The organism is Fibrobacter sp. (assembly GCA_012523595.1).
Taxonomy (GTDB): domain Bacteria; phylum Fibrobacterota; class Chitinivibrionia; order Chitinivibrionales; family Chitinispirillaceae; genus JAAYIG01.
Genome location: JAAYIG010000199.1, coordinates 1 through 57,671, shown reverse-complemented (window position 1 = coordinate 57,671; position 57,671 = coordinate 1). Strand labels below are relative to the sequence as shown.

At 45.1% G+C, this 57,671-nt stretch carries 48 protein-coding genes and 3 tRNA genes (1 of these 51 running past the window's edge); 18 read left to right on the top strand and 33 right to left on the bottom strand.

Annotation, left to right across the window (positions count from 1 at the left end; genetic code table 11):
- The 3 genes in view from GX089_13980 to GX089_13970 are tightly spaced (at most 21 nt apart) and all read right to left on the bottom strand, a layout consistent with a single transcriptional unit that may run on beyond the window.
- A protein-coding gene (locus GX089_13980; GenBank protein NLP03598.1) for an FHA domain-containing protein crosses the window boundary here: on the bottom strand, positions 1 to 616 show its 5' portion. It extends 1,526 nt beyond the left edge of the window; the window shows 616 of its 2,142 coding nt (coding positions 1–616); its start codon is at positions 614 to 616; its stop codon lies off the left edge, out of view.
- Positions 617 to 637: 21 nt separating this feature from the next.
- Entirely contained in the window at positions 638 to 1,219 is a 582-nt protein-coding gene (gene gmk, locus GX089_13975; GenBank protein ID NLP03597.1) for a guanylate kinase, read from the bottom strand.
- Positions 1,216 to 1,473: a hypothetical protein gene (locus GX089_13970; GenBank protein NLP03596.1), complete on the bottom strand. Its 258-nt coding sequence runs from the start codon at positions 1,471 to 1,473 to the stop codon at positions 1,216 to 1,218. Before GX089_13970 ends, gmk begins: the two co-directional genes overlap by 4 nt.
- A 329-nt stretch (positions 1,474 to 1,802) precedes the next feature.
- On the opposite strand from GX089_13970, the gene GX089_13965 reads away from it, so the two are divergent.
- Complete coding sequence (locus GX089_13965; protein ID NLP03595.1) at positions 1,803 to 2,291, top strand: hypothetical protein; 489 nt, start codon at positions 1,803 to 1,805, stop codon at positions 2,289 to 2,291.
- A 12-nt stretch (positions 2,292 to 2,303) separates the two neighbouring features.
- Here the strand turns inward: GX089_13965 and GX089_13960 are convergent, their stop codons facing one another.
- The gene (locus GX089_13960) at positions 2,304 to 4,463 is read right to left on the bottom strand and encodes a TonB-dependent receptor (GenBank protein ID NLP03594.1); all 2,160 of its coding nucleotides are present in this window, start codon (positions 4,461 to 4,463) and stop codon (positions 2,304 to 2,306) included.
- A 389-nt stretch (positions 4,464 to 4,852) separates the two neighbouring features.
- Here GX089_13960 and rpmE point away from each other — a divergent pair, with 389 nt between their 5' ends.
- The 11 genes from rpmE (at position 4,853) to rsmI (ending at position 17,708) form a co-directional block, all read left to right on the top strand.
- On the top strand, positions 4,853 to 5,065 hold the full coding sequence (gene rpmE / locus GX089_13955; protein NLP03593.1) for a 50S ribosomal protein L31: 213 nt from the start codon (positions 4,853 to 4,855) through the stop codon (positions 5,063 to 5,065).
- A 79-nt stretch (positions 5,066 to 5,144) separates the two neighbouring features.
- The gene (locus GX089_13950; GenBank protein ID NLP03592.1) at positions 5,145 to 6,107 is read left to right on the top strand and encodes a DUF1385 domain-containing protein; all 963 of its coding nucleotides are present in this window, start codon (positions 5,145 to 5,147) and stop codon (positions 6,105 to 6,107) included.
- Positions 6,107 to 7,177 carry a peptide chain release factor 1 gene (prfA, locus tag GX089_13945; protein NLP03591.1) on the top strand — a complete coding sequence of 357 codons (1,071 nt, stop codon included), beginning with the start codon at positions 6,107 to 6,109 and terminating at the stop codon, positions 7,175 to 7,177. The genes GX089_13950 and prfA overlap by 1 nt, the downstream gene beginning before the upstream one ends.
- 57 nt (positions 7,178 to 7,234) lie before the next feature.
- On the top strand, positions 7,235 to 8,074 hold the full coding sequence (gene prmC / locus GX089_13940; protein NLP03590.1) for a peptide chain release factor N(5)-glutamine methyltransferase: 840 nt from the start codon (positions 7,235 to 7,237) through the stop codon (positions 8,072 to 8,074).
- Positions 8,071 to 9,135, top strand: coding sequence for a tetraacyldisaccharide 4'-kinase (gene lpxK, locus GX089_13935; protein NLP03589.1), 1,065 nt, complete (start codon positions 8,071 to 8,073; stop codon positions 9,133 to 9,135). The genes prmC and lpxK overlap by 4 nt, the downstream gene beginning before the upstream one ends.
- A 15-nt stretch (positions 9,136 to 9,150) precedes the next feature.
- Positions 9,151 to 9,525, top strand: a complete 375-nt coding sequence (locus tag GX089_13930; protein NLP03588.1) for a hypothetical protein — start codon at positions 9,151 to 9,153, stop codon at positions 9,523 to 9,525.
- A 20-nt stretch (positions 9,526 to 9,545) separates the two neighbouring features.
- The gene (locus GX089_13925; protein ID NLP03587.1) at positions 9,546 to 11,240 is read left to right on the top strand and encodes a DUF4388 domain-containing protein; all 1,695 of its coding nucleotides are present in this window, start codon (positions 9,546 to 9,548) and stop codon (positions 11,238 to 11,240) included.
- Entirely contained in the window at positions 11,221 to 11,631 is a 411-nt protein-coding gene (gene ruvX, locus GX089_13920; GenBank protein NLP03586.1) for a Holliday junction resolvase RuvX, read from the top strand. Before GX089_13925 ends, ruvX begins: the two co-directional genes overlap by 20 nt.
- Before the next feature lie 116 nt (positions 11,632 to 11,747).
- Positions 11,748 to 12,347: a hypothetical protein gene (locus GX089_13915; protein NLP03585.1), complete on the top strand. Its 600-nt coding sequence runs from the start codon at positions 11,748 to 11,750 to the stop codon at positions 12,345 to 12,347.
- Complete coding sequence (locus tag GX089_13910; GenBank protein ID NLP03584.1) at positions 12,337 to 17,016, top strand: hypothetical protein; 4,680 nt, start codon at positions 12,337 to 12,339, stop codon at positions 17,014 to 17,016. The genes GX089_13915 and GX089_13910 overlap by 11 nt, the downstream gene beginning before the upstream one ends.
- Positions 17,013 to 17,708: a 16S rRNA (cytidine(1402)-2'-O)-methyltransferase gene (gene rsmI, locus GX089_13905; GenBank protein ID NLP03583.1), complete on the top strand. Its 696-nt coding sequence runs from the start codon at positions 17,013 to 17,015 to the stop codon at positions 17,706 to 17,708. Before GX089_13910 ends, rsmI begins: the two co-directional genes overlap by 4 nt.
- A 2-nt stretch (positions 17,709 to 17,710) precedes the next feature.
- On the opposite strand, the gene GX089_13900 is transcribed toward rsmI, so the two are convergent.
- From GX089_13900 to GX089_13875, 6 genes are all read right to left on the bottom strand, one after another.
- The gene (locus GX089_13900) at positions 17,711 to 18,892 is read right to left on the bottom strand and encodes a hypothetical protein (GenBank protein NLP03582.1); all 1,182 of its coding nucleotides are present in this window, start codon (positions 18,890 to 18,892) and stop codon (positions 17,711 to 17,713) included.
- Between the two features lie 202 nt (positions 18,893 to 19,094).
- Entirely contained in the window at positions 19,095 to 20,186 is a 1,092-nt protein-coding gene (locus tag GX089_13895) for a hypothetical protein (protein NLP03581.1), read from the bottom strand.
- A 228-nt stretch (positions 20,187 to 20,414) separates the two neighbouring features.
- The gene (locus GX089_13890; protein NLP03580.1) at positions 20,415 to 21,266 is read right to left on the bottom strand and encodes an RNA polymerase sigma factor RpoD/SigA; all 852 of its coding nucleotides are present in this window, start codon (positions 21,264 to 21,266) and stop codon (positions 20,415 to 20,417) included.
- A 70-nt stretch (positions 21,267 to 21,336) separates the two neighbouring features.
- Positions 21,337 to 22,026 carry a TrkA family potassium uptake protein gene (locus tag GX089_13885; protein ID NLP03579.1) on the bottom strand — a complete coding sequence of 230 codons (690 nt, stop codon included), beginning with the start codon at positions 22,024 to 22,026 and terminating at the stop codon, positions 21,337 to 21,339.
- A 19-nt stretch (positions 22,027 to 22,045) separates the two neighbouring features.
- Positions 22,046 to 23,857: a Trk family potassium uptake protein gene (locus GX089_13880; GenBank protein ID NLP03578.1), complete on the bottom strand. Its 1,812-nt coding sequence runs from the start codon at positions 23,855 to 23,857 to the stop codon at positions 22,046 to 22,048.
- A gap of 41 nt (positions 23,858 to 23,898) precedes the next feature.
- A complete protein-coding gene (locus tag GX089_13875; GenBank protein ID NLP03577.1) occupies positions 23,899 to 24,222 on the bottom strand; it encodes a DMT family protein in 324 nt (107 codons plus the stop codon).
- 301 nt (positions 24,223 to 24,523) lie between these two features.
- On the opposite strand from GX089_13875, the gene GX089_13870 reads away from it, so the two are divergent.
- The 3 genes from GX089_13870 (at position 24,524) to GX089_13860 (ending at position 29,840) form a co-directional block, all read left to right on the top strand.
- Positions 24,524 to 27,919: a dihydropteroate synthase gene (locus GX089_13870; GenBank protein NLP03576.1), complete on the top strand. Its 3,396-nt coding sequence runs from the start codon at positions 24,524 to 24,526 to the stop codon at positions 27,917 to 27,919.
- A gap of 66 nt (positions 27,920 to 27,985) precedes the next feature.
- Complete coding sequence (gene queA, locus GX089_13865) at positions 27,986 to 29,020, top strand: tRNA preQ1(34) S-adenosylmethionine ribosyltransferase-isomerase QueA (GenBank protein ID NLP03575.1); 1,035 nt, start codon at positions 27,986 to 27,988, stop codon at positions 29,018 to 29,020.
- Between the two features lie 169 nt (positions 29,021 to 29,189).
- Complete coding sequence (locus tag GX089_13860) at positions 29,190 to 29,840, top strand: hypothetical protein (GenBank protein ID NLP03574.1); 651 nt, start codon at positions 29,190 to 29,192, stop codon at positions 29,838 to 29,840.
- An 85-nt stretch (positions 29,841 to 29,925) separates the two neighbouring features.
- On the opposite strand, the gene GX089_13855 is transcribed toward GX089_13860, so the two are convergent.
- The 17 genes from GX089_13855 to GX089_13775 form a co-directional block, all read right to left on the bottom strand.
- A complete protein-coding gene (locus GX089_13855; protein NLP03573.1) occupies positions 29,926 to 31,284 on the bottom strand; it encodes a TrpB-like pyridoxal phosphate-dependent enzyme in 1,359 nt (452 codons plus the stop codon).
- Between the two features lie 20 nt (positions 31,285 to 31,304).
- A complete protein-coding gene (locus tag GX089_13850) occupies positions 31,305 to 31,589 on the bottom strand; it encodes a transcriptional regulator (GenBank protein NLP03572.1) in 285 nt (94 codons plus the stop codon).
- Between the two features lie 50 nt (positions 31,590 to 31,639).
- Positions 31,640 to 33,292 carry a Na/Pi cotransporter family protein gene (locus GX089_13845; protein NLP03571.1) on the bottom strand — a complete coding sequence of 551 codons (1,653 nt, stop codon included), beginning with the start codon at positions 33,290 to 33,292 and terminating at the stop codon, positions 31,640 to 31,642.
- A gap of 143 nt (positions 33,293 to 33,435) precedes the next feature.
- Positions 33,436 to 34,296: a polyprenyl synthetase family protein gene (locus GX089_13840; protein ID NLP03570.1), complete on the bottom strand. Its 861-nt coding sequence runs from the start codon at positions 34,294 to 34,296 to the stop codon at positions 33,436 to 33,438.
- A gap of 4 nt (positions 34,297 to 34,300) precedes the next feature.
- Positions 34,301 to 34,615, bottom strand: a complete 315-nt coding sequence (xseB, locus tag GX089_13835) for an exodeoxyribonuclease VII small subunit (protein ID NLP03569.1) — start codon at positions 34,613 to 34,615, stop codon at positions 34,301 to 34,303.
- 43 nt (positions 34,616 to 34,658) lie between these two features.
- Positions 34,659 to 35,912: an exodeoxyribonuclease VII large subunit gene (locus tag GX089_13830; protein ID NLP03568.1), complete on the bottom strand. Its 1,254-nt coding sequence runs from the start codon at positions 35,910 to 35,912 to the stop codon at positions 34,659 to 34,661.
- Complete coding sequence (locus GX089_13825) at positions 35,905 to 36,702, bottom strand: TIGR00282 family metallophosphoesterase (GenBank protein ID NLP03567.1); 798 nt, start codon at positions 36,700 to 36,702, stop codon at positions 35,905 to 35,907. The genes GX089_13830 and GX089_13825 overlap by 8 nt, the downstream gene beginning before the upstream one ends.
- A gap of 126 nt (positions 36,703 to 36,828) precedes the next feature.
- On the bottom strand, positions 36,829 to 38,406 hold the full coding sequence (rny, locus tag GX089_13820) for a ribonuclease Y (GenBank protein NLP03566.1): 1,578 nt from the start codon (positions 38,404 to 38,406) through the stop codon (positions 36,829 to 36,831).
- Positions 38,407 to 38,573: 167 nt separating this feature from the next.
- Positions 38,574 to 38,876: a cell division protein ZapA gene (locus GX089_13815; protein NLP03565.1), complete on the bottom strand. Its 303-nt coding sequence runs from the start codon at positions 38,874 to 38,876 to the stop codon at positions 38,574 to 38,576.
- Positions 38,877 to 38,904: 28 nt separating this feature from the next.
- The gene (zapB, locus tag GX089_13810) at positions 38,905 to 39,168 is read right to left on the bottom strand and encodes a cell division protein ZapB (protein ID NLP03564.1); all 264 of its coding nucleotides are present in this window, start codon (positions 39,166 to 39,168) and stop codon (positions 38,905 to 38,907) included.
- 207 nt (positions 39,169 to 39,375) lie between these two features.
- Positions 39,376 to 41,763, bottom strand: coding sequence for a phenylalanine--tRNA ligase subunit beta (locus GX089_13805; GenBank protein NLP03563.1), 2,388 nt, complete (start codon positions 41,761 to 41,763; stop codon positions 39,376 to 39,378).
- Between the two features lie 76 nt (positions 41,764 to 41,839).
- A complete protein-coding gene (gene pheS / locus GX089_13800) occupies positions 41,840 to 42,871 on the bottom strand; it encodes a phenylalanine--tRNA ligase subunit alpha (protein ID NLP03562.1) in 1,032 nt (343 codons plus the stop codon).
- Between the two features lie 197 nt (positions 42,872 to 43,068).
- Positions 43,069 to 43,416: a 50S ribosomal protein L20 gene (gene rplT / locus GX089_13795; protein NLP03561.1), complete on the bottom strand. Its 348-nt coding sequence runs from the start codon at positions 43,414 to 43,416 to the stop codon at positions 43,069 to 43,071.
- 122 nt (positions 43,417 to 43,538) lie between these two features.
- The gene (rpmI, locus tag GX089_13790) at positions 43,539 to 43,733 is read right to left on the bottom strand and encodes a 50S ribosomal protein L35 (protein NLP03560.1); all 195 of its coding nucleotides are present in this window, start codon (positions 43,731 to 43,733) and stop codon (positions 43,539 to 43,541) included.
- Positions 43,734 to 43,769: 36 nt separating this feature from the next.
- Positions 43,770 to 44,381: a translation initiation factor IF-3 gene (locus GX089_13785; protein ID NLP03559.1), complete on the bottom strand. Its 612-nt coding sequence runs from the start codon at positions 44,379 to 44,381 to the stop codon at positions 43,770 to 43,772.
- 19 nt (positions 44,382 to 44,400) lie between these two features.
- Positions 44,401 to 46,305 carry a threonine--tRNA ligase gene (gene thrS / locus GX089_13780; GenBank protein ID NLP03558.1) on the bottom strand — a complete coding sequence of 635 codons (1,905 nt, stop codon included), beginning with the start codon at positions 46,303 to 46,305 and terminating at the stop codon, positions 44,401 to 44,403.
- 81 nt (positions 46,306 to 46,386) lie between these two features.
- A tRNA-Val gene (locus GX089_13775) sits at positions 46,387 to 46,460 on the bottom strand.
- A 336-nt stretch (positions 46,461 to 46,796) separates the two neighbouring features.
- On the opposite strand from GX089_13775, the gene GX089_13770 reads away from it, so the two are divergent.
- A tRNA-Gln gene (locus GX089_13770) sits at positions 46,797 to 46,867 on the top strand.
- A gap of 40 nt (positions 46,868 to 46,907) precedes the next feature.
- Positions 46,908 to 46,983: transfer RNA gene (locus GX089_13765), tRNA-Glu, on the top strand.
- A 136-nt stretch (positions 46,984 to 47,119) separates the two neighbouring features.
- On the opposite strand, the gene GX089_13760 is transcribed toward GX089_13765, so the two are convergent.
- The 3 genes from GX089_13760 to GX089_13750 form a co-directional block, all read right to left on the bottom strand.
- On the bottom strand, positions 47,120 to 47,506 hold the full coding sequence (locus GX089_13760; protein NLP03557.1) for a fluoride efflux transporter CrcB: 387 nt from the start codon (positions 47,504 to 47,506) through the stop codon (positions 47,120 to 47,122).
- A gap of 399 nt (positions 47,507 to 47,905) precedes the next feature.
- Positions 47,906 to 50,074, bottom strand: a complete 2,169-nt coding sequence (locus GX089_13755; protein ID NLP03556.1) for an SUMF1/EgtB/PvdO family nonheme iron enzyme — start codon at positions 50,072 to 50,074, stop codon at positions 47,906 to 47,908.
- A 160-nt stretch (positions 50,075 to 50,234) separates the two neighbouring features.
- Entirely contained in the window at positions 50,235 to 53,093 is a 2,859-nt protein-coding gene (locus GX089_13750; GenBank protein NLP03555.1) for a CHASE2 domain-containing protein, read from the bottom strand.
- 331 nt (positions 53,094 to 53,424) lie between these two features.
- Between GX089_13750 and GX089_13745 the strand changes: the two genes are divergently transcribed.
- Positions 53,425 to 53,748 carry a hypothetical protein gene (locus GX089_13745; GenBank protein ID NLP03554.1) on the top strand — a complete coding sequence of 108 codons (324 nt, stop codon included), beginning with the start codon at positions 53,425 to 53,427 and terminating at the stop codon, positions 53,746 to 53,748.
- 89 nt (positions 53,749 to 53,837) lie between these two features.
- On the opposite strand, the gene GX089_13740 is transcribed toward GX089_13745, so the two are convergent.
- The 3 genes from GX089_13740 to GX089_13730 all read right to left on the bottom strand — a co-directional run.
- On the bottom strand, positions 53,838 to 54,326 hold the full coding sequence (locus GX089_13740) for a hypothetical protein (GenBank protein NLP03553.1): 489 nt from the start codon (positions 54,324 to 54,326) through the stop codon (positions 53,838 to 53,840).
- A gap of 74 nt (positions 54,327 to 54,400) precedes the next feature.
- Entirely contained in the window at positions 54,401 to 56,185 is a 1,785-nt protein-coding gene (locus GX089_13735; GenBank protein NLP03552.1) for a hypothetical protein, read from the bottom strand.
- Between the two features lie 219 nt (positions 56,186 to 56,404).
- A partial coding sequence (locus tag GX089_13730) for a radical SAM protein (GenBank protein ID NLP03551.1) occupies positions 56,405 to 57,671 on the bottom strand: 1,267 nt, incomplete at its 5' end.

Sequence of the window (57,671 nt, the reverse complement as noted above, 5' to 3'; positions counted from 1 at the left end):
ACCCTGTTACCTCTATTCTGATCCTGTTACTGTCATCAGCTCTGATAAGCTTTCCGTCATCGACAAACAACCTGTAAGGGCCGATCTGAAGAACGTCACCCTCACTAAGTCGCCCGGAAGAAACAGAACGCCCATTAATAAAGGTACCGTTAGTACTGCGGTTATCAACAATCAGAAAACTGCCGTCCTGAAGCCTTGTGGCTTTAGCGTGCAATCGGGAGACAAGCGGATGAGAAAGCTGGATCTGACAATTTGGCTCCCTTCCGATATTGAGGCTTTGGGCACTGTCAATTTCCGGAATATCCGGCTTCTCATCCTGTCTGATCTCATCTAAACTCAGGAAATCATCCCCGATTTTAACCTCGAAGGATCTTACACCTATGGTCAGTATATCACCATTTCTGAGGACCTCCGGAGTTCTCAGAGTCGTGCCGTTCAGCCTGACTCCAAATGTACTTTTCAGATCAGAAATGACAGGATTTGACTTTTGAAGAGAAATGGAAGCGTGCCTGCGTGAAATGCCTATTCCGCTCAGGCAGATGCTGCACGTGGGATCACGGCCCAGAAGAATTTCCGAGCCATCGAGTGCATATTTCAGTGTTTCTTCCCCGCTCATCAGTTTGCAATCCCATCCCCCTCAGGCACCGATAAGGGAGCGTACTAGTTCTTCAACCTCTCTCTTTGTCCTTCCCAGATCATCATTGACAATTGTATACTCGTATTTTCCCTGGGAACGGGCAAACGCAATCTCTGTAAAAGCATTCTTAAGGCGGGTCCTGATCGTCTCCTCATCATCACTGCTGCGATTTCTAAGCCTCTTTTCAAGCTCCTCCATGCTGGGAGGAAGAATCAGTATTCCAACAGCTTCAGGGTATATTCTGTCAAACTGCTTCTTTCCGAAGACATCGATATCCATTACGATATGTTTGCCGCTATGGATAACCTGATCGATGAAACTGCGTGGTGTGCCATAGTAATTACCATGCACAAGTGCCCACTCAGCAAATTCTCCGGATTCTATACGGGACTTGAATTCTTGTTCACTGATAAAGAAATAGTGCAATCCATCTACTTCGCCCTCCCGGGGTTTTCTGGTAGTAGCAGAGATCGAGTAAACAAGATCAGGAACAGATACCCTGAGGTAGTCCAGTATTGTGGTTTTACCTGCTCCGGAAGGCGCTGAAAATACAAATATTTTTCCGGTTTTTCCTTCACTCATTTCTTCTCAGGCATCCTCTCGCCGGAATTAACCGGAAAGGTATTACTTTCTACCTTTTCCTCCTGGACCATTGTCTGCTCCTCCATGAGCTTTCGCACCTCAAGAGCTTCTTGTTTAAGATCACACTCCTTCTGTAGAAGGTATTCAAGTTTGATCATCAGGTTTACTATATTGTTCAATGTTCTGCTGATAACCAGAAAAAGCATAAAAAGCACAAAAAGAGTTAACGCTGCAAGTACATAATGAGATAACATAATCCTCCTCAATACCCGAAAACTGGAAAATACATCCCGCACTGCTTTTTCCTGAGTCCATTTATTTTAAACGCCCCCTGCCATTCCTGCAAAACAGCAGTCAGGCCCATCAGGCGGGATAATTGAACCCTGAAGCTCTATTATTTAACTTATAATGTAATTATTCAGAAATAATTGCCATCAATTTTATTACTTAAGCAGTTTATCAAGAGATTTAGTATATTACTCTGTATCTGAATTATCGATGAACTGGTCTAAATCTGGTAATCATCTATAGCCTTGAATAAGGGTTAGAAAGGCCATCGAAAATGAAAAGAATTCCTATATTAATGCTTTCAATTGCTGTGCTGTTGATTAACTGCGGTTCAGATGATAACGAACAGGAGCCAACAAAGGAAACACCAGCATTTATCGGGACATGGGAATACAGCTTACCTGAATACCTGGCTTCAGTCTTGAAGAAGAAGTTCGATATCGGTTTAACGATCAATGACGACAAAGCCTCCTCATACTCTCTTACTGCTATCTATACCGATGAGGGTGACACTGCCCTCATACATAATGGCTACTGGGTCGTATCAAACTCATTCGATACAGTTTTTTTACATGGAACCGATTGTGCGATGTATGATACCCTTAACAACATCATCAATGATGATTGCGGATTGCCGGTGCCGGTTCCAATCAATATCTCTCATAATGTTTGGGATGTTTCCCTTGGATCCCTGGCCCCGATAGCACCTTCTCTGGGTATCAATCTGGAAACACTGGGAATCAGCCTGGATGGGATAACAATTCAGCTCAAAAAAGCCGAATAATCGTATTCGGCTTTAGACTCTGCCATTTCTCTTAAACCGCAGATTACAGGTGTACTTTATCCCCGCAAATCTCCCGGGGGCAAATGTTCCCCCGCTCTCTTCACCCTCGGCATTAAAAAGGTTCTGAATTGTCAGAGAAATGCGGTTATCAGAATTAAAAGAGTATGAAACCGACAGATCTGTTTTGAAAAAAGGATCCAGTTCCTGACGGAAAGGTATTACCTCGATCGGATCAGATAAAATGACCTTTTCTGGTTTCACTCCCCAGTCAAAGTATTCCCGCCTGCCCACAAACCCTTCGGCTATGCTTGCTTCCAGCATTCTCTCCCCGAAGCTTTTCCTGTAGCTGATTTCAATATTGAACTTGTGTGTTGCAATGTTGTCCAGTGAAACCCGGTATTTTTTGTTCTCCGATTGTGTAAATGTATAGTTGCCTCTTAAAGAAAAGCCTTCTAATGGTTCCCATTCAATCTGATTCTCAAATCCCCATGATACGGCATTTTCAACATTGTTATGTGTTACTGAAATACTATCCATGTTTTTTATGTTGATCTGAAATGCTATCAGATCATTCATATAATTGGAGAAGAAATCGCTCTTAAAAGTGAGATTACTTACCGGTTTTATATCCATCCCGCAATCAAAAGCCCAGATATATTCCGGCTTCAGGTCCGGATTGCATGTAACTTTATAGCTTGAAATCGGAAGATCTGGCATGTAAAGTTCAGTTGTGGAAGGAGCACGGAAAGCCCCGCCTCCTGACATACGCAAAAAAACGTGATCACCTGCAGGACTGGAGACTCCCAGTTTGGGAGAAAACTTACCCCCGAAAAGGGAATGTAAATCGTATCTTAAAGCAGGTACTATTTTTATATTGTCAAAAAGCGAAATCTCATCCTGGATATACACTCCAAAATTTCTGATCATTTTCTCTCTGGACAAAAAAGGCGGGATCGTATCTTTGGTATTTCTGTTGCGCATCACCCCGAAATTGATATTGTTCCAAAGATGGTCTACACCAGCAATGATTGTCTGATTTTTTTTCAGTTTTGCCGTAAACTGGGATTCAATCTGCCAATCCCTCGAATTGGCATCCCAAACACTAGGGACACTGCCCCCCTCAGACGGGGCCTCATTGAGATATTGGCCATTTACCATTCTGTAAAACCCACCAAAACGAATCTGAAGCCAGTCAACAGGATCATAATCAAGAAATGGTCCGATAAGAAATTTGTCTCCTCTGGTAATCACATCAGCCGGAGGCTGAGTACCTTTAGTCTTCCCGAATCCAAGCTCGCTGTTAAAATACCGGGCCTGAAGACGTGCACGGAGTTGATCGGAGATTCTGTAACCGCTCTTCAGAAACAACCTGTAATCACGATAATCATGATTATCGATGCTCTTAAGGTACTCGATATTTTTTCCCCTTACCAGAGCACTGTCATGAAAGTAATAGTTTCCCACAGAGCGGTATCCACCACTCAGTAGATAATCGAAACGCTCATTACCCCCGCTTAACAGCCCTGTGCCATTCCAGTACGCATCTGAGAAAGCATCATCCCAGAACTGCCTTCCATAAGCACGGTTTTCCATCATGTAGTTGTGTGCACTTGTAAAAGGAAGGCTTGTCTCTGCCGAAACCTGAAGTGACGGTAAACCATCCCCGGTCTGTGTGATAATATTTATTACCCCGCCAAAAGCATTTGCACCATAAAGCGAAGAAAACGGTCCACGTACTATTTCCACTCTCTGTACTGCCTCAAGGGGAATTTCATTTATAATCAGAAACGGAGTGCCTGAAGCATTAGTCGGGATGCCATCAACAAGAATGAGAGTTCTTGTAGCTGCAAACGCACCTGGAATTCCACGCATGATCATATCCGACGGGAGCCCTTCCCCAAGCCCGACAGACCTCTTCACCTGCACACCTGCTGCGTACTGAATCAGGTCATCGATGCTTCTGGCCGCAGATGCCTTTATCTCATCCAGGGAGATCACGGTTACGCTGACAGGAATTTCAGATGCCTTGCGGGCAGTCCTGGTAGCGGTTATCACCATCTTATCAAGCTGCTCGATTTGTACCGTATCGGTTGATAAATCTGTGTGATTCTCTTCAGAGAATCCTGTATACGCAAGTGTTAATGCTGCTAGAAAAAGAATCCCGTTTTTCACGCTGTCATCCTTCCCCTGTTATTTCTTTTTATATCAGATTTAATATAAATAGGATCATGTAAGTTGAGCTCGTTAAATTTAAACAGGAGCGTACAGTTCGAATCTGTTCCCGGGGTCTTGTTTGCAGTTAGAGCCGGGATCAAGAGATGGATATAACAGTATATAACACCGATGCAGATGCCTCACCACCGGGATAAATCGACTTCTGCACCAGCCCCCTCTCAGATCCCCTCCTGATTTGCTGATAAATATCTCAGAGCCTGTCACGTATTACAAGTGTTACTAAACAAAGAAAAACCCTGTTTTCGAATATATCTTGACCTCTTAACTGGTATTTAGCTATTTTATCGCATTCAAATCCATGCGATACTCATTGAAGGAATTGTGAAATGAAAGAAAAGATTCATCCCAAGTACGAAAAAGCGGTATTTACCTGCTCATGCGGCAATACGATCGAAACCCGTGCTACAATTGGAAGCAGGCATATCGATATCTGCAACAACTGTCATCCTTTTTACAGTGGAAAGCAGAAGCTGATTGACAGTGCCGGAAGAGTCGAACGGTTCCGCAAACGTTATCAGAAAAAAACCCAGGAATCGTAGCTTCCGTCCGAAAATTCACGGGACAGAAGAGGCCGCTAAAAGCCCTTCTGTCCCTTTTTATTTTTCAAGTAGGTGTAAAATGATCAAATCTGCTATTCTCAAAGTTCTCTTCCTCCCACTCAGTCTTATCTTTGCTGCCCGGAAAAATACAGTCGGCGGACAGGCTATCATAGAAGGGGTAATGATGAGAGGGAAAGACAAGGTCTCCTGGGCGGTCAGAAGAGGGCCTTCGGAGGTTATGGTCGAACAGTTTCCTTTTACATCCGTTTGCAAAAAACACAAATTTCTTTCCAGACCTGTTCTAAGGGGAGCAATTAACCTGTTAGAATCACTGTCTCTTGGCTACAAAGCACTCTCCAGGTCTGCTGAAATCGCAGAACAAACACAGGAGAATAAAAACAGCGGAACTGAGAGAAACCCGGTTTTCGAAAAAATCTATTCCTGGATCAGCTTCATTGTAGCCCTGGCGATAAGCATCGGAGTTTTTATGTATGGACCGATGTGGGTTATCTCCCAGTTTATTCCAAAGGAATCCGCATTCCTGTTTAACACTCTGGCCGGGATAGTACGCATAATACTTTTCATAGGCTACCTTGTGCTCATCAGCATGTGGAAAGAGATTCAGCGTGTATTTGAATATCACGGGGCCGAACACAAGGCGATCTTTACTTTTGAAGACGGTAAAGAGTTGAATTTCGAAAACATGAATCCCTACACAACGGTTCACCCAAGGTGCGGAACAAGTTTTATCCTTCTTGTAGGCCTGGTTTGTATTTTTCTTTTTTCCATAATCGACGCCCTCTATATAGCATGGCTGGGACCTTTCCCCAACGTGCTGGTACGTTTACTGGTTCACCTCTCGCTTATCCCCCTTGTAGGTGGAATGTCCTACGAGGTTTTGAAACTCTCTGATAAATACAAAAACGCTCCTGTTGTGGGCCTTCTTATAAAACCGGGATTGTGGCTTCAGAAAATCACAACCAGAAACCCCGATGAACATCAACTAGAGGTGGCATCTCTTGCCTTGAAGGCGGTAATATGATAAAAGAAAGGGTCCTGAGCATCCTGGAGCAAAAAAAAGAGCTCGAAGCTCAGCTCTCTTCTCAGGAGGTCGCCTCAGATCCCTCCCGGATGGAGAAACTGGGTAAGGAATACAACGCGATCAATAAGAATCTTCCTGTTTACAAAAAGTATCTTGAAGTCTTGGCCGCAATCAACGAAGCTGAACAGATCCTTCAGGCCGAGACCGACCCGGATCTACTCGAACTGGCTCGTGAAGATCTGAAAGTGAATCAGGAATTACTGCCGGAACTGGAACAGAAGGTAAAATATCTGCTTGTGCCCCGCGACCCCAACGATCTCAAGAATGCTGTGGTAGAGATACGGGCTGGAACCGGCGGAACCGAGGCGGGTATTTTTGCTGCCGATCTTTACCGCATGTACACCCATTTTATCGAACGCAAAGGATGGGGTCTTGAGATTCTCAGCTCCAGTTTCGGAGACCTTGGAGCCATAAAGGAAATAATTTTCATGGTCAAAGGTGATAATGCCTACGGGACACTGAAATATGAGAGCGGTGTGCATCGGGTCCAGAGGGTTCCTCAGACAGAAACACAGGGCAGAATTCATACATCAGCCGCATCTGTCGCCGTTTTCCCGGAAGCCGACGATTTCGAAATCGATATAGACCCAAACGACCTGAGAATTGACCTTTACTGCTCAAGCGGACCTGGCGGCCAGTCAGTAAACACTACTTACTCCGCAGTACGGATAGTGCATATTCCCTCTGGAATTACCGTCACATGTCAGGATGAAAAATCGCAGCATAAAAACAAAGCCAAAGCACTCAAAGTGCTTCAGACAAGGCTTTACGAACAGAAACTGGCTGAGATTGAGGCCCAGGAGACTGCCGCCCGTAAAAGCATGGTAAGTACCGGTGACAGAAGTGCAAAGATCCGCACATATAATTTTCCGCAAAACCGTATCACAGACCATCGTATCAACCTGACCCTGTATAATCTTGATAATGCGATCGATGGGGATATCGATGAACTCATCGATGCTCTGGCTGTGGCGGATCTGGAAGAAAAGGTACAGCAGGCAGGAATCTGAACAATTCTCCGAAGGGAAGCCTCTGCCTTCCCCCTCAATTAACTATTTTTCCAGACTATGACTATCGGAGAGGCACTTGAACTTCTGAAAAGCAAACTCACCCCTTCCATGGCAGAGCTGGCCTGTCCGCAATCAGAGCAGATTCTTGAATTTGTCCTGAACTGCTCCAGAACCGACCTCTATCTCCACCGCTCATCTGAGCTTGACAATACATCAGAAGAAAAAATGCGCAGAATACTCTCGCGCGCACTCAAAGGGGAACCTCTGGCCTATATTACCGGAAAAGTCTACTTCTATTCCCGTGAATTCACCGTAAATCCCGATGTCCTTATCCCCAGACCCGACACAGAAACCCTGGTCGAGCAGGTTTTAGCAAATGAAAAATCGCCCGATCTCCTTTTTGCAGATATAGGCACCGGATCAGGTATCATCTCCTGCATTTTGACAGAACATAACAAGGGGTGGAAAGCGGTAGCTGTCGATTTATCTTTTAAAGCACTTAAAACAGCCGCCATCAACTGCGGCCCCGGAATCGATCTTGTCTGTGCCGATATGCTCAGTGCTTTTAAAAACCGCCCTTTGTTTGATTTTGTGGTAAGCAATCCCCCGTATATCTCAGCAAAAGAGATGGAAACTCTTGACAATTCGGTGACAGATTTCGAACCCCGTACTGCTCTTTACGGCGGTAAGGATGGTCTGGATTACTACAGACTTCTTGCGGCTGATTCACCCGGACTGCTCAAAAGCAACGGGCATATCTACTGCGAAATAGGATATGATCAGGGTGAGTATGTCAAAGAGATATTCCTTGCTTCAGGGTGGTCCGGAGTAGTAATCTGTAAAGATCTGGGCGGAAATCCCAGAGTAATGAGAGCCACAAGACCGGAAAAACCATGATCGATTCAGATAAACCCACTCCACTGCATCCATGGCTGGGCAGAAGTCTTCCTGTAAAAGCCCTGAGCATGATCTATTCTTATTTTGTAAAACGACGGAACAGGCTCTTCGATACCGACTCATCCCGCAGCTATCATGCAGAGCGCAAAGTCATCAGTATAGGAGGAATCAGGGCCGGGGGAACAGGAAAAACTCCGTTGACACTCATGACAGCAGAGTACCTGCAGAATGAGGGAATCCCTGTGGCACTGCTTTCCAGAGGGTATGGAAGGCAGAGCAGGAAAGATCTGATTGTCAAACCGGGCGAAGAGGTAGAATGGCAGGAAGCTGGTGATGAACCCTCTATGTTTCATTCACGCCTGCCTCAGTCCTGGGTCGCTGTATCGGCAAACCGTTCCAGGAGTGCCAGGAAACTTTCTGGAATAACCCCGACGAATGCGGTATTTCTTCTTGATGACGGATTTCAGCACAGGATGCTCCATCGTGATCTTGATCTGGTCTGCATCGATAAAAGGGTTCTCCATGACAGTTTGATCCCTTGCGGATACCTCCGTGAACCACTTGAATCTCTCAACAGAGCAGATGCGGTATTTCTGATCGATGATTCCAGGTCTGTTCAGGAGTGCTATAAGGTCAAGGATGAGATAACAAAGCGTTTTCCTGGTCTGCCCTGTTTTATTCTGTGCCAGGAAGCTGACTGCTGGGTGAATTTCAACACTGGACAGCAAAGCAGTACACCTCCTCTGACAAACCCGGTCGCCTTCTGCGGCATAGCACGGCCATACCGTTTTTTTGATCTGCTCAGGAGTCTGGGGGTAAACCCATGCAGGGAATTAAAGTTCTCCGATCATCATATATATAATGAACCTGATTTTAATTCTATCCACGAATTATATTCTCAGGGATTGGTGACAACAGAAAAGGATGCCTTCAGGCTGAAGAATTCCGGAGTTGTTATTTCTTCAGAATTTTGGTATCTTAAGATAAAACTGAGGTTTACCGATTCCGATTCGCAATCAGATTTTAACCGATTAATAAGCGGCTTGATATCTAATATATAGAAGGAGGAGTTGTCCATGAGAGTAGTTACATTTGGCATTCTGTCAATTTTTACCGTACTCTGTTTCAGCAGTATCATTTCTGCGGATGAAAAGCAATATGTAGAAGTTAAAGCACCTTTCGCGAACGTCTACAAAGAACTCGATCCTAAATCCGAGATAATTGAACAGGCAAAAAAAGGTGATCATCTGGAACTGGTCTTCGAAGGCACCTCATGGTACCATGTAAAAGTTAAAGAGAGCTTCGGATGGGTAGAGAAAAAGGCCGGTGAAGTTGTGGACAATCCCGGCGGCGTATCTGTAGTCTCAATACTTCTCTTATTATTGCTCATTGGCGGGACTACAGGTGGTGTATACTATTATATCTCTAAAAGCAAGGTGGCGGAAGCCTGAGTCTTTCGCACAGACTCATTATGAATATTAATATTGCGCAAAGAATAGCCTGGATACTGATTTTATTCTCTTTGACTGCTGCCCAGGAAAAGCAGGTAGAAGTAGTTGATCCCTATACCAATGTCTATATAGCTCCTACTCCGAACTCAAAACTTCTGGGAGTGGTTAACAAGGGAGAAAAATGCACAGTTCTCAGTGATATAAATGACTGGTACCGGATAAAGGTTCCAGGCATTACCGGTGGATGGTTGCGCAAATCAGCAGTAAAACTCCTGGAACCATCAACTCCTCCTCCCCCACTTCCACCACCTCCTCCTCCACCGGTTGAACCCGTTTCTGTGCCAACTCCTCCTGTTAGTTCAGATAGTCCAGTGGCGGTGGTAGAGTCCATTTCTGTCCCGGTTGTCAGCGCTGAAGAAGTCTCTGACAAACCTGTTTCAGCAATTGACACGTCATACTACCGAAGGTCACAGGCTTCTACACAGAAAGCCTTCAGCAGCCGAAAGGAACAAAAGAGAAGTGAGCAGAAACCAGAGCCGGTAAAAAAAGAGTCCCGCATTAAAAACTGGTTTACACAACAGAATTTTTTGCAGTCACCACCTGTCGTGCACCAGTTTGATGATGATGATCCAGGTATCAAATATTTCCAGGTCACTTATTCAATGACCAAAGTCCTTCTTTATCTCAGCCCCGATGCCCCGCTTCTGGGTATGGCTAAAAAAGGTGAAAATCTCCCCCTTGTAGGTGAGGGGGAATCCTGGTGTAAAGTAGTGTACAAGGATACTATCGGATGGATCGAGCGGAAGTATGGGAATATCATCGATGCTCCGGGATCGATCCTCTCCCTCAACCTGCGGGGGATAGGATTTCTGGCGGCCGCAGTCGCTCTTTTCTTCATCGTTATATTCATCCCGATTCTGATAATCAGAAAAAGAAAAGCAGCAGCGCGCGACAGTGATAAGGGGCTGGCAATCAAGAAGAACGTCTTTATAATTGCCAAGACTCCTAAAACAATACAGTACAGCCTGACAGATACCACTACCACTCTGGAAAAGTGTTTTCTTGAGGCCGGTTTCCAGATCTCATCAATAAAAGATCTGCCATCCTTACGCAACAGACTCTCTGAACTCATTCCAGAAGTGGTGGTAGTAGACTTCCGGTTTGATCGTACCATCCTGCAAACACTGGAAAGAATTTTCTCACAGATCCCTGGTTCGGATAAAATTCTTTTTATCGTGTACAATGTCGCTGACATCACAGGAATGCAGCCAGGACGCATTCTTCCGGCAATGACCTTTCTGGGAGTGACTTTTTCCGACCGGGAAATCTTCAAAGTAGTCACTCCCCATCTTTTGGCTGTCAATTCACAGAACATCCAGAAAAGCATACAGTCTTCTGCCCTGGAGGGTAACATTGCTGACGGAAACCTCATTGAGGTGCTTCAGTTTATAGAGATAGGCAGCAAAACAGGATGTATTCTCATCGAGACGGAAAAGCCCTTCGCGCTTATCTACTTTCTTAATGGACGTATCATTTATGCAGCAACATCAAATGGAATAATGGGCAGGGATGCAATTTATGCCGTCCTTAACCTCAAAGAGGGAAAGTTCCGCTTCCTTGTCGACAGAAAGCCCAAAAGCAGTAATGTAAACCTGTCTACCCTTGAAGTACTGATGGAATGGACGAAGGCGGTAGATGAAGCTCATGGGCATTGATTATGGCCGGCGCAGAATAGGAATAGCCGTTACCGACAGCTCCGGGCAACATATCCGCGGCCTTACAACTATAGACAGAAAAAAACATCCTGATCCTATAATCCCCCTTATTTCCATCATCGGACAGGAAAACCCCGATCTTCTGGTCCTGGGCCTTCCACTTGACATCAATGATGCCGAAACGGTAATGTCAAAAGAAGTAAGGTGTTTTGCGGAAAGCCTGAAAGAGCGATCCGGTAAACCGGTTGATTTTGCCGATGAAAGCCGCTCTTCCAGAAGAGCTTCCGAATTGATGCTGTTCAGGAAAAAGAAACAGCGTCGTGACAAGGCGGCAATTGACCGTCTGGCAGCGTGTCTGATTCTGGAAACATATCGTGAGGACCATCTGTGAGGGATTTGAGGTATCTTTTCTTACTCTGCCTTTGTCCAGTTATGATGGGACTTACCTGTGAACCACCGGCTCCCCTCCCTCCTGAACCAGGCAAACCGGCATTTACAGAGATAAAATTGAAAGTCGTAAAAGATGCTCTGGGAGATTACATGGAAGGAGTGCATCTCTCCTGGGCTCCACCGGAAACAATCCCTGTTCCAATTTCGTTTTATACCCTGGTCAGGAAAATGCCGGGAGATTCCGTTTTCGATGTCTTCACCAGATCATCAGGTATCCCACCAGAAATATCCACTCTTGAAGATTTTCTTGAACCGCAGGTTTTCCCGAAAAGTGATATTAACCTGTCAGTCATATATTACAGAATTTACGCAGTTGATGAACTGGGAAGAGAGGGACAGCTCTCTGATCCATGTTCTCTCAAGCTTGCTCCACAACCCAGAAACAAAGATATTCTGAGTAAGGACACATGCCTGCATTGGGAGTCAGATATTAAAGGCGGAGTCTTTTCCTACGCCCACATCTGGAATGACAATTCGGGTGACACATTGACAAGCTCTAAAGAGCTTGTATTCTCCGCAACCGACAACCCTGCCAGGTTCAGCGCCTGCTTTCCACCTGAATTCCATCCGCTGGCACCAGGCAAATGGCATTATGCTCTGTTCGTGGAGATTAATGAGACTTATTCTTTGAAAACCGGGTATTTCAATGTCCTTTAAAAAACATGCTTTTTACCTTATTCTCTTAACTCTCATCTCCAATGCAGGAGCTGAGATCAGGTATAAGCTGAATTCACTGTCCGAGAATTCAGCCCTGATAAGCTTCCAAATTACAAACCATTCCCCCGATGAAGAATGCTGGTTTGCATTCACTTCTCTGCCAACCGTAGAATGCACCTTCAGAGCTGTTTTCCATGACAGTACTACAGGGATAACCCACTCCGCTAAAGTTGAAAAAAGATCAGGCGGTCTGTTCCACAGCAACTGGCTGCAGTGGTACAGTTTCAAAGCTATGGGTGATTTAAATTCCTCCTCTCTGAAGGGAGAAATCTCACTTCATTTCAACTCACCGGTTTACAGAACAGCAGAAAAGGAAAAGGCTGTTATCAAGGGTAATGTACTCATTGCTCCCCTTTTCACTCCATTAAGCAAAACAGCGGCAGAACTCCCCGCCATTTCGTTTACAAAAGGCATCCGCATTTCGGTTGTGAAAGATGGAATATATCAGATCACCCCATCCGACCTGAAAGACCTGGGCATTCCAGTTGAAAAAATCGATTCCAGAACATTCCGTCTCTTCGAGAAAGACCGCGAGATTCCCATCTATGTAACCAACTCTCATAAATCAAGGTTGGGCCCTGATGACAGGATACTGTTTTACGGAAGAGCACTCAGGGGAAAAAACAGCTACTACGAACAGTTTTCAAATACCAACTGTTACTGGCTTACCTGGGGAGGTGCTCTCGGCGCCAGAGTAGCAGAGGTTTCCGGACAACCGAGAAAAGATCCTTCACAGTACTCCACTACAGGAGAATTGGTAGAAGCGCGTGATTTTATCGACACTGTACATCTTGAATACGACAATTTTATCCTTTACCTGGGAAGTGTGGCAGACATTCCTCCCGATGAAGTCACAGATCCGCCATTGACACAATCACATGTCGATAACTGGTACTGGGGGCATATCGGCAGAGAGCAGCTTACAGTTTTCAACATTGATATTCCTAATGCTGCTGCTTCCGGAACTGCCAAAATGCGTATTGGATTAATGGGAGTAACAAAAAATGATTCTATCAGCAATGATCACCATTTCAGAATTCTGTTCAATAATGACCCGCTAGGATCAAAAGACACGGCAGTATGGGATGGACAGCGCTTTTTCATCTATGAAAGCGATACTTTTTCCGTTGACAGGTTCGAAGATCTGAACAGAATCAGTTTTATCTCCTCCAGAAGAGACTTTCACGATTACGCTGCTCTGAACTGGATAGAGCTTATATATAACCGTAATTTCCAGACAAAAGAAAACAGCATATCCTTCAAGAATAATCCCAATGCCTTGGGAAAGGTTGTCGAATATGAACTGACTAACTTCGGGGAAGAAGATCTTGAACTCTGGGATATTGGCCGGAACAGATATTTCGTTGATTTTCTGCTCTCTGATGGAAGCGGCAGACTCCGCAACACAAAAACGCTGACTTTCCAGGACAGCATCAATTATGAAACCCGGTATCTTGCCCAGGCAAAGAAAAAAAGGCTTACGCCAGCACTCATGGTGCTGGACACCATAAAGGATGACTGGAAGAAACTTGCGGGAACAGAATATCTGATTATCAGCAGCAATAAGTTTCGTGAAGAATTTGAGCCGCTGCTCAAGGTACATACCGACCTTGGACTGAGCACAGCTTTTGTTGATATCGATGATATCTACAACAGGTTCTCTTATGGCATCCGTGATCCTGAAAGTATAAGAACCTTTCTGAAATATCTCTTTTCAATTTCTGGAAAAAAACCTCCCCGCTACCTGCTTCTGGGAGGGGATACCACTCACGATCTAGACAAAACAGGCTCCCTGAATGTCGTCCCGACACACCTTTCAAGATTCCCCGGATGGGGTCCGGGTGCCGATGACGGATATTTCGGAACAGTCTGGGGAGAGGACAACTTCCCTGATATATGTGTCGGCCGTTTCCCTGCGGGTAATGAACAGGAGTTAAGAACTCTTGTCGATAAGACAGTAAAGTATATCAAAAATCCCCAGCGTGGATACTGGCGTGACAATCTGCTCCTGCTTGGCGGAGGTGAAGCTGATTTTACTGCATTCAACAACTCTTTAGTAAATGAGACAATTGGCTCAAAATTGAACGTAATACGAATGGATGCGGATTCCGGGTCACAATTCTACAGAGACGGTTTCACTGCCTCCAATTTTATCGCAGGGAACATCAATTCAGGTGTCTTTCTTATCAGTTTCAACGGCCACGGCGGAGGAAACATCTGGTCCGACAACAATTTCTTCGGTTACAACGATCTCCCAAAACTCTACAATGGTCAATGGGGTAGCGGAGGAAGACTTCCGGTTGTCTTCAGTTTTACCTGTCTCACCGGATTCTTCGAAAGCAACACTTACCGCTCCCTCGGAGAGGAATTTATAAGAACCAATCACAATGGCGCGATCTGCTTTTATGGAGCCAGTGCCTATACATCCAAGACAGGAAATTTCCTGATGAACAAGCTCCTTATGGAGCTTGCTCTTGATGGCAGTTTCAGTACGATAGGAGAGCTCTTTGATTTCTGCGAACTCAACATGCTTGTTCGCTACGGGCCGGAGTACATCTTTCTTGTCCGTCAATACAATCTTCTTGGCGATCCTGCCCTGCCCTGGGTACTCACCCCGGATACCCTTGACATTTCACTCTCAAGATCTTTCCTCGAGAGCGGAGACAGCCTCAAGGTAAAAGCCAACACCAGCCCGGTAAAAAAAGGCAATATCAAACTGACTGTCAAAGCAGGTTACGAGGTATGGGATCAGAATATTTCCACAGTTAATAAGGGCAGCATTTCCAGAACATTTTCTGTAAAGGAGAAAGCCGGTACATCAAACGGTGTTGTCAGAGCTTATGCGTGGAATGACACTGCTGAGGTGCGGGGATGGGTCTCTTTTGCGAAAGATACAATCATGGTACACAATGTGCGTTTGTCACCCGAAAAACCGTTTTTCGGAGACAGTGTCCTTGTCCACTGCAGACTTCAGACCGGTTCATCCCCTGTTGTCCGCCTTCTTTATGCTCTTTCTGAGGGCAACAGGGAGGATGTTTCATGGCTGGATATGAGAATGGATCCGGACAGCGCCGACCGATGGGTTTCAAACCAGAAGATCCCCCTTACAAGCAGCGAAAATGTAAATAAACGTCTGCTTCTTCTTTTCCAGGTTTACGCATCAGAAGAAACCAAACAAAGTTCCATATTCAGCTTCAATATAAAAGGTCGGCCCGATCTTGCATTCGCAGAAAATGCAATCAAACTGAACTGGGAAGATGATTCTCTGAGAATCAAATTCACGGTTCTTAACATCGGAAACGCCGCCTCTGCCCCCTTTAATATTCTTCTTCAATGGATACGGCCGAACGGATTCACAGATACCATTGCTGTTCTGAAATGTAAGGATTCTCTGAACCCGGGAGCCTTCCGTTCTTTCTCCAAAGCAATTCCCGATACTCAGGGGACTTTACAATATAGTGGGATACTCAATTTCGACGGCAGATTTACCGAAATTCTCAGTGGAAATAACAGCGTAACAGCCAGTACCCACCTTATCTATTCCACACTCAAAGGGCCATCCGATACCCTCCGCTCCGCCGGAGGAGGATTATTGATCGTACCAACGCGTAAATTTGACAAACCTCGCAGAATCTTCCTATTTGACAATCCTATGAGCGTCGCTCAGCCTCTTTTGACAGATTCACGCTGGCTTAATCTGAAAAGTGACTCAGCCGCAGAGATGTCAATTGGAAGCCGTCCTGCTCTGAGCAGTTCAGATACCCTGATCTGGATCTTCCATCCGGACACTGCTGACCTGAACCGGTCACTGAAAAAAACAACCGCGGCCTCCGGCAAACTGGCAGTAATGCAGTATGACAGCCAGATTTCAAAGTGGAGGTCTGCAGGAGGCAGCCCTAATGCCTCCAATACCCGATTCACTGTTCGAACCAATGAAAGCGGACCCTTGTCACTCTCTTTTCTTACCGATACACGTGTCCCCGACATCGAGCTTTCGGTCTTTGGGAGAACACTGAATTCCCTTGACTACGCAGCAAAAGACAAACCTTTCAGTATAATGCTCTCCGATCCTTCAGAAATTTATCCCGGATCAGTTTCAATCTCTCTTAACAGGAAAAAACTCCCTCCGGACAGCCACTCTGAAATCCCATTTTCCGGTGACCTGAGGAACATGCTGATCACAGCTTATCCAAAACCCCAGAGGACAATCGATTCCCTTGAAATCAGCCTTGAGGATCTCGCAGGCAATCGCGCGTCAAGAACCTATGCCTATATGCCCGGCGACGACCTCTCGATTAAATTTCTGGCTTGTCACCCCAATCCTTTTTCTGTACACAAAACCCCAAATGGGATAAAATTGGTCCGCTTCGCTTACTTGCTCACCGATCTGGCTGACAAGGTCGTGCTTTCTGTTTACACTGTCACAGGGAAAAAGATCAAAACCTGGACATTTCACGATGTTATAGGATATCAGGAACAAGACTGGGATGGCAAAGATGAAGATAAGTACAGAATTGCCAATGGAACCTATTATGTAAAACTGACAGCAAGCAAGGGCAAAAAGAGTGTGAAAAAAACTATCAGAATTGCCAAACTGGAGGGTTATTGATGGCCCTTTTTATCGTATCTACACCAATCGGCAATCTGGCCGATATAACTTTCCGGGCAGTAAGTACACTCAAAGAAGCCGATTATATTCTCACAGAGGATACCCGTGTTTCAAGAAAACTCCTTTCTCATTATGATATCAATGTTCCCCTTATAGCCTACCACGATTTCAACAAAGAGAAAGTTACTCCTTCACTTGTGCAGAAACTGAAAGATGGAAAGAATCTGGCGCTTATCACCGATGCCGGTACTCCGGGAATAGCAGACCCGGCCTACAACCTTGTCAAAGCAGCCATCGAGGAGAACATAAAAATCGTGCCAGTCCCCGGGGCATCCGCTCTGCTTGCAGCACTGGTTGGCAGCGGGATGCCTACTGATCGTTTTGTGTTTGAGAATTTCCTGCCACATAAGAGTTCCCAGCGTATCAAACTCTTCGAGACGTTGAGAGATGAACCCCGGACTGTTATTTTCTATGAAACTCCCCACCGCATTATCAAGGTGCTCTCAGAGATCAAAGAGGTCCTGGGGAATATAAAGGTAGTGATTGCCAGGGAACTTACCAAGGTATTCGAGGAGTACCTCAGAGGTGATCCAGACTCTCTTCTTAAGCATTTTGAAAAACATCCACCCAGAGGAGAGATGGTAATAATGCTTAACACCAGATTCAGGACAGAATCAGAAGAGGACCACTGACTCTACAACCTGGATGAGATCCGGTTTGCAGAAGTATCAGGAATAACCCATCTCCCCAGAGGCTCGATTCTGGGATTGTTTCCTGTCTCCCATGGAACCGCTGTTCCTGAAAGAAATGCATCTACTGTAAGGCCCAGAGCGACCGGAATACGCATCTCAGGAGGAATTCCAAGCTCCTGTATACTCTTTACCGGAACAGAATCGAAATAAGTGGAGAGGTATTCCATAAGTGTAAGATTGTTCGTGCCGCCTCCGGAAATGTAAACCGCTGACGGGGCCACTGAGGAACGTATCTCTCTGCGGAAAAAATCATAAATTGCCTTTGCTGTCAGGGCAGTCACTGTCGAGGCTCTGTCAGAGGGAGACATCTCTCTCAGGGCAGGATCATCAAGTAATTGATCAAACTGATCACTGTATGCCTGTTTGGGTGCCGGTTTTAAAAGCCACTGACTCTGGGCCAGTCTGTTCAAGCAATCCCCATCAACATTGCCCCTGGCAGAAAAAGAACCATCACGGTCAAAACTCTCCCCTGTGTTAAATTCCTTTATTACTTTGTTAAGCAGGCAGGATCCCGGCCCGCAGTCAGAATCCACAAGCACAGAAGAACTCTCGGTATCGATCACAGTGATTCTGCTTGTCAAGCCAATATTGATGAGGATTACAATACCGTTGCACCTCGATGTGATAATCTGGTTTCCGGGATTATTCGGGAGAACACCCGGGCCGCCTGCTATAATGTTATGGCGCACAAGATCGGTAATAACAGGCACTCCAAGAGAACTGGAAACAAACTGACCATCACCAACCGGAATATCCCAGTATGACTGCTGCAGGTTCTCACCTGTTGCTCCTCTCCAGAGAAGAGGCTTGTTGAGGACCACATAATGAGGAACCCTGAGAGCTGCTGGTGTTTGAGCCAGTGCAGTCTTCGCACACTCAATCAATAGAAGGGAAACCTTGTAATCAAGCCAGCCTAATTCAGAAATCTTTAATTGACTGTCATTTCCTGAAAGGCTCTCCATCAGCCATGACACTTTCTGAGGGTATGGCATAAAAGCATGAGAGATAATCTCCCAGTCGGTGCCGTTTACTCCAAGGTATATACTCTGAATACCACCCTGAACCCCGCTTGCGGAAATAACCAGAATACGTTTTTTTCTTGCTTTACGGATTTTATTTATCATCTGTGGAATCATACTTTAAATATACATCCGTCAGAGATTTTAACTAAACTCTCAGATATTCAGTAAAACAGAAGAATTTGCATTGAACAGGGTGAATCCGAAATACAGCTGATAAAAAAACGCTTCCTCTGGGATTCCAGAGAAAAGCAGTAATAATGACGATAGAAAATCTTCCGTAGTTATCCGAAAACCTTCACGTACTTTAGAAGGCGATCCCGAAATTAATTCCAAACTCAGAAGGAAAATCTTTTTCCCTGGAAAGACCATATGAGTAATAATCATCATAATCTTCGTCGCCAGTCATCAATGCTAATGCGTTCTGAGCAAACCGGAGTTCTGAATAGAAACACACCCTGGAGTTCCTGGGTACCATTATCCCGATTTGTATATAGGGTTCCAGCCCCATCTGAATACTATTTGCAAAATCGATAAACGGCATTATTCCGCCGCCAAGATACATGCCAACCACATTGTTTATAACATAATAACTTGCGCCCGCTTCAAAAAAAACACCTCCATACTGTCTTACATTGGCATCAAATGCATCCCTGGGAATTTTCCCACCTACTCCGAATTCCATAAAAAACTTCTCAGCATCAGCCTTGTAGTTAAATCCAATACTTACAAGCGGGCTGAATTCCCTGACAAATGATGTAGGATAGCTCATCCCGATTTTAACACCTTTAAGAGTTTCAATAAAAGTTTTGTTATGCCCCATACCTTCCCGTCTGGTAACATTATTCATATCACGGGTTTCCTCAACAGAAACTTTTTTCCACAACGCACGTGAAAACCTGACGGTAGATTCCTCTATATCACCATAAGTCACCAGAGTCAGTTCTGCTTTATGGATCAGGTTTCCATCCTTGTCCATTCTGGAAACTGTCACTATGGTTTTCCCATTATCCAGAAGATCCTGATCATCCCTGCTTCTTTCTTCCTTATTTATTATGATTACTCTTTGACCACCTGAAGTATCAATTAACGCTTCTTTTTCCTCTCTCCTGCTCAGGTAAAGCCCCACAGCATTAATTTCGATGTACTCGTCAACGCCCAGTTTCTTTGCTGCAGCCACCAGATCGTCATTATCTTTAACAGCCGCCGCTGATTTAAGGGGATTTATCACCTTCATATTGGAAACACTTGCGTACTTGTTTGCCAGGAGCATCCCGAATGCATCAGCAAAGCTTTTGTCAATATTCACTCCCTGGACCGGAAAAACCGCCACAGACTGACCGGAATACACAAAGCCGGACAGACAAAGAAGAATAGAGAAGAGTTTTACTGTGCGCATGGACACTTCCTCCTTGCAATTTGGGTATTTGGTTTAAGCGCTTATAAAATAGATCCGCCCAACCATTTAAGTCAATAACCCCTCCTCTCCCCTGATTGAATTTAATTTTACAACCAGGGTCAGCTTTTGCAAAGTAGTTTCGTAAATGAAAAACAATTAATTCAATAAAAAAACCACTATCGCTGGCAACAGTGGTTACAAAATAAAACTCTTTACAACCGGGTCTGCTTAATCAGTGAACACTTTCAAGTATCTGTTGCGGTAGGAGTTTTTCAGCCGATGAATAGCTTTCTCCTTTATCTGGCGTACCCTCTCACGGGTAAGATGAAGACGTCTGCCGATCTCATCGAGAGTATGCGGGGTGTCCTCACCCACACCAAAGTAAAGCTTGAGCACTCTCTTTTCGCGGTCGTTAAGGGTGTCTAAAATCCGGTTTACTCCCTCCTGCACCGACATCTCTATCAGACGACTGTCAGGAAGCTCCTGATTCTCATCCTGAAGCAGATCTATCAACTCTGAACTGTCATCAGCCTGAATCGGGGTGTCCAGAGAGAGGTAGCGGTTGCCAATCTTCTGTATCTCGATAATCTCTTTTACATTAAGCTTAAGCTCCTGGGCAATTTCCTCCACAGAGGGCATCCTGCGGTACTTCTGCTCAAGCTTGCATTGGGTCCTGCCCACTTTGTGAATAATCCCAATCCGGTTCAAGGGTACCCTGGTAATTCTGGAACGGTCGGCCAGAGCCCTCAGGATTGCCTGTCTGATCCACCATACAGCATAGGAAATAAATTTAAAATTTCTCTTCTCGTCAAAGCGTTTTGCAGCCTGGATCAGCCCCAGATTTCCCTCACTGATCAACTCTCCCAAAGGCAATCCCTGATTCTGGTAATTTCTGGCTACACTGACTACAAAGCGAAGGTTCGCTTTGATAAGCTTCTCCAGCGCTTTCTTGTCACCTTTCTTTATTCTGACCGCCAGCCGCGCTTCCTCTTCAGCCGAAAGTGCTTCATTTCTGCTTATCTCTTTTAGATAAAGCTCCAATGAGTTTTCGTCAGGAATAATCATTCTCTTTTCAACCATCAGTAATTTTCCTCCAGAAAAGGATTGCATTTTTGTAGCCGGAAAAAAATACATCCGACCGCCGGCAACATTAAAGAGCCCTCATTACCTTGTCGAGATTCTCTGTCTCGCCGATAACAACCAGTATGTCATTCGATTCAATTACGGTATCAGCACCGGGAATATTGCTTATAACTTTCTCCACATGCTCCACTCCATTCTTGCCCTGCACCTCAACCATCCGGTGTATCGCCACTACGTTTATCCCGAAACGGGCACGAAGGTTAAGCTTACCAAGTGTTTTTCCGGTAAAACTCACAGGGACACTTATCTTGGCGGCAGCAGTTGTCTCACTTATGTAGCTAATGTCCAGTAAACTCTTATGGATTAGACCGTAAGCCAGCTTCTCTGCAGCTTCAACTCCGGGAGTGATAATCTGATCGATTCCAACCGCTTTGAGAATTTTGATATGAAGTGGGTCTGAAGCACGGGAGATCACTTTTTTTACGCCATTATGCTTTAAAAGTACCGATGTGAGGAGATTGGCTTCGAAATCCTCTCCTATGCAAACGATCCCCACATCGACATCGTTCAAACCAAGAGATTCAAGCGCTTTCTCATCCGTGCTGTCCATACACACCGAATAAGTAACCAGGTCCCGTATCTCTTCAACAAGTTCCATATTCCGATCTACAGCTATTACCTCAGTACCTTTCTGAGCAAGATTCTCAGCCAGAGCTCGCCCGAATACCCCAAGTCCGATTATTACAAACTTATCCATTCATCCTCCAAAAGCTCTATTATCCGATCATCACAGCTTCAGATGGATACTCGACACGTGTGGCAGATTGCTCGTTGGAAGCTGTGATGGCAAAGGCAAGTGTAAGTGCCCCAAGTCTGCCTATGAACATAGAAATCACAATTATCACTTTACCAGCAATGGATAAATGTGGCGTAAGCCCTCTTGAGAGGCCGCAGGTAGCAAAAGCGGAAACCGCTTCGAAAACTATATCTATCCCTCTGGCAGTCTCGGTCAAGCTCAGCATGAAAATAATTGCCGTCACAAACATTACTGCAAAAGCAAACACAACCAGCGCCCGGTTAAGCACAAGAAACGGCAACCGTCTTTTGAAAATGACAATACGGTTCTGCCCCGATATTATGGCAATAATACTTGACCACAACACCCCAAGTGTGGTGGTCTTTATCCCTCCACCGGTGGATCCCGGTGATGCCCCGATGAACATCAATACAATCACTACCAGTGATGAGGGAATACTGAGAGATGCCATATCAATTGTATTATACCCTGCACTGCGGGCTGTAATGGAATTGAAAAAAGCGGTAAGCACCCGGAGATAACCCCAGTGATTCTCATCCAGCAGCAAAAGCAGCAGGAATCCGACAACAAGGAGAATAGCACTGATTATCAAAACCATTCTGGTCTGGATATTTGTTCTATAGTTTCTCTGAAACTTGTGCCAGCTTTTAATCACACCGCTGAGATCCATCAATACTATATACCCCAGACCACCCAGGATCACCAGTACAGAGATACATAGTAAAACCCCGGTATTATTCTGGAAAGAGACCAGACTGTCACTGAATGTGGAAAAACCTGCATTGTTAAAAGCACAAATGGAATGGAAAACCGAATTGTAGATCAACTGTCCAAAAGTCCAGCCTTGATCCACCCAGAAAAACATCAGCACCACAGCACCTGCTGCTTCGATTCCAAGTGTAATAAGAACTGCATTACGAAGCAGATTGGTGATAGTACCTATTTTCTCGACGTTCATCATCTGGTGGAGAACAACCCTCTCACGAATACCAATTCCCCGGCCAAAAAAGATAGCCAGAAAACTTGATAGAGTCATCAAGCCCAGGCCACCTATCTGTACAAGGACTAAAATGATGATCTGGCCAAAACGGGTAAAATAGGTAGAAGTATCCACTACAGTGAGTCCGGTAACACATGTCGCACTGGTTGCAGTAAACAACGCATCAAGAAAACTCATCGACACATTTCCGGGTGTCGCCCTGGGAAGCATCAGAAGTCCGGTCCCAACCAGAATTAATACAAGAAAACTGATAATAAGAGTCTGGGAGGGATGAAATTTCAGAGATACGATCCTGGTATTGTATTTTATACCTTCTGTGACAATGTTCAGAATAATCAGTATCTGAGCTAAGCCAATGTAAACTTCTGTGACAGCAGTAATATTGATATCAAAGAAATATCTGCTGACAAGATCAATGCCCATAAAACCAAAGATAAGCGCCGTCTCCAACAATATTAAAAGCGCCAATCCTGATTCAAACCACCTTTTACGGATAAAACTCCATTTTGAGCGGGCCAGGGCTACTTTTATAATGTATTGCCAGAAAAAAAATTGAACTATTCCCAGATCTACCCGGTTAAGAACCGCAACGAATTCGTCGGAGAGATAGAAACCGTACTGAAGTACCAGGCTGCTGATTGCCGCAAAACTGACAACTGCAAGGGCAAGGTTAATTGCCCTGATTATCCAGGCTGCCCAGTAATAGTAGTCCTCTGAACTGCTTCCCAGCAGTTTTTCCGGTTTAAGATGTAACTTGACTGTAGTATTCACATAGTATCCGTGTTAATTCACTTCTGGAGATATCCGGCTGGTCATTTGAATATGAAATACGCAGCTCCAATGATCAGTATAAAACCGACCAGATAATTCCACCTGAATTCCTCATGAAGGTAAAATATGGAGAAAACAGAAAACACGATCAGAGTGATTATCTCCTGGATTGTCTTTAGCTGCGCGGCTGAAAACTTTCCATGGCCTATACGATTAGCAGGCACCTGAAAACAATACTCCATCAGTGCTATAAGCCAACTGACAATTGTTACGATCCATAATGGAGAATTTTTATACTTTAAATGTCCGTACCAGGCAAAGGTCATGAATATATTGGAGATGGTAAGGAGTATGATAGTTTCCATATTTTTCCGGATGGGGAGAAAATATACACTCTGCCCAACCCTTTTTCCAACAAAGCCTCCCATCTTAACATGGAGGGAAAACGCCTGTTGCTCTTCACTGGGGTCGGAATCGGTATCGACATCGAAATCGATTCTTTCGCTCGCATTAAAGTGCGCTTATTCTACACAAATATTCCATTCCGATACCGATTCTACCCATAGAATAAACAGTGTTAATAAAGCATAAAAACTTGCCGTTTCTTATTAATCTGACCCCAGCCTTCTGATATTAAGTATTTTTCATAATCTATAAAGGAGGACGATGAAAAACCAGTTTCTTGACTTTTTGAGTAGTGGCGTACCGGTAATTTTTGACGGAGCGATGGGGACCCAGATCCAGAAATTTTCCCTCCCGGAAGAGTGCTTTCAGGGTGCGCCTGGCTGTAATGAGATCCTTAACCTGAGCAGCCCGAAAACCGTTATCGCTGTTCATGAAGAGTACCTGAATGCCGGAGTGAATGTAATCGAAACCAATACTTTCGGTGCAAGCAGACCAAAGCTCAATCAATACAGGCTGGGTGCAAAGGTTTATGAGATCAATAAAGCAGCAGCCAGTATCGCCCGGCAAGCTGCAGATCAGTATAAATCAAAACAAGCTGTGTTTGTGTGCGGTTCCATGGGCCCTACGGGATATCTCCCCTCATCCAGAGATGAAAGCCTGGGGAAAATTACATTTGATCAGCTTGTTGAGATATTTCAGGAGCAGGCAGAAGGCCTCCTGGATGGCGGGGTGGACATTTTACTTATAGAAACATCCCAGGACCTGCTTGAAGCCCGGGCAGCAATGACCGGGATAAAACGACTCCTTGAAAGAAAAGGTGTTTTTGTCCCAATCCAGGTTCAGATCACTATAGATTCCACAGGAAGGATGCTCCTTGGAAGCGGGATAGAATCATTCCTGGGGACAGTATCAGGTATCGGGCCCTCAGTCATAGGTCTCAATTGCGGAACCGGCCCATCTGAGATCCTCCCCTATTTAAAGAAACTGCTTGAACTATCACCATTTCCGGTCTCCGCTCTTCCTAATGCAGGTGTGCCCCGGAATGTGGATGGCAATGCAGTGTACAATATGAGTCCAGAAGACTTCGCGGAGGCATTAGTTCCACTGGTAACTGAACACGGACTGGAAGTAGTTGGCGGATGCTGCGGCACAACACCTGATCATATAGCCCAACTGGCGAAAAAACTTAAAGGCAAAAAAGTCGCTCAGAGGAAAAAACCGGAAAGCTTCTGCTGGCTCTCTACATCGATTGGCGGAATCGACCTGGAAAGTGCAAAAAAGCCTTTGATAATCGGAGAAAGACTCAATACTCAGGGCTCGAAGAAGACAAAAGAACTGGTATTTGCGGAGGATTACGAGGAACTGTCTCAGATAGCTCTTGAGCAGAAGGCAGCAGGCGCCGCGGTGCTCGATTTATGTGTGGCAATAACTGAGAAAGACAATGAGGCAGAGATCATGGGTAAACTGGTCAGGCATCTTTCTGACCGGATCGAAACCCCGTTCTGTATCGACAGCACCGATCCCTCGGTTCTTCTGACTGCCCTTAAGTCAAACCCGGGTTCGGTGATGCTCAATTCAATCAATCTTGAGGACGGAGGAGTAAAGGCTGAAAAGATCCTTCGCCTCGCGAAGGAATTCGGTTGTCCTGTTATTGCTCTGACAATAGACGAAAAGGGAATGGCCAGAACAGTTGAGCGGAAGCTGTCTGTTGCACGCAGATTAAGAGACCTGGCTTGTGTAAAGTATGGTCTTCCAGAACATTTCCTTTACATCGACACTTTGGTTTTCACTCTCGCGACCGGTGATCCGGAGTCCGCGGATGCAGCGGTGCAGAGTCTGGAGGCTATCAGAAGAATTAAACAGGAGATGCCGGAGGTAAGAACCATAATGGGAGTCAGCAATGTCTCTTTCGGTCTCAAACCTGGTGTACGCAAGATTCTCAACCAGATGCTCCTCACTCATGCGGTTGAAGCTGGTCTCGATGCGGCGATATTCAACCCGCTGCACCTTGAAGATCCGGCAAAGTACGATGTGAAGAAAAGACAACTGGTGGAAGATCTGCTTTTTAATAAAAAACCCGATGCATTACAAGTCCTTATAAGCCATTTCGAATCAGAGGAATCAAGTAAGCAGAAAACAGCAGAACCGGTTATCAAAGAAATAAATCTTTCACCGGAAGAGAGACTGCATAACTGCGTACTCAACCGTGACCGCCGTAATCTTTCAGAAATCCTGGAAACGCTGTTAAAAAACACTGACGCCAGGGAAATTCTGAATAAAATCCTGCTTCCTGCTATGGCCGAAGTCGGAGAAAAAATGTCAAAAGGAGAAATGATTCTTCCTTTTGTCCTCCAGGCCGCAGAAGTGATGAAAGAAGCTGTCTCGATTCTTGAAACTCACCTTTCAGGGGAAGACAGCGTGGTAAAGGGAAAGGTTGTAATCGCTACAGTCTACGGTGATGTTCATGATATCGGGAAAAACCTTGTGGGATCGATCCTGAAGAATCAGGGTTTCAATATCATTGACCTCGGCAAAAGCGTTCCGGTCGAAACTATTGTTGACACTGTACGCAGGGAGAAACCCGACGCAGTTGGCCTTTCGGCTCTCCTTGTCACCACATCGCGACAGATGGCACAATGCGCGGAAGTGTTGAAAAATGAGGGTTTTTCTGTTCCGCTGCTTGTTGGAGGTGCAGCAATAAACAGAGAATTCGCAGAACGTATTGCCAAATTAGAGGATGGCAGTACCTATCCCGGAGGAATTTTCTACGCCAGGGATGCTTTTGAGGCATCAAGGATACTGGATTCTTTAAGCAACGGAAACCCGCAGGAAAACAAAGAAAAAGCAGAAAAAGAAACAGTGGAAGTAAAAGTAAATGATTGCGTCGAACCCACAGAATCAATTGAATACGGGCCTCACCTGGAGCCGCCCTTCTGGGGTACCGGTGGTATGCTCGTCTGGAATCCCTCAAATCTGCTTGACACACTTGATACAGAGCGACTGTTCAAGGCAGAATGGAGAGGAGGGAAACTCGCCCAGAATAAATACACCGAAGCAGTAAAAAATCAGTTTCAACCGGCTTTTGACAGCATTAAAAAAGAGATCCTCAACTCAGGACTTCTTGAACCGCGGGGTTTTTACGGTTTCTTTCCGGTAATTACCGAAGATCGGAAAGTTATTCTCCTCGATCCAGGAAATTTCCACACCGAGCTTGTTGCATTTGATTTCCCGAGAATGCCGCGGAAAAAGTGCCGCTCTATTGCCGATTATTTCAGCCCTGATGGTGACCTGATTGGTTTACAAGTTGTCACTCTGGGCAGTAAACTGGGCGAGCGATGCAGGGAGTATTTCCAGAAAGAGGAGAAATACAGTTACGGTTATTTTCTCCACTCTCTTGGCAGCATGGTAGTTGAAAACCTGGCAGAGAGAGTTACCTCGGAAATGCGCCATGGGCTTGGTCTGGAAGCAAAAACCGGAAGACGTTACAGCTTTGGGTACCCAGGACTCCCCCCGCTTGAGGAGCAGAAGAAGCTTTTTGAACTGATGGGAATCGAGGAACGGCTTGGAATCCACTTGACACCCGGATTTCAGATGGACCCTGAGCACTCGACACTGGCTGTCTTCGTCCATCATCCACAAGCCGAATATATGATCTGAATGACAGAGTGACGGAATAGTGGAAAAAACAAGCCTCTGTCCTCTGTCTTCTGTCCACTGATAACTATGCTTACAGATGATTTTGACTACCACCTTCCTGAAGCTCTTATAGCACAGAGGCCTGCAGAGCAGCGCGACTCCTGTCGTCTTCTTCACCTTGATAAAAGAAGCGGTGATGTCGCTCATCATGTTTTCAGCGGCCTTGTCTCACTCCTGAAAAAGGGTGACCGTCTTGTGTTCAACGACACCAGGGTCATTCCGGCCCGTGTGCACGCAGTGAAAGATTCCGGTGCTCAGGTTGAATTTCTCTTCACTGAAAAGGTAGATGACCTTACATGGAAAGCAGTTGTGTATCCGGGAAGGCGTCTGAAAAAGGGATCCTGTGCTGAAGTCGTGGACAACAAAGGATGTTTCCTGCATGTAACAGAGGTCCTTCCAGGAGGCGACCGTCTGGTAAAGCTTCAAAGTGAGCATATTACAACTATGGAGGCTTTTCTGGAAACATGCGGCCATATTCCTCTGCCTCACTATATTACACGTCAGGATGAGAGCTGTGACAGAGAGATGTACCAGACAGTATACGCCAGTAAAGCCGGTGCCATCGCCGCACCAACAGCCGGGCTTCATTTTACAGATAATCTCATGAACTGTTTGAGAGAATCCGGCATCGATTTTTCCTATCTCACTCTTCATGTGGGTATAGGTACGTTCAGGCCGGTGAAAGTTTCCAACCCGGCGGATCATGAGATGCACGAGGAAAGCTATTCCCTGTCATTAAAGACCGTTGAGGAAATTCTCGGAACAAAAGCCTCCGGAGGCAGGGTAATAGCTGTAGGGACAACAACAGTGAGAGTCCTTGAACACTGCTCCGCTTCCGGTACTCTCAAACCCTCCTCAGATAAAACAAAGCTTCTCATTCTGCCGCCATATAAGTTTAGAACAGTTGACGGGCTGATCACAAATTTTCATCTGCCCAAATCAACGCTTCTGATGCTGGTCTGTGCCTTTGGCGGGATAAACCCGGTGCTCGATGCCTACCGTCAGGCAGTTGATGAAAATTACCGTTTCTACAGTTACGGTGATGCAATGCTGCTACTGTAAAGAATCCGGAAAAAAGCTCCTGAGATCACCTTTCACCTTTTCCTGCCCATCCTCCCTTGACTCCCCTATTTCCGTGTGTTATCTTTTCAATACATTCCTGTTATTAACAAAGCCCGTACAAAAATGCGGGCTTTAATTTTTCCCATAATCAGCCGGTAAGGAGTTGAACATGACTGATGGAAATGTCATTAGAATACCTGTCGAAAGTGTACCCTGGCAGGATTACCGGGCTTCAAACAGAGGCATGGTTGTTTTTTACCCCAGTGACCCAGTTTCGGAACTCCCCATCAGAGAGATTCCCGAAGAATTACCCTCCGATATTCTTCCTGAACCCAATTATGAGACCAGAACATACGGACTGTACGGATGCGGCAGAAGCAAGATACGGAACTCATTCGTCAAATCGAAGATCAGATATCTGCTCTTTGTCACCAAATACGCCGGAACCAATCCTGATTTCAAGGACAAGTTTCTTATAACCGGCTTTTTCCGTATCAACAAAACAGCTGATGTCAAGAGGCTCCATATCCGCTACTGCGCCGATTACTCCTGTCTCGATGAAGATGTGTGCTATGGATTGAGAGCGGAAGAACAGAGGTTTGTGTCTGTTCAGGACGCTTTCGAGATCACTGACAGTATCCTGAAATCATGGGATTACAAGGCAAGAATCTCACGCCAGACACGTATCATACTCGATGAAACTCAGACGATGGAAATTGTGGAGTACCTTAAGTCAAAGAGAGACATGACAGCAGAATACATCGCGGAAACTGAGCGGCTTCAGCCTCACAGCGCCGAAGAAGAGGAAGCTGAAGAGTAGTCTTACAATAAGAAAACTACCATTTGTAAATAACTCCTGTCAGGAAACCCTGACAGGAGTTTTTATTACCACTGTTTATTCAGAATCATGGTTTAGGTAAATTGGCCAGTTCTGCTTCAGCTTTATCGATCTCCTCCTGGGAATGTGCATGATCGGTAAGCTCTCCAGCAAGATATCTGGAATAACCGAGAAGATCCAGATGCCCATGCCCTGAAAGGTTCATGAGAATGACCTTCTCTTTTCCCTCCTCCCTGGCTTTCTTCGCTTCCTGGATAGTCGCCGCAATAGCATGACTGCTCTCCGGAGCTACAATTCCACCTTCAGTGCGTGCCCAGGTTATAGCCGCTTCATAACACTCGGTCTGATGAATAGCCCTGGGCTTAATCAACCCCTCCTTTGCCGCCTGGCTTACAAGAGGAGACATCCCATGATAACGGAGTCCTCCCGCGTGAATCGGCTCCGGTATGAAATTATGTCCCAGAGTATACATAGGAAGAAGAGGAGTCATTCCGGCACTGTCACCGAAATCGTATGTAAATATTCCTCTTGTCAGTGTCGGACAGGATGCCGGTTCAACAGGTATTATCTCTATCTGAGTTCCATTTATGACATCATGAACAAAGGGAAAGGAAATGCCGGCAAAATTACTGCCTCCTCCTGCACATCCTATCACTACGTCAGGATTCTTTATCCCTGCTTTGGCAAGCTGCTTCTTTGCTTCAAGACCGATAATTGTCTGATGAAGCATGACGTGGTTGAGAACGCTTCCCAGTGAATACTTTGTTTCACCAGTTTTATCGGAAACTGCTGCCTCTACCGCCTCACTGATCGCTATTCCCAGGCTTCCGGGAGTATCAGGATCTTTCTCTAGAAACATCCTTCCAGTCTCGGTCTCATTACTGGGACTGGCTATACACTTCCCTCCCCAGGTCTCCATCATAACCTTTCTGAAAGGTTTCTGGTCGAAGCTGATTCTCACCATGAAAACCTTGCATGTAAGCCCGATTAACGAACACGCAAAAGCAAGGGCGCTGCCCCACTGACCGGCTCCGGTCTCGGTTGTAAGGGTCTTTGTCCCGGCCTGCTTGTTATACCAGGCTTGCGGTACCGCGGAATTGGGCTTGTGGCTTCCTGCAGGAGAAACACTTTCATCCTTGTAGAATATTTTTGCCGGAGTTTTAATCGCCTTTTCCAGAAATACAGCTCTTTTAAGCGGTGATGGGCGCCATCTGTAAAGAATGTCAAGAACTTCTCCGGGAATATCTATCCACCGCTCAGTGCTCAGTTCCTGCTCTATAATATTCATGGGAAACACCGGCGCAAGCATCTCCGGAGTCAACTGACTGCCGTCTGGCGCAAGTGGCGGCTTTACAGGGAGATCCGCAGCTATGTTGTACCATTGACGGGGGATCTCGCTTTCATCAAGAAAAATCTTTATACTCATCAATCACTCCTGAAAATTGTTTATATGTACTTCCTTACAAGGGAATTGACAACCGATTTACTGTCTCTTACAAGCCTGGCACCCCGGGTGATCTTGCAGAGACTTATCCCCAGTTCCGAGGCGATTTTACGCTGGGGAATCCCAATGTGGAGCATCTTGAGCAGCCGCCACCTTAAAGCCAGATCTTCAAGCTCAGGCCTGGTGAAAATCTCCCTTAGAAACTTCAAAGCCGTTTCCATATCTCTGCATTCCTTGATACCGAGACAGATCTCCTCTAATTGCTTGTCAACGATGTTTCTATGCATAGAATCAAAATAGTAGAAAACCGGAGAAAACGCAATAATTTTTAAAACAGTTATCCTGCGTGGTGTATCCGCAGTGTGTGAGCAGCGATACGGAATGTGAAATGGTTTATCCTGCGAATCTCCTCCAGAAGATCAACATGGATAGAGGTGGTCTGAAGTGATTCCGGCTTTTTCTTGTAAAGCCTATTCATGTGTCTCTCAAGCAGCTGGTCAAAAAGTTCATCAGTCTTTTTCTTCTGACTAAAAACTTTCCTGGCCAGTTCGAGATCATTCATTACAAAGGCAGCCAGCGCTTCCTGGAAAGCAGAGGATGTAGAGCCATAAAACTCCAGTATCTCCTGCCTCCCCTCTTTGGAAAGAGGTAATGGACTCATCTCTATCTTCTCTGCCAAGTTGACAATGCTCTTTGAGATTATATCACCAACATGCTCAAGGTCCGTTGTTATCATCACAAACTGATATGCCCTGGTTGACTGTTCAGGGTCAAGCTCCTCACGCCCCATCCGCGTAAGAAATGCAACTATACTCTCATGAAGAAAGTCGACCTCATCATCACTCATGACTATTCTGTTTTTCCTGCGGAGATCGAAACAGTTGATAAGCTCCCTGCTCTCCTCCACCATGCTTGATACCGATTCCGACATCCTGGCAATCTCCTTTACTGCCTGCGAAAGGGCAAGAACCGGCAGCCCGATCACATTTTCATGCAGGAAAGAGACACTGTACCGGGTTGGCGATTTTCTTCCGGGATTTACAAGCTTCAGAATGGCCTTCTCAAAGGTGTTCAAAAACGGCAGGAAAAGGATAGAGATAAAAATGTTAAATGATGTGTGAAGAAATGCAATCTGAACTGCGGCTGAACTACCTGCAAAAGAGTCAAGGTGCACCAGAAGTCCCGTAAATGGGAAAACAACAGCAGTTCCGGTCAGCTTGAATATGAAATGTGCCCAGGCAACCCGTGTCCCTTCCAGATCAGCCCTGAGAGCAGAAAGGAAAGCTGTAATACAGGTTCCTAAATTGGCACCCAGCACAAGAGGGAGAAACTCTCTTAAACCGGGAATAAATCCATTTCCTGCATTGTAAAGTTCTCCCAAAGCAATCACAATGGCCAGTGTTGCGGCACTGCTCTGGATCACAGCAGTAATAAGAGTCCCTGCAAGGAGCCCGTACCAGGGATTTGTCAGACTGGAATACAGCATCCTCTCAAACAGCGGCAGATTGCGCAGAGGAGTGACCGCCTCAGCCATCATCTGCATTCCGAAAAATATGAAACCCATTGCAAGAACCAGCTTCCCATACCCTGAAAGCCTGTCTGACTTACGGCTGAGAGATGCAAAGTAGCCAGTAGCAATTAGAAACGGGGCGATATAATAAAATTTGAATGCAAAAAGCTGCACAGTCAGAGTAGTGCCCAGACCAGAACCCAGAATCATCCCCAGTGACTGACTTAAGGTCATGAGCTGAGCGCTTGCGAGTCCCACAAGCATAACAGTTGTTGCTGATGATGATTGGGTCAGCAATGTAGTGACAAAACCAGCGATGTAGGCACTTATCCTATGACGGGTGATAGCTGAAATAACCCTGCGAAGGTCCTTCCCCCCTATCATCTTGAGATTTTTCTCTCCCTGCTGCATTCCGTAAAGGAAAATGGCCAGCCCGCAGAGAAGAGAAAAAAAGTGAAAAAGATTGAAAGGTTCGGTCATATCTATTGCTTCTGGCCAGAACTAATGGCCCCGGCTCCTGATCATAAACACTGACAAAAAGAATCAGATCTAACTTATCTAATTATATGATCAGAATTACTGGAAGTGAAGAGATTATGCGGGAATTGATTCATGATAATGGGTCAGGAAATACGGGTGATAATATACTCTGCCATATCGTGGAGGATTTTTCCCTTGCTGCCCAGAAAAGATATGTCATTCCAGGCGAGATTTGTCAATTCCCGGGCATACCTTTTTGATTCCTCCAGACCACAGACAGAAGGATAAGTCGCCTTTCCCCTCTCCCGGTCTTTTCCGGCTTCTTTCCCCAGTTGTTCTGTGGTACTTTCCTCATCAAGAATATCATCGACAACCTGGAATGCCAGTCCCACGTTGTTCCCATAAGAAGTCAGTTTCTTCATGGCCTCATCAGATGCACCCGCAAGCATTGCTCCGATTCTTACCGATGAGCAGATAAGTGCTGCGGTTTTATTATGATGGATATATTCCACAGTCTCCCTGGTCACTGTCTTTCCTTCCGATTCAATATCCACCACCTGCCCGCCCAGCATGCCGCTTGTACCCAGAGCCCTGGCCATTTCACTCACTATATCAACTCTGCCGATCGATGCAAGGATCTCGAATGCGGCAATACAAAGCGCATCTCCACCAAGAACAGCCAAAGCCTCGGAAAAAGCCTTGTGCGCCGTAGGTTTACCCCTGCGAAAATCATCATCATCCATGCAAGGAAGATCATCATGGATAAGTGAGAAAGTATGAAACATCTCCAGTGCTGCTGATGCAGCCAAAGCGCTTTGATCCCCGAAACTTCCCCCACAGGCCTCATGACTTGCCATCAGAAGACAGGGCCTCACCCTCTTGCCGCCCGCAAAAGTACTATACCTCATCAGTTTATGAATCGAAAAGGGATAGGATGTTTCAGGCGGAAGAAGCTTTTCGAGCGTCTCATCTGTTGCCTTCGAAACCCTCTTGATATACTGCATCAGATCATTCATCGGAATTATCTCCACTTAAAAACGATTCCAGTGTCAAGCCAAGCACCTTTTCCATGAACTGGCCGTTTTCTCCCTTGAAAAGTTCTGTCAAACGTCCCTGAGCACTTTTTAACTGAGAATCACAGGTACGGATCATCCCTATGCCCTGCTCAAAATACCGCAGTGCATCCTCAAGACTGAGATCCTCCCTCTCAAGTTCCTCTATAATCCTCTCAAGCTCCTCAAGAGACTGCTCGAAACTCAAAACCGAAAGCGGTTCTCCAACTGCCGGTTTCAAGACCTTTTTTGATATTCTGTTTTCTTTCATGTTCTACCGATATGATTAAACTAATTCACTGTGTTTTAGGATGTCAAAAAGCTGTTTTTGATTCCGTATCATCATCGACGGAATTTATAAGCGCTCCGGCACTGCCCTGGAAAAATCTTATCTTTACCCGCGAACCAACTTTAACCTGTTGCGAACTGCGAATGACATCCCCGTTTTCTCCTTTCACTACACTGTATCCTCTGGCCAGAATCGAAAGGGGATTGAGCCCGCTTAACCTCCCGCATGCGGCAGATATCTGAGAATGCTTTCTCCTGAGCAATATCTCCATCTCCCTGCAGCATCGTGACTCCATATCATCTATCACCTGAGCAGCCTCTGAAAGCATCTTAATCGGCCTGCGCAACGCCCGGCTCTCCGACAGAACAGCAAACCTGGAATAAACATTGTTAAAATAGCGGCAGGCAGCACCGGTAAACCTCTCAGCACAATTCTGAAAATATCGCAGGTTCTCTCTGTTATCCGCGACTGCAATCTCTGCTGCTGCAGATGGAGTAGCAGCACGAACATCAGCTACAAAGTCCGCGATTGTAAAATCGATCTCATGCCCCACGGCAGATATTACAGGTATTCTGGAATCATAAATAGCTCTGGCCACGACCTCTTCATTGAATGCCCACAGATCCTCTATTGATCCTCCACCTCTCCCTGCAATTATACAATCCACTCTGCCATACTCGTTAAGCGCTCTTATCCCTGATGCTATCTCGCATGCAGCATTGTCACCCTGCACCTGCACATCGACTATCACGATCTCTGTCTGCGGTGCTCTCGATGAAACGACCCGGACAATATCCCTTAAAGCTGCCCCCCTCTTTGAAGTCACCACCCCAAGCCTGCGTACCGATTGAGGAAGAGGCTTCTTGTGTGATTGATCAAAGAGTCCCTCTTTTTCCAGAGATGCTTTCAGGCGCTCAAAAGCAGCAAAAAGTACCCCACTGCCCAGTTCCTGCATTCTATGCACATCAAGCTGGTAATAACCTCCACGTTGATAAACCCTGATTGAGGCTATCGCACTCACCGCTATCCCGTCTCGGGGTTCAAACTTCAACTGGGAAACATTACTGCGCCAGATCACTGCAGGGATCTGGCTCTGATGATCCTTTAACCTGAAGTAAATGTGACCGCTGGAGGATGACTTCCAGTTGGAAATTTCGCCCTCTACCCACACAAGCGAATTTCCTGATTCCAGAAGAAGGGCAATTCCTTCGTTTATTTCACTGACTGAATAGGGATAATCCGATTCCTGAGGGGATAGAAAGATAAAATCTTCACTCATGCCTGAAAGTCACCCGTTCGTAAACTCTCTCGATGGATAGAGCCTTTCCACTGCTTTCATCAACTTCTATCACCACTCCGTTTAACATAGGCCCTGATTCCGATTGCTCAAACCTGACAGGTGTCTGCAAAAGAAAGCGTCGAATAACCTGCTTTTTTTTCATGCCGATCACAGAATCCTCCGGCCCGGTCATACCCACATCACTGATGTAAGCAGTACCACCCTGAAGAATCCGCTCATCACTGGTCTGTACATGTGTGTGAGTACCGACAACGGCACTTACCATTCCGTCAAGATAGCTGGCCAGTGCCAATTTCTCACTCGTTGCTTCAGCATGAAAATCTATCAATATGACCTGTGTCTCCCTGCGCGTCTCTTCAACCGCTGCCTTCCCTGTACGAAAAGGACAGTCCAGAGCTTCATGCATGAAAGTGCGCCCCTGAAGATTAATGACCCCGATCTTTCTCCCATCCCCGAGGCCAATTACGGTAGTTCCCCTGCCTATATTACCCGGAGGAAAATTAAGAGGCCTGAGCACACACTCATTTTCCATGAATCCGATATCACTGTCTGGTATCGAAAATGAGTGGTTGCCGCCAGTGACAATGTTCACACCATACTTGCGAAGCTTCTTGAAAAGATTTCCTGTGAGTCCCCGCCCCCCGGCAGCGTTTTCGCCATTGCCGATACAGACATCAATTGACTTCTCTTTTATAATGGACGGCAAACGCTCTGCAAGTACCCGCCGCCCGGTATTCCCGAAGATATCTCCTATGAAAAGGATCCGCATTACATCACCCCAGACATGAGTTCATAATTCCCATGCCTTTTCCATAATTGATTCATTATCCTTTAAAAACAAACCGGAGACAAAGGTCTCCGGCAAGAAAACTGTTTTTTTTCCGGAACTACATGATTACTTTGCGTATTCCGTATATCTGCTTTCTCTGATTATAGTAACCTTTATCTGTCCCGGATATTCCATCTCATCCTGAATTTTCAGCGCGATCTGGCCTGCAAGTTCCTCCGCCTGAGCATCATTTACCTGCTCCGGCTCAACTATACAGCGAATCTCACGACCAGCCTGGATAACATACGTCTTGGAAACACCTCTGAAAGAATCTGCAATCTCTTCCAGATTAGTGAGACGGTTAATATAGTTAGTAAGTGTTTCTCTCCGTACTCCAGGCCTTGTACTCGAGATTGTATCAGCAGCCTGAATAAGAATAGGATAAACAGAAATCGGAGGGACGTCTTCATGATGCGCCGCAATTGCATTGGCAATTATCTCATTTTCACCATTTTTCAAAGCCAGCTCGGCTCCAAGTTCGGAATGTGTCCCCTCAGTCTCCCTGTCAATCGCCTTACCTATATCATGCAGAAGACCGGCACGGATTGCAATTTTAGGATCAAGACCCAGTTCAGAGGCCATGAGACCAGCCAGGATAGCCACCTCTTTACTGTGCTGCAACACATTCTGTCCATACGATGTGCGGTATTTAAGCCTGCCCAGCATCTCTACAAGTTTCGGCTTCAATGCATGCACATCCAGTTCAAAAATCACCTCTTCGGCAGCATCTTTCATTATCTTTTCCAGCTCTTTTTCACTCTTTTTAATCAATTCCTCGATCCGTCCGGGATGAATCCTGCCATCCTGAATCAATTTTTCCAGCGCCAGACGGGCAACTTCACGCCTGATCGGATCAAAACCGGACAGAATCACAGCTTCAGGTGTGTCATCAACTATGACATCAATACCGGTAGCCTCCTCAAAGGACCGGATATTGCGCCCTTCCCTTCCGATAATCCTTCCCTTCATCTCATCATTGGGAAGATGAACAACAGACACTGTCGATTCCACAGTAGTATCTGCAGCACAACGCTGGATAGACTGCAGAATAATCTCCTTCGATTCCCGTTCCGCCTCAGCCTTAGCCTGATCCTTAATCTCCTTTATCATCTGAGCACACTCATAACGCACCTGGCTCTCCAGATTCTCAAGCAACATCTTCTTTGCTTCTTCCTGGGTCATGTGAGAGATCTTTTCAAGCTTTTCATTTTCCAGAGCAATCAGACGGGTAAGCTCTGCATCCTTGGTTCGCAGAGTTTTCTCTTTTGAATTCAGGAAATTCTCTCTGGCAGCAAATTCCGATTCTCTTTTGCTTATTACCTCATCCCGTCGCCTCAAATCAAGATCAAGCTCTTTTATCCTCTGCTGATCCTGCCTGATAGCATCTCTTGTTTTCGCAGCTTCCTTTTCAAATTCTGATTTAGCCCTGAACCATTCATCTTTAGCTTCCAGAATCGCTGTCTTCTTTTGAAGTTCTGCCTCTTTCTGAGCCTCTTTTATTATCCGCTCAGCCTCTCTTTGCACTTCCTGTTCTCTGTCTTCCTTGTACTTCCGATCCGTAATTACACGCCAGAAAAAACCGGCAGCAAAACCTAAAGTGACACACACTATTCCTATTATGATCAAAATGAGTGGTGTACTCATTAAAACCTCCCTTAAAAGTTGCTGAATGTATATAAACGGAACAGAAAAAACCTGCTCCGGTGTCTCTCACACTTTTTAATTTTGCTGCAATGGAAACATTAAGACCGACAAGTGACCTTGTCAGCTTAGGAGGGGTCTATTGAGGAGTTCGGACGCGGATGCCTGATCTAACAACCAAGTACACCGTCAACTTTTTTATTCAACGATGCTAGCTTTTCCTGAAGTTCATTTAATTTTCTGGCACCTTCTTCATATTTGGCCTTGTATTCAAAATACTCACCGGCGATATTCAAAGCCGACATTACAGCAATCTTCATGTGATCCCTTGACGCCGTATTCTCGTGAATTTCAGCCATCTTTGAATTGACGTACCGAGCGATCTGCCTGGTTGTTTCAATGTCGACATCAGCTTTGATAGAATACTCTACGCCAAAGATTACGACACGAACACTCTCCATAGACGTGCTCATAAACCTCCCGACCCACTACAGCAAAACACTACTGCTGAACTGCCGTATCCAGTTTGGAAAGGAGATTCTGAATCCTCTCCGCGGCAACGTTCATCTTTTCTTTGGCGCCCTGCGAATCAACCCTCTGCGCCTCTAATTCCTCTTTTAAACGAGCATTCTCTTCTTCAATTCCCTGAATACGACCGTTGTTACTTTCAATCTCCTCTTTCAGCCTGGAATTCTCCTGCCGCATGCTCTCCAGGGTAGTAATAAGTGCATTTACCTTGTTTTCTAATTCATTAAGAAAATCCACGGACAAAATCTCTCCCTTCGTTATAATTATACAACCTGAAGGTTTATCTAAAGAAAGACTTTAAAATTAACATCTTACTACAGTTTAAAACAGGTGTTTATAATCCCTGTCCTGCTTTTAAATATATATTCAATAATATATAAAAGCCGACAGGAATTTACATCGCTGTAAATCCTACATTATTCGATTTAAAAAGTCAACTTAATTTTAAGTACGCAGATGCGCGCCGAATTTGGCCTCCACAGCCGAAACTATTGCCGAACAAACCCCTTCCGCTTCCTTTTCAGTCAGCGTCTTTTCCGATGAACGGAGTTTAACGCCAAAAGTAATACTCTTGCGGCCGGCTCCCAGCTTTTCACCCCTGAAAAGATCAAAAGGTACTACTTGCTCCACCAGCGGCGAAACCCGGCTTATCTCTTCTGTTACAGCCTGAGCACTTATCTGCTCAGGCAGCACAAAGCTGAAATCCCGCTCAAGAGCTGGAAACTTCGGCAACGGACTGTACACAGGCTCTTTTATTGAGGTATTTATTAGTGCAGTGATGTCCAATTCGGCATAGTATACTGTCGACTTTATATCAAAATAGCTACATACTCCTTCGGAAACCCTTCCTGCTGTACCCTTTATCAGGCCATTGTCCAGCACAGCCGCTTCACCTTCCAATATCCTGCTGCCCTTAGAACATGGCGAAAATTTAAACGGGTCTACTCCAAGATGAGAGGTAAAAGCCTCTAAAATACCCTTGAGAATATAGAAATCATTCTTCAACGCAGGAGTATTCCACGATGCCCCCCAATAATTCCCCTCTACAGCTATCCCCAGCACATCATGTTCTACTATCTTCCCGTTTTCCGTTACCTCAAAAACCTTCCCGATCTCATAAAAATGATTGTTCTGGTTTTTCCGGTTCAAATTGTAAGCTATTACCCCAAGCATGCTCCCGGCAAGAGTCGTCCTCATTATAGCCATCTCGGGGTTAAGAGGATTGAGAATCTTTACAGGCATTTTCTCCGGAGAGAGCAAATCCCGTAAAGCTGCAGAACACATGCTGTTAGTCATTATCTCATTAAGGCCAAAATAGCTCAAGGAGTTCCTGATTTTATCGGTAATTCTCTCCACCGGAGGCAAAGAATTATATAGTGAAACAGAGGCTGCAACTGAGGGAGGAATATTGTCATATCCATACATCCGCCCCACTTCTTCAATCAGATCCACTTCCAGAGTAATGTCATGGCGGAAAAGAGGAACAGTGCAGTGAATTGAGTCCTCTGATTCCTTTTTGCATTTGAACCCGAGTGAATCAAGAAACGAAAAAACCTGCTCTGCTGAAAAGCTGTGCCCTAAGACTAAAGAAGCCCTCGATGGTCTGATCCTGATCTCCCGGGGAACCATCTTTCCCGGATTCTCATCTATACGCCCTGCAGCAACTTCCCCACCTGCCATTTTTCTGATAAGCTCAGCAGCAGTATCCAGACTGTCAGAAAGCCCATCAGCAGGATCAACACCACGCTCAAATCTGTATGATGAATCAGTGGATAATCCTAAACGCTTCGATGTCTTCCTTACAGTTACAGGATCAAAATACGCACACTCCAGAAATACATCATGAGTATCTTCAGTAATCTCCGATCCGGCACCACCCATTACACCTGCCAGGGCAACAGGCCTGCTCCCATCCCAAATAAGCAGATCGTCACCAATAAGCTTCCGCTCTGCATTATCAAGGGTCTTAAATACCTGTTCCTTCTCAGCCTTTTTAACCCTGATCTTCTTGTCAGCGATGCAGTTATAATCAAAAGCATGCATCGGCTGGCCGAAATGGAGTAAAATGTAATTGGTGACATCAACAATGTTGTTGATCGGCCTTAATCCCGCCTTTATCAGCCTTCTCTGCATCCATTCCTCAGAAGGAGCGACCTTCACTCCCCTGATTAACCTTCCCATGTATCTGGGACATCCAGATGGTGCCTCAATACTGACTGAAATTGCATTCTCAATGGGATCGTCTGATTTTTCAACTGGAATCAGAGCAGTTTTTTTCAGGGGTAATCCAAATCTGGCTGCAACCTCCCTTGCCACCCCCAGAACACTGAGACAGTCCCCGCGGTCAGGAGTAATCTCTATCTCGATCACAGAATCTTCCGGGTAGTAAACTGAGAGTGCTTCACCGACCTTGTAGTCCTGCGGCAGTTCTATTATTCCGCTGTGATCTTCTGATATGCCAAGTTCTTTCTGCGAGCAAAGCATCCCAAAGGATTCCACCCCGCGAAGTTTTGCCTTGCTTATCTTGAAATCAGGACCAAGCACAGTACCAATAGTGGCCAGGGCTGTAATCAGACCAGCTCTGGCATTAGGGGCACCACAGACTATTGTGAGCGGTTCAGGTCCACCGGCATCTACTTTACAAACAGAAAGTTTGTCTGCTCCAGGGTGTTTTTCACGCTCCAAAATTTTCGCGACCTTTACACCATCGGGAATCTTAAACTTCTCAATGGAAGCTACTTCGAGGCTGGCTGCGGTAAGAGCATCCGCAAGCTCCTCAACAGGAATATCAATATCGACAAAATCTTTAAGCCAACTGTATACGATTTTCATAATCGGACTTTATCCGCTTTAGAGTTTCCACATGTAGTTTTTAAAATGCGGTCATTCGGAAAACATTTTGAAATTATCAGAACTGTTTCAGAAACCGCGCGTCATTCTCATAAAAAAGCCTGATATCATCGATACCAAACTTGAGAAGTGCAATTCTTTCTATTCCCAGACCAAAAGCAAATCCGGTATACTTTTCACTGTCAATCCCTGCACTTTTAAATACATTGGGATGTACCATACCGGCTCCAAGCACCTCCAGCCACCCGCTCCTTTTACAGATACTGCATCCTGCCCCTTTACACAGAAAACATTCGACATCGATTTCTACACTCGGTTCTGTAAAAGGGAAAAAGCTGGGACGGATCTTTATTTTTGTTTTTTCATCGAAAAATCTTCTGGAAAAGGCAAGCAGAGTCCCTTTAAGGTCCGCAAAACTTACCCCTTCATCGACATAAAGCCCTTCGATCTGATGAAACAGGCAGTAACTGCGGGCACTGATCTCTTCATTCCTGAAAACCCGGCCGGGCATTATACTTCGGATTGGCGGTTTCTGCTTCTCCATTACCCTGATCTGCACCGGTGATGTTTGTGTGCGCAGGAGTACCGATTCGGAAATGTAGAAAGTATCCTGCATGTCGCGGGCAGGATGATGTTTTGGAGTATTCAGAGCCTCGAAATTGTAATAATCACTCTCAATTTCGGGACCGTATGCGACTGTAAAACCCATACTGAGGAAAATATCTCTGATCTGGTTGCGGATACGAATCAGAGGATGAATACTGCCATGCGGGAAAGGAAATCCAGGGAGTCCGGGATCGAATGCCTCGGTCGCTTTATTCTCCTTTTTTCCCCAGTGTGCAAGCTCAAACTTCTCTTCTATCTCTGTACGAAGCTGGTTTGCTGCTGCACCGTAGCTTTTGCGCTGATCTTCGGGAATCTCCCTGACAGATTTAAGCAGTTCCCTTAGAAGACCTTTTTTACCGAGATACTTTATACGGAACTGTTCTGCAGTGGCTTCATCATGTACTGCCTTAAGTTCCGCTTCGGCTTCACGGCGGACCTTATCAATTAACTGGATCGCGCTGTTTGAACCGTTGCTGTCAGACATCTTTATTACCTTTTAAATGAATAAAACAGGAGAACAGTAAACTGCTCTTCCTGTGGAGTATCGGAATACCAGTCAGATACTGCTACTCGGGGCTTGCCTAAAGAATAAGCTCACTACCGGGTTTGAACCTGATGGGTGATAAGAGGCTCACGGCGCGGAATTGCCGGCCATGAGCACTTTGGAACCGGATGGTTTGTTCAGGCCTTTACAGTTTCTACCAGCAGTTTGAAAGCATCTGGTTCATGGAGCGCGAGATGAGCCAGGCTCTTCCTGTCCAGCTCGATTCCCTTTGCCTTCAGCCCGGAAATGAACTTTCCATAAGCCATGCCGTTCAGTCGAGCCGCAGCATTGATACGCATAATCCAGAGTGAACGGAAATTCCGTTTGTTCTGTTTGCGATCACGATAAGCATAAACACCGGCCCTTAAAAAGGTATCCTTGGCGATGGAATAACAATTATTCCTCTTGCCAAAATTACCGGCGGTCTGACTGAGTAATTTTTTACGTTTTGCACGTGAGGCTACACGATTCTTTGCCCTCGGCATATCAAAACTCCTTTTATGTAAATAAATCAGTTTTCCTGATCATCATGTGTCCGGCTTAAAATTACATCTCACCTCCCTTACAAAGGGAGAAAAAAACATCCGGCAGCACATTTTTTCTTTCCTTAAACCTCAATCATTCTGCGAAATTTCTTTTCCATACCTTCAAACACCAGAGTGGTCTTCCTCAAATTGCGTTTCCTTTTTCTGGTCTTCTTGTTAAGAATATGGCTCTTGAAGGCTTTTTTTCTCTTAACGTGCCCATCAGCTGTCAAACTGAAACGTTTACGAGCTGCACTGCGGCTTTTCATCTTCGGCATGATACTCTCCGTTCTTCAATTTATTCCTGAGATCTGTTACTCTGCTTCAGACTTCTGATTTTCTTCTTTTTTACGCTCCGCTTCAAACTTCCGCAGAGCCTCTTTTATTTTTACTTTATCCGGAACATAGATAGAGATCATGTTCCTTCCTTCCATTTTCGCTCTAATCTCAACCTGAGCCAGGTCAGCCAGCTTCTCATCCATGCGGTTAAGTATTTCTCTTCCAAAGTCAATGTGAGTTATCTCTCTTCCCCTGAATACTACTGTAGCCTTGACTCGGTCTCCCTTAAGCAGGAACTTGCGCGCATGCTCTATTTTAAAATTGAAATCATGCTCATCTGTTTTAGGATGCAGCTTGATCTCTTTCAGGTGCATCACATGCTGTTTTTTCTTTGCCTCTTTGGCTTTTTTCGATTTCTCATACTTAAACTTGCCATAATCCATAATCCGGCATACGGGGGGATCAGCAGTGGGAGCAATCTCCACCAGATCCAACCCTGCATCTTCAGCTCTTGCCAATGCATCACTGATCGGCATTATTCCAAGCGCTTCACCATTATCCGCAACTACTCTGACCCGCGGGGACCTGATTTCGTTATTGATCCGTGTTGTGTCTCCATCTCTGTTTGACGGACGAAATCTGTTAATAAAAACCTCCTTTTTATAGTTAATTTTTTGAACCAGGTTTATTGGCTGCGACCAGATATTCTAAAAACTCCGTAACCGTTCTTGATCCCAGATCACCCTTTCCATGCTGTCGCACCGATACAGTACCCGCTTCCTGCTCTTTCTCTCCGACAACAGCCATGAAAGGTATCTTTTTTACTTCTGCATCACGGATTTTATATCCAACCTTTTCACTTCTCTCGTCAATTTCAACCCTTATTGAGGCATCAGCGGCCTTTTTCTGCAGATCCCGTGCATAACCAATAAAACGGTCAGATACAGGCAGAATCTTGAGCTGAACAGGAGCAAGCCAGAAAGGAAGAGCCCCGCCGTAATGCTCAATGAGAATCCCGATAAACCGCTCCATAGACCCGAAAAGCGCCCGATGTATCATCACAGGACGCATCCTCTGACTGTTAGCATCAATATACTCCAGGTCGAATCTTTCAGGCATACTGAAATCCAACTGGATCGTCCCGCACTGCCAACTGCGCTTCAGCACATCCTTAATATGGAAATCGATCTTGGGACCGTAAAAAGCACCATCCCCGGGATTTATCTGATACGGAAACTTCTGCTTGTCAAGCACGTTCTTCAGCGCCGCTTCCGCCCTGTCCCACACCTCGATGGAACCGATGAACTTTTCCGGACGGGTTGAAAGCTCGATCCTGTATTCCTCAAAACCGAAAACCCTGTACATGTCCATTATAAAGCTCATCACTTCGCCGATCTGTTCCTCTATCTGCTCAGGAGTACAGAAAATATGCGCATCATCCTGAGTAAATTGACGAACCCGGAAGAGTCCGTGAAGCACACCGGCTTTCTCATGCCTGTGTACAAGCCCGAATTCAAACAGCTTTATGGGAAATTCACGATAAGAATGTGCGCTGGTCTTGTAAATCAGGAGATGTCCCGGACAATTCATCGGCTTTACCGCATGCACTGCCTCATCGATAGTGGTGAAATACATGTTCTCCCGGTACTTGTCCCAGTGCCCGCTTCTATGCCACAGTTCCTCTTTGAGTATAATGGGAGTCTTCACTTCATTATAGCCGGCCTCAAGCTGACGTTTACGGCTGTAATCGGCAATAAGATTGTAAAGAATCATCCCCTTTGGATGCCAGAACGGGAAGCCAGCACCCTCCTGATGAAAAGAAAACAGGTCTAACTCTTTGCCAAGTCTCCTGTGATCACGCTTCTGCGCCTCCTCCAGAAGCTTCAGATACTCATCAAGCATCGCCTGCTTCGGGAAAGAGATTCCATAGATACGCTGAAGCATCCGGTTCTTCTCATTTCCACGCCAGTACGCGCCAGCAATGGAAAGGAGCTTTACAGCTTTAATATAACCGGTATCAGGGACATGGGGTCCACGGCAGAGATCCTGCCATTCACCTTGTTCATAAACACTGGGCTTTCCCTCTATCTCCTCGAGAAGCTCCAGCTTGTATTTCTCGCCTTTGGACTCGAAATAGGAGCGAACCTCCTCCATCGATGGCTCAGCGCGTTGAATCGGAAGCTTCCTTGCCACTATCTCTTTTACCCTGGCTTCGATAGCAGTAAGATCCTCAGGGGTAAACGGCTCTTCAACATCAAAATCGTAATAAAAACCGCTCTCTATGGCAGGACCGATCGCAATCTTTGCAGATGGGAAAAGCTCCTGAACAGCCTGAGCAAGAATATGCGAAGAGGAGTGCCAGAAAACAGATTTTCCCTCTGGAGAATCAAAAGTGAGAATCTCAACCTGATTCTGATCGATTAGTTTCCTGGAAAGATCAGCTAATGCCCCATTAATCTTTGCAGCAACAGCCGCACCTGCCAGCCTGGGGCTTATCGCCTTTGCAAGGTCAAGCGCAGATGCTCCCTCAGGAAGCTCTTTTTGGTTGTTATCAGGTAACTTGATTATCATATATGATTTACTACCAACAAAACAAGCCACCTTCCCCTTGCATTTATAAAAAAAAACAAAGGAAACGAGGCTGAAGGAAAATGGGCGTTACTGGACTCGAACCAGTGACCCCTACCATGTCAAGGTAGTACTCTAACCATCTGAGCTAAACGCCCTGAATTGTTTATAGATTTACTGCTGTCGGCACTTCCTGATCAACGGAACTGTTCTGGAAAATCCTGACGGCAATTTAATAAAATACGAAAAACCGTAGATAAAAGTCAAAAAGATAATTAATTATGTTATAGACGCAAACCGTATCAAAGGAACAGAAGATACAAAAAAGCTGTAAATGTTTAACCCTGCATTCAACTCTTTCTTGCACCAACGTTTTTAAAATTGTATATTTATCCAGATTTTGAAAAGCTCTTTGATTCCAGAACACAAATTATTAGCAGAAGCATGAATTAAATTATGTCTTTCTGAAAATGATTTGCGATATACGGAATTCTTGGGGTGTCGTCCAATGGCAGGACTCTGGATTCTGGCTCCAGCTATCGAGGTTCGAATCCTTGCACCCCAGTTTTCAGTTGGAAAAGAACTGAAATACACTTTGAAATTTTGGCGCTATCGTCTAGTGGCCCAGGACGGGTGGTTCTCAGCCATCAAACCGGGGTTCGATTCCCCGTAGCGCTACCAATCTTAAACCCCTTAAAATCAGCGAAATTAAGCAGATTTGAGGGGTTTTTTGTTTTTTCTCTCAATTTTCAATCTCTCCCAATTACTATAATAGACCACAACATAATGTTGACTGTGTTTGGATTCACCTTACAGTTTACCACTTTAGAAAAAGTCTGATCAGCATCATTCCCCAGAAAAACGCCAATGCAGCACCTGACAGCGTCCCCATCATATAAAAAGACCCTGTCAGGTATTCTCCTTCTTGGATATATTGTCCTATTTCGAATATAAAGGAAGATAACGTAGTAAATCCCCCGCATACACCTGTTGCAAGTAAAAGCCTTGCTTCACTTGAAAGAAGCGGAATATCGACAGACAGCCCCGTTATAATCCCTATAAAGAAACAGCCTGCGAAATTTGAAATCAGAGTACCAAAAGGGAGGCTATGGAAATTCTGAAAAAGAACGGTCATAAAATAGCGCAGTATTGAACCAATAAATCCGCCTGTCCCCACTAAAAGAAACGGCATAAATGATCTCATTAAAACTCCTTGAGTTTATTTGAAGAGGTTTACAGGAGTATACCGAAGAGGTTTAAATTGAGGGCTTCGAATACTCCTACGTGGCACATAGCAGGAGTCATCAGCCTATTGGCAGGCGGTTAAAGGTGGAACCCCATCACCTGTAAAAAAAATAATTCTTCAATTGATCCTTAGCTAACAGAAATCTTTTATCTCAAACACATCTGTCTTTTTTGAGTATGGCTAATCTTTTCTTTATAGGCGTTACTACTGTTCTATTAAGGGTTATTCAATACAGGTAGAGAGGAATAATGCGCCCCCATTTAAGCTTCTAACAACGCCAGTTCATATTCAGGCATTGTAAAGCCCCTTAAAATGAGAACTTTTTAAGGGGCTTTCTGTTATTATCCTTGCATCTGCTTACTGACAACCGCCAGCCGGACACGGTGCAGGCACAAATGTCGAATGCCCATTTTCAAACCTGGCATAAATCGAGGCACCCTCACCTTTCGGGATCTCACCGCTGCAGATACTGCCGCAGACAGATTCGAATTCACTTCCATTGTTGGCCAGCTTGAACATCCTGAAATCAGCACGCTCATAAGCCTGAAACGAAAGATGATAGAATGTGCCGTCCGAACCTATGGCGTACAGAAAATCAGTTGTATAACCGCTTGAGTGTGTCACCCGCAGAAACACGTTATTTACTGTGAACCATGCGCCGTTTGCGAGCATGGTCCGGGTTCCATTATTATTGACTGTAAACCGGAATTCATCCGGATCCACATCTTTTCTGTAATGATGCAGACCACCGGCCTGGGTGTTGTTCTGGAACCATCCCTGATTTGTCCCGTCAAGCAGCCGCGAATCCTGTTTCCTGGCCGATTCCGGGATATTGACCATATCGATCATTTTAAAGTTTTCACCGGCTGCTGCGGCCAGTTCTGCACCGCTTTTCAGGCCGGATACTGACGGCTTGGTGTAGCTGGCAGCCGCTTTCTTCGCTATCCTCCCGATATAACCTCCGGACATGAAACTCTGGCTGGAAAGAAGCGAGCCTTGCGTTGTGTCAAGGAAGATATACGGATATGTTACGCTGGAACCTGAGGATGGTACAAACACAAAGACGATATTGTTAGAAGTGAACCACTGACCATTTTTTCCATTTAACACTGCGGTACCATCATCCCAGACTCTGAGATCAAAGTTGCCAATCGCTATGGACCCGGTTGTCCAATGCGCATCACTTCCAGTGATCCATCGCGGGTCACGATAAGAATTCACCGGTTCATCACCTATTTGCGGAGCGTTGAGATCGCATGGAGGAACATAGCCGGGAGGATAGTCCATTTCAGCCGAGATGGCCAGACGTAGCGCCGGACCTATGCCATCAATTGAACGGATGAGACGTCCTGTTATATTATCTACACTGCCTTGTGCATCGCGCCGGGTTTTTTGAGTGTGCTCTCCACTGCTTGGCCCTACTGGATCGGTCCCGCCCATGTGCGTACTGCTCCAGGAATTGTAGGCCCACTCCTCGGTGCTGCCTATATTTGCCAAACTGCTTAAATGATTTTTCGCAGCATATTCCCACTCAGCCTCGGTAGTCATACGATACTTCCTGCCTGTCAACTGGCTCAATCTGCAGGCAAATTCCATGGCATCGTACCAGGTGATGCTGGTAATTGAGGGACTACCCCAGCTTTGCTCATCGTCATTCATCACTGCATTCCACAGCCCAACTGTTACCTCATTTTTCCCGATATGATAACTGCTGACCTTCACACCCGGAACAGGTTGTGCATCAGCCGGGCATGGACTGCTCTCACACCCTATAGTAAACGTCCCTCCCGGGATGTATACCATTTCAAAAGACACACCATTTACGGTTTCAGTGAAACTGCCTGTCTCAACTGTCACTTTTTTAAGTGTAATTTCAATATCCTGCTGGGAATGGCTGCTCAGAGGATAGTTTTCTGCAATATATCCATCTGCAGTAACCACGAGTGTATCGACAATTTCATCTTGCGGAGCAGCCGTTTTTTTCACAGGCTCACCCGATGCCCTGTCATCATTTTTATTTCTGTAATCGGCAAGATTATTATATCTCTGATTCGCTGAGACATATCTGAATACATTTCTGTTGCCATCATAGCTGATCATTACCAGATAAACACCTGAGCCTAGTTTGTCTACCGGTAGATGGATTCTTTTTGATCCGGCATCAAGCTTACCGGAATTAGTACCGAACAGTTTTTTCCCTGACACAGAATAAATAGCTGTACTGACATCAGATGGTGCTGCGAGATTAATATCTACATAAGAGCCTTTAAATACTGCGGATGAACGAAGAGGTTGCGGATGGGTTTTATGAACTGAGGTCTCACTTTTGAGTACAAATTGCCCTTCGGAATTGGTAGTAGTTCGCATGTTTTCATTACTTTTCAGTTTTACCACAGCTCCCGCTACCGGGCTTCCAGATTCTTCCTTAACCGTACCTGACATGTACATCTTCTGAGCGAAAGCGGATACATAGAGGAAAAAGACAGCAGACAAGAGATAATTGGGATGCAATTTTTTGACCATCATAGAATGATCACCTCCATTTTCGGGCTACCCCGATTTTATGGTTCTGGTGTTCATCCTTACCCCGTATAAGTAATATAGCATAAATCAGTAATGCAGGCTTTAACTTTTCTGAATTTGTATTGATCGATATAGAAATCGGGTACCTGCTGCTCCAGTACCTCTATTTTGCCGTTAACTCATTGGTAAAATCCCAGGAATCCGGGGGAGGTGAGTCCAAACAGGCCTTTGAGATATCTATCATCCTCTGGGAGGGTGTGATCCGGCATAAATCCTTATTTGGTTCTATGTCCAGTGAGGATGTAAAGAGTTCAATTGCTTTTGCAAAATTTCTGTTCCGGAACTCCTGCAGACCTGAATGATACAGTCTTTTTAACTCGGAAATATTCTCATCTGCTTCCCCTTTTCCAGAGATCAGTTCAAACACCTTTACAGGGTAAACTTTTCCAATAACCCTTATTTTGTCCAGTTCTCTGAACTCGAATTCTTCAGATACATAATTGTAAGTATTCTCACCGACAAGCATATAAACCCCGAACTGCTTTGCAGCGCTCTCAAGTCTTGCCGCAAGATTTACCTCATCACCCATCATCGTATAGTTCATTCTTTTACTGGAACCCATGTTTCCGATGACCGCTTTTCCACTGTTTATGCCTATACGCATTCTCATGTTCTTTACTATATCCGGCCACTTATCGCCCTCGATTGTCCACTTCTTCCGTAAACGATCGAGCTGCTTCTGCATTTTCAAAGCTGTCCGGCACGCCATCTTCGCATGGTCCTGGCAAGCCACAGGTGCACCGAAGAAAGCGATAATTGCATCACCCTCATATTTATCCAGAGTACCATTGTACTCAAGAAGAGCATTTGTCATCTCAGAGAGATATTCGTTGAGAAGTGTCACTAATTTTCTTGGAGAACCAATTTGTTCAGAAAAACTTGAAAACCCCTGTATATCGGTAAAGAAGGCGGTAATTTCGCTCTCTATGCCTCCAAGCTGCGGAACCATCCTTTTCTTATACATATCATTGATAATCGAAGGGGAAAGATAGGCAGAAAAAGTTGAATGTAAATACTTCTTATTCCTCTCCTCGACTAAAAAGCGGTAAGCTATCGATAAAACGTATATGTAAACCATCAGAAACAAAGGCTGAGAGACAGGAATCCATGTTTTTAAAATGCCGAACAGAGTCAGGGCAATCAAAAAATGCATGAAAATACCTGCCAGGAGGACAAACCATCCCAGTACAGGAGAAAAAAGAGTAAAAAGCAGTGTGCCGGGTATTGCGATTGACGCCAGTAAGATCAGGGTTTCTCTTTCACCCCACTTGTTAATAAAGGTATTCTGAAGAATTGAGTTGAGCATTGATGCGTGGATTTCAACACCAGGAAAAGAGATGTCATGTGGAACAGGTTTGATATCAAAGAGATTTGGCAGACTTGACCCGACAATAAATATCTTCCCGTCAAGATTACCCTGCACCCTGTCATTGAGAATATCATAATAAGAATAGTAGGGAAAAGTTTTGGCCGGACCGATATAGTTAATGGTATGAAGATTCTCCCTGTCCAGCGGAATTCTCACTGAAGGTCCGATTTCAAGCCTTCTACCCTCAGGAATTGACAATATATCATTCCACGAATAGTCCAGCAGTTCTGTAAGAACCGGTTCGGTTAACACCGGAATCGAAGAGAAGAGCTGACCATTCTTCCTGGTCACAGTCAGACTGTAGAACAAAAGCCGGTTTTTTTCAGAGGTGTTCCCGATCTCGTCTAAATTGATTTTTAATATTGTCTTCAGGTCTGTTTTCTGCAGCCAAACTTCATTTCCATCCGTATTAGAGATCAAAACCCACTCATCGGCAGTACTTTTTTCAATATAAGTTTCAGAAAGCAATTCTATCTTCTCACCCTCATCCATCTGCAGGTAATCCTCCAGTGACCTTTTTTGCACTTCCTTTAAAATGTCCCGGGAGATATTACCTCCAAACAGGCGAAATACATATTGACCGGACAGAGAATCGAATCCTGCAGAACAAAATGATGAGACCTCCAGGGATTGCCCCTCTTTCAGATCCCGGATCTCTTTTTTACTGTCAAGCAAAACCTTAAGCTGCCATGATGAAAATTTGGGGAAAGAGATTTTGATGGAACCATCACTGGTTTTAAAAACTTTAAACGGTTTTCCGATCTCCAGGTATTTTTTGGGTTTGTATACAATTTCCGAGTCCTGAGTTCCAAAAAGCCTGCATGCTGCCGATACACTCAGACTCAGCAGTGCCAGATTATTGTCACCGTATTTGTAACACAGCGGAACCGAACGGATGATACCGTCTTCATTCGGGGGAGCATTGACAAAGCCTATGCTCATTGCGGAACTGGCAAGTGACGGAAAAGTGCCATCGATCACCGGTTTGGTATTCATGATGCCGAAAGATCTTATCACATCAGGATCATGCAATTTGAAATAGCCGCTGCTGTTGAGTGATTTTAACCATGGCACCGATGTCCGTTTGCCGGCTATTTTCCACTCCAATTCACTGAAATCATCCTTGTTCCGCATAGAAACGCTGTGGATCACATTTCCGGCATTTTTAGTGGCATTTGCAAATTGCAGGTCATAATCGATTGAGGATGCTACACTGTCAAGGAAAGAAGGTGGTATACGCATTCCGGGGTTGGCATCTATAACATTCTTCAGGATTTCTGTAGTATTAACACTGATATTGCTGTCTTCAGGTTCATGAAAGCATATATCGAAAAGTATCGCGGCAGGATAATGCTTCTGCAGAGAGTTAATAAGCTGCGCATGTGTATTGCGTTTCCAGTTCCCGTAATACCCTAATTTGTCTCTGGAAACACTTCGCTCATCAATATCTATTATTTTTATATTCAGAGCATTGCGAATCTGGGACTGGTCATCTTTTTCCAGATATTTTCTGCCAAGCACCCATTTGCACCTTAGATAATAGGTCTGGTTTTCAACTGACTCAACCATGTCAGGAAAAAGCCAGTAAGTCAACAGGAGCCCGGTTGAGGCAATACCCAGACAAATGAGTGCTTTTTTCAGTATGCGAGGTATCAATGTGGTTAGAAAACTTTCACAGAGAATTTGTTTTCAGATCATTTCTCAATTTTTTTTCCAGCCCGGAATCACTAATCATTATATTAATCTGGTTAACATTAATCAAGACTTGCATCCTTACCCGGATATTCCGGATTAAGGCAGAACATTTTCCGTTTTCCCAATTCCATTTCTACCCGCTCTGCAAAGCACAATGAGAGGAAAATGCGGCAGGCTGGAAATGGAAAGAATACCGACAACCTATGGTTGGTAAAGAGAAGAGTATAGTATGGAGATTAAAGACATTCGCAGCGCAAAGATATCCTGCATCAATCGCATCATCATTCTTCTTAGTAAATACGATTACAGCATTTTCAGCCCTGAGGAAAAAGTAATACTGCGTATTCTCAATGATTCGAAAAAACAGTTTCTTGCAGGATTAGTGCCTCCTCAAAAGTGGGATGAACCGGATTATGATCTCAAAGATCTTTACATGCTGGAAAAGATAATAAACAGAACCGCGACATTCGAGGAACTGGTTTCGTACAAAAAGCATAAGGAAGAATTGATCAGAAAGTACTGTGAACTGAATTTAAAATACAAACTATATTGAACTAAACCGATTCTCTGTCAGATCCGTATCGCATCCATTATGCAGTTTCTGCTCTTCTCCTCCCCCATCCTTGAATAATACTTCAATTCTTACCTGCCGAAATTAAGCTCCCAGGTACCGGTCAGTCCGACCTCCCATGCCCCCCCCAATTCAGGAACAAACAGGAACGTATACTTTGCCTCAATTCCAAAAACATTATCTTTTATCAGATGAAAGTTTACCCCGGCAAGGGCATTCAATCCCAGATAATTATCCCCGTTCCAGGTATATTTGTAGGTCAATCCAGGACCAATATACGGATCGATTTTCAGATAAGATCCCAAAGGATAGTAAAGCAGGTTTGATGGAACCGATATGTCAACCCGGGCTGCATCATTGAGGTCAGGGAAGAAGACTTCAAAATCGGTTCTCCATTTGAGGAATTTACTGATATTGTACTCGGCTTTTACCGCAGCCTTGAATCCAGCATTACTGTTGTTCTGTTCAAGACCCAGTTTTCCACCGATACTCCATTCTCCTCTGGATGCAATCGAAACGGCCGGGAAAAGAAAAAGGAGAGTATAGATTAATCTTTTCATAATGTCCTGTCTGATCAAAAATTACTGAGGTGTTTCGCTTCAACAATACACAATGTTTTTCAAAATAAAATCACTCAGGGCTTACAGCAAAATCCGCTCAGAACCTGACCATCTCTGGTGAGCTGAATCAATTGAACCCCTGCCCCGGCATGCTCCAATGTGAATGATTGCATACCAGTTCCTGAGGAAATAAAATTTCCCCTGTAACGCTGTCTTCCCGACATACCCACCACCCTGATATCGTATCTGCCGGCAGGTAAACCATGTACCTTGACAAGAATCTCTTTTCCTGTTCCTGGGAAAGCCATAATCCGCGGCTTTGGTACGCTGCGGTTATTAAGGGTGCTGTAATTCCGGACATCGGTCTCCAGATCCATAATCTTTGCCGTCCATCGCAGAACCCTTGATTCACCCTTGGGGAGTTTCTCCTTGTTTGACAGCATTTCCCATATAAGAAGATTATCGGTTATCTCGGCTAAATGCCCATCATTACCGGTAATGACAACTGTAGAGGGATCAATACGCACAGGCAGCAGGCTTATCGGCCGGAACTGATAACAGTAGCCCGCTCCGTACTCAAGATCATGTGCCAGCATGGTAACCTTAAAGGTAAAATCGGCAGTTCCGGAACCGTTTTGTGTGAAGGTCAAGTCTGTTTTGTACACACTGGCAGAATCACCGAACTCCTGAAAATTAACCTTCGCTGCAGGATCACCATAGATAACCGTCGAATCCATGAAATTGCGTACCAGATTTGCATTGAACTGTCCACTGGGATGCAGGATCTCAAAAAGAGCATTGTTGTTGGATATGAAAAATCCCTCCGGAAGAGTATATTTTCCGGCGCTCTTCGTTATGCGGTCGTAAACTCCCCACGCCATGAACTCATTTCCGGATGAAGCATTATTTACAAAACCGAACATCTGTACCGCTTTACCGGATCCAAACGCCCCATAGACGAAGTTGTTCTTATTGTCGGGGTTTCCCATCAGGCAGTTACTTGCGCACCAGTAAACCTTTGGTGTGGGTGCGTTAATATCCAGACGACCTCCGGAATATGGAGCTCCGTAAAGCTTACCGTCTGACGACCGCATAAAACCCTCTGTTCCGACATCAGGGTAATGGCACTGCCACAGGTTTACATTTCCATGCCCCCCTGTAATGATACAATCCACAGGCCCGGTAATTGTCCCCTCCCCGGCAATGCTGACATTCAGTGAACCGGCATTGAGCCATTTACTCACCAGAACTATCCGGTCGCTTTCATTATCGGGACGTTTGTTTACAGTGTATACCTTTCCCCGGTTTTCCGGAAACAGGTAGTCGGTTCTGATGTAAGAATCGCAGGTCATTCCTATTGCCTGGTAAAAACGCCTTATCGGCGGCTCATAGGAGAGATTATTACTTGCAGCAAGCACAGTTCTGATCAGCAGAGTATCGGATATGGCTCTAAGGGCCGCAGATGCGTCGGGACCTGTAATTATCCCCCATACAGCATCACCGTAGGGATCTTCATCCAGTTGACGGCTCAAGCGGCTTACTGTAACTATAAATGAGGAGTTGCACTCTATGACCGGACGGGCTATATAGCCTATGTAATCGGGCTTGAATTTAGAAAGAGCATCCTTCGTTTCAGTTACCGATGATACCCAGGTAAAAAGCCCGGCCTTGTGCTTTTTGACCAACGAATCAGCTACAGCCTTCCACCCTGGTTCAGAATATGCTCCGGAACTGATTACTGCCGCATACCTGTAATTCTTAGTCTCTGCTGTGATTGCAACAGAAAAAAAGACAACAGCCGTTAAGAAAAGATTAATTTTTAACGGCAGCCTGCGGGATTTCTGGTTTTCTGCGAACATGGTTACCCCTATGATCCGGTTTTGATCGAAGGTGGATCTCTGTCATGCCGGTTTATTTATAAATTAATACAGGAAAGCAGTGTCAGGTTAAATAGTGTGATCAGTTCTTTTTCGGCTTCAACGCCTCAATTCCTGACTTGGTAAGATATTCCTCAATGTCTGTTTCTATCACCAATGTCTTGCAGGATTATTCCAAAATTAAAAAGAAGAAATTACCCGTCAGTTATTACTCTCTGCCAGGTTTACAACATCGGTGTCGTAACATGTACCTTCCCATACCCTGTCCCCCAGGCCCCTGCCCATCATTCTCTCGATACAGTACCCGGCGTGCCTCAATCCCAGTCTTAAAGCCCTCAGTATCCCTGTGAGATTTTCAAGTGTCATCTTCAGTAAAAACCGCTCTGTACATATAAGCCTTTTACTGAAAAGGATAAGAAGGATCAGCATCAACCTGACAGGGCCAAGCTGCTTCTGAAATAAAACAGGAATATCTCCGGGTTCAAAAATCAAAAAGTTACCAGGTTTTCTTGCAGTCTTTGTCCAGAAAAAACTCTTTTTGATGATACCTCTTTCCCTGCACTCTTTTTCAAGTCTGGTACCAGGATAAATTCTCATACCCACAGTCACTGCAAAAAAATCTATGCGATCCCTGTTCTTCTCAATAAAGCCGATATCATCCAGACACTCCTTAAACGTTTGATTCAAATGACCAAATGTAAAAAACACCTTGGAGCGGATATCAAGTTTTTTACAGATCGATAAAACATCCAGAACCTGTTCCGACGTGATACCTTTAGCAATATGTCTCAGATGGGATTGATTCGCTGTTTCCATTCCCATGTTGATATAATAGCAGCCGCTCTCTTTCATCAGTTTTAACAGATCATAATCGACCGTATCAGCCCGGATTTCACACTCCCACGGTATTTTAACGCTTTTCATCCGGCTGCAGAACTCCTCAACATGTCCTCTATCAGCGGTAAATGTGCTGTCAAATATCTTTATTCCAGAGAGTTTTTTCCGTGAAAGCAGGTATTCAATCTCACTCATCACGGAATCAATCGGCCTTAATCTCAGGCCGCCGGGAAACATCCTCGATGCTGCACAGAAATTGCACGCTGTGGGACAGCCCCTCGATGTCATAACAAAATCACCAGGCCCGCCAATAAACTCCATCTCTAAATTATAGAAGTCGCCAAGAAGATCCCGATTTGGAATTGGCAGAACAGAAAGATCGTTAATCCTCTGAGGCTTATTCTCAACGATCTCCACATCCTTCCTGTAACACAGACCGGGAATACTGAAATCCGGTAATCCGGAACCCCTCAGAATACTGTTGCATAACGCAAGAAAAGACAGTTCAGCTTCACCTTTTATGATAAAATCTATCTCAGGAATATCTCTTAGCACATCCTGTGCTGTAAATGTCGCATTGATTCCCCCGTAAACCACAACAGAATCGGGCAAAACCTGTTTCGAGATCCTT

Excerpts from the sequence above, each read along its gene's own strand:
- gmk (NLP03597.1), bottom strand. The coding sequence starts at position 1,219 with ATGAGTGAAGGAAAAACCGGAAAAATATTTGTATTTTCAGCGCCTTCC.
- GX089_13970 (NLP03596.1), bottom strand. The coding sequence starts at position 1,473 with ATGTTATCTCATTATGTACTTGCAGCGTTAACTCTTTTTGTGCTTTTT.
- GX089_13965 (NLP03595.1), top strand. The coding sequence starts at position 1,803 with ATGCTTTCAATTGCTGTGCTGTTGATTAACTGCGGTTCAGATGATAAC.
- rpmE (NLP03593.1), top strand. The coding sequence starts at position 4,853 with ATGAAAGAAAAGATTCATCCCAAGTACGAAAAAGCGGTATTTACCTGC.
- GX089_13950 (NLP03592.1), top strand. The coding sequence starts at position 5,145 with ATGATCAAATCTGCTATTCTCAAAGTTCTCTTCCTCCCACTCAGTCTT.
- prmC (NLP03590.1), top strand. The coding sequence starts at position 7,235 with ATGACTATCGGAGAGGCACTTGAACTTCTGAAAAGCAAACTCACCCCT.
- lpxK (NLP03589.1), top strand. The coding sequence starts at position 8,071 with ATGATCGATTCAGATAAACCCACTCCACTGCATCCATGGCTGGGCAGA.
- GX089_13930 (NLP03588.1), top strand. The coding sequence starts at position 9,151 with ATGAGAGTAGTTACATTTGGCATTCTGTCAATTTTTACCGTACTCTGT.
- GX089_13925 (NLP03587.1), top strand. The coding sequence starts at position 9,546 with ATGAATATTAATATTGCGCAAAGAATAGCCTGGATACTGATTTTATTC.
- ruvX (NLP03586.1), top strand. The coding sequence starts at position 11,221 with ATGAAGCTCATGGGCATTGATTATGGCCGGCGCAGAATAGGAATAGCC.
- GX089_13910 (NLP03584.1), top strand. The coding sequence starts at position 12,337 with ATGTCCTTTAAAAAACATGCTTTTTACCTTATTCTCTTAACTCTCATC.
- GX089_13900 (NLP03582.1), bottom strand. The coding sequence starts at position 18,892 with ATGATAAATAAAATCCGTAAAGCAAGAAAAAAACGTATTCTGGTTATT.
- GX089_13895 (NLP03581.1), bottom strand. The coding sequence starts at position 20,186 with ATGCGCACAGTAAAACTCTTCTCTATTCTTCTTTGTCTGTCCGGCTTT.
- GX089_13890 (NLP03580.1), bottom strand. The coding sequence starts at position 21,266 with ATGGTTGAAAAGAGAATGATTATTCCTGACGAAAACTCATTGGAGCTT.
- GX089_13885 (NLP03579.1), bottom strand. The coding sequence starts at position 22,026 with ATGGATAAGTTTGTAATAATCGGACTTGGGGTATTCGGGCGAGCTCTG.
- GX089_13875 (NLP03577.1), bottom strand. The coding sequence starts at position 24,222 with ATGGAAACTATCATACTCCTTACCATCTCCAATATATTCATGACCTTT.
- GX089_13870 (NLP03576.1), top strand. The coding sequence starts at position 24,524 with ATGAAAAACCAGTTTCTTGACTTTTTGAGTAGTGGCGTACCGGTAATT.
- queA (NLP03575.1), top strand. The coding sequence starts at position 27,986 with ATGCTTACAGATGATTTTGACTACCACCTTCCTGAAGCTCTTATAGCA.
- GX089_13860 (NLP03574.1), top strand. The coding sequence starts at position 29,190 with ATGACTGATGGAAATGTCATTAGAATACCTGTCGAAAGTGTACCCTGG.
- GX089_13855 (NLP03573.1), bottom strand. The coding sequence starts at position 31,284 with ATGAGTATAAAGATTTTTCTTGATGAAAGCGAGATCCCCCGTCAATGG.
- GX089_13850 (NLP03572.1), bottom strand. The coding sequence starts at position 31,589 with ATGCATAGAAACATCGTTGACAAGCAATTAGAGGAGATCTGTCTCGGT.
- GX089_13845 (NLP03571.1), bottom strand. The coding sequence starts at position 33,292 with ATGACCGAACCTTTCAATCTTTTTCACTTTTTTTCTCTTCTCTGCGGG.
- GX089_13840 (NLP03570.1), bottom strand. The coding sequence starts at position 34,296 with ATGCAGTATATCAAGAGGGTTTCGAAGGCAACAGATGAGACGCTCGAA.
- xseB (NLP03569.1), bottom strand. The coding sequence starts at position 34,615 with ATGAAAGAAAACAGAATATCAAAAAAGGTCTTGAAACCGGCAGTTGGA.
- GX089_13830 (NLP03568.1), bottom strand. The coding sequence starts at position 35,912 with ATGAGTGAAGATTTTATCTTTCTATCCCCTCAGGAATCGGATTATCCC.
- GX089_13825 (NLP03567.1), bottom strand. The coding sequence starts at position 36,702 with ATGCGGATCCTTTTCATAGGAGATATCTTCGGGAATACCGGGCGGCGG.
- rny (NLP03566.1), bottom strand. The coding sequence starts at position 38,406 with ATGAGTACACCACTCATTTTGATCATAATAGGAATAGTGTGTGTCACT.
- GX089_13815 (NLP03565.1), bottom strand. The coding sequence starts at position 38,876 with ATGAGCACGTCTATGGAGAGTGTTCGTGTCGTAATCTTTGGCGTAGAG.
- GX089_13805 (NLP03563.1), bottom strand. The coding sequence starts at position 41,763 with ATGAAAATCGTATACAGTTGGCTTAAAGATTTTGTCGATATTGATATT.
- pheS (NLP03562.1), bottom strand. The coding sequence starts at position 42,871 with ATGTCTGACAGCAACGGTTCAAACAGCGCGATCCAGTTAATTGATAAG.
- rplT (NLP03561.1), bottom strand. The coding sequence starts at position 43,416 with ATGCCGAGGGCAAAGAATCGTGTAGCCTCACGTGCAAAACGTAAAAAA.
- rpmI (NLP03560.1), bottom strand. The coding sequence starts at position 43,733 with ATGCCGAAGATGAAAAGCCGCAGTGCAGCTCGTAAACGTTTCAGTTTG.
- thrS (NLP03558.1), bottom strand. The coding sequence starts at position 46,305 with ATGATAATCAAGTTACCTGATAACAACCAAAAAGAGCTTCCTGAGGGA.
- GX089_13760 (NLP03557.1), bottom strand. The coding sequence starts at position 47,506 with ATGAGATCATTTATGCCGTTTCTTTTAGTGGGGACAGGCGGATTTATT.
- GX089_13755 (NLP03556.1), bottom strand. The coding sequence starts at position 50,074 with ATGATGGTCAAAAAATTGCATCCCAATTATCTCTTGTCTGCTGTCTTT.
- GX089_13745 (NLP03554.1), top strand. The coding sequence starts at position 53,425 with ATGGAGATTAAAGACATTCGCAGCGCAAAGATATCCTGCATCAATCGC.
- GX089_13740 (NLP03553.1), bottom strand. The coding sequence starts at position 54,326 with ATGAAAAGATTAATCTATACTCTCCTTTTTCTTTTCCCGGCCGTTTCG.
- GX089_13735 (NLP03552.1), bottom strand. The coding sequence starts at position 56,185 with ATGTTCGCAGAAAACCAGAAATCCCGCAGGCTGCCGTTAAAAATTAAT.